Origin of the sequence: Odoribacter sp. Z80, from assembly GCF_009935865.1 — a bacterium.
Lineage (GTDB): Bacteria > Bacteroidota > Bacteroidia > Bacteroidales > Marinifilaceae > Odoribacter.
The window spans coordinates 57,672-115,342 of record NZ_QWEL01000006.1 but is presented as its reverse complement, the minus strand read 5'-3'; the positions used below and the strand labels follow the sequence as shown (position 1 = coordinate 115,342).

At 44.2% G+C, this 57,671-nt stretch carries 43 protein-coding genes (1 of these 43 only partly in view); 15 read left to right on the top strand and 28 right to left on the bottom strand.

What is annotated here, in order from left to right; translation table 11 throughout:
• Window positions 1–35: 35 nt before the first annotated feature.
• Window positions 36–2,321, bottom strand: coding sequence for a bifunctional dihydroorotate dehydrogenase B NAD binding subunit/NADPH-dependent glutamate synthase (locus D1136_RS07315; RefSeq protein WP_161876974.1), 2,286 nt, complete (start codon window positions 2,319–2,321; stop codon window positions 36–38).
• A gap of 174 nt (window positions 2,322–2,495) precedes the next feature.
• Here D1136_RS07315 and D1136_RS07310 point away from each other — a divergent pair, with 174 nt between their 5' ends.
• Window positions 2,496–2,828, top strand: coding sequence for a translation initiation factor (locus D1136_RS07310; protein ID WP_161876973.1), 333 nt, complete (start codon window positions 2,496–2,498; stop codon window positions 2,826–2,828).
• A gap of 79 nt (window positions 2,829–2,907) precedes the next feature.
• Here the strand turns inward: D1136_RS07310 and glgP are convergent, their stop codons facing one another.
• The 5 genes from glgP to D1136_RS07285 form a co-directional block, all read right to left on the bottom strand.
• On the bottom strand, window positions 2,908–7,155 hold the full coding sequence (gene glgP / locus D1136_RS07305; RefSeq protein WP_161876972.1) for an alpha-glucan family phosphorylase: 4,248 nt from the start codon (window positions 7,153–7,155) through the stop codon (window positions 2,908–2,910).
• 152 nt (window positions 7,156–7,307) lie between these two features.
• Complete coding sequence (locus tag D1136_RS07300) at window positions 7,308–8,624, bottom strand: polysaccharide deacetylase family protein (RefSeq protein ID WP_161876971.1); 1,317 nt, start codon at window positions 8,622–8,624, stop codon at window positions 7,308–7,310.
• 31 nt (window positions 8,625–8,655) lie between these two features.
• A complete protein-coding gene (locus tag D1136_RS07295) occupies window positions 8,656–9,945 on the bottom strand; it encodes a glycosyltransferase family 4 protein (protein ID WP_161876970.1) in 1,290 nt (429 codons plus the stop codon).
• A gap of 48 nt (window positions 9,946–9,993) precedes the next feature.
• The gene (locus tag D1136_RS07290; protein ID WP_161876969.1) at window positions 9,994–11,949 is read right to left on the bottom strand and encodes an amylo-alpha-1,6-glucosidase; all 1,956 of its coding nucleotides are present in this window, start codon (window positions 11,947–11,949) and stop codon (window positions 9,994–9,996) included.
• A gap of 28 nt (window positions 11,950–11,977) precedes the next feature.
• Window positions 11,978–13,972: an alpha-amylase family glycosyl hydrolase gene (locus D1136_RS07285; RefSeq protein WP_161876968.1), complete on the bottom strand. Its 1,995-nt coding sequence runs from the start codon at window positions 13,970–13,972 to the stop codon at window positions 11,978–11,980.
• Between the two features lie 624 nt (window positions 13,973–14,596).
• Between D1136_RS07285 and D1136_RS07280 the strand changes: the two genes are divergently transcribed.
• A complete protein-coding gene (locus tag D1136_RS07280; protein ID WP_202623092.1) occupies window positions 14,597–15,244 on the top strand; it encodes a WbqC family protein in 648 nt (215 codons plus the stop codon).
• Here the strand turns inward: D1136_RS07280 and D1136_RS07275 are convergent.
• Together D1136_RS07275 and D1136_RS07270 are read right to left on the bottom strand one after the other, a co-directional pair.
• On the bottom strand, window positions 15,219–16,013 hold the full coding sequence (locus D1136_RS07275; protein WP_161876967.1) for a C40 family peptidase: 795 nt from the start codon (window positions 16,011–16,013) through the stop codon (window positions 15,219–15,221). The two genes, D1136_RS07280 and D1136_RS07275, sit on opposite strands and share 26 nt — an antisense overlap.
• A gap of 13 nt (window positions 16,014–16,026) precedes the next feature.
• Window positions 16,027–17,694: a putative transporter gene (locus D1136_RS07270; RefSeq protein WP_161876966.1), complete on the bottom strand. Its 1,668-nt coding sequence runs from the start codon at window positions 17,692–17,694 to the stop codon at window positions 16,027–16,029.
• Window positions 17,695–17,873: 179 nt separating this feature from the next.
• Here D1136_RS07270 and D1136_RS07265 point away from each other — a divergent pair, with 179 nt between their 5' ends.
• From D1136_RS07265 to D1136_RS07240, 6 genes are all read left to right on the top strand, one after another.
• Window positions 17,874–18,878, top strand: a complete 1,005-nt coding sequence (locus D1136_RS07265; protein WP_161876965.1) for a hypothetical protein — start codon at window positions 17,874–17,876, stop codon at window positions 18,876–18,878.
• Window positions 18,860–20,098 (top strand): hypothetical protein, encoded by a 1,239-nt coding sequence (locus D1136_RS07260; RefSeq protein WP_161876964.1) that lies wholly within the window; start codon window positions 18,860–18,862, stop codon window positions 20,096–20,098. The genes D1136_RS07265 and D1136_RS07260 overlap by 19 nt, the downstream gene beginning before the upstream one ends.
• A gap of 1 nt (window position 20,099) precedes the next feature.
• Window positions 20,100–20,537 carry a hypothetical protein gene (locus tag D1136_RS07255; protein WP_161876963.1) on the top strand — a complete coding sequence of 146 codons (438 nt, stop codon included), beginning with the start codon at window positions 20,100–20,102 and terminating at the stop codon, window positions 20,535–20,537.
• 72 nt (window positions 20,538–20,609) lie between these two features.
• Window positions 20,610–21,635, top strand: a complete 1,026-nt coding sequence (locus D1136_RS07250) for a low specificity L-threonine aldolase (protein ID WP_161876962.1) — start codon at window positions 20,610–20,612, stop codon at window positions 21,633–21,635.
• 1 nt (window position 21,636) lies between these two features.
• The gene (gene mnmD / locus D1136_RS07245; protein ID WP_161876961.1) at window positions 21,637–22,344 is read left to right on the top strand and encodes a tRNA (5-methylaminomethyl-2-thiouridine)(34)-methyltransferase MnmD; all 708 of its coding nucleotides are present in this window, start codon (window positions 21,637–21,639) and stop codon (window positions 22,342–22,344) included.
• Window positions 22,341–23,117 (top strand): TIGR02757 family protein, encoded by a 777-nt coding sequence (locus D1136_RS07240; RefSeq protein ID WP_161876960.1) that lies wholly within the window; start codon window positions 22,341–22,343, stop codon window positions 23,115–23,117. Before mnmD ends, D1136_RS07240 begins: the two co-directional genes overlap by 4 nt.
• 36 nt (window positions 23,118–23,153) lie before the next feature.
• Here D1136_RS07240 and D1136_RS07235 read toward each other — a convergent pair whose 3' ends face one another.
• The 7 genes from D1136_RS07235 to D1136_RS07205 all read right to left on the bottom strand — a co-directional run bounded on the left by D1136_RS07235 (window position 23,154) and on the right by D1136_RS07205 (window position 35,332).
• The gene (locus D1136_RS07235) at window positions 23,154–24,521 is read right to left on the bottom strand and encodes a TlpA disulfide reductase family protein (RefSeq protein WP_237567014.1); all 1,368 of its coding nucleotides are present in this window, start codon (window positions 24,519–24,521) and stop codon (window positions 23,154–23,156) included.
• Window positions 24,490–25,413: a hypothetical protein gene (locus D1136_RS07230; RefSeq protein WP_161876959.1), complete on the bottom strand. Its 924-nt coding sequence runs from the start codon at window positions 25,411–25,413 to the stop codon at window positions 24,490–24,492. Before D1136_RS07230 ends, D1136_RS07235 begins: the two co-directional genes overlap by 32 nt.
• A 21-nt stretch (window positions 25,414–25,434) precedes the next feature.
• Window positions 25,435–26,895, bottom strand: a complete 1,461-nt coding sequence (locus tag D1136_RS07225; protein ID WP_161876958.1) for a RagB/SusD family nutrient uptake outer membrane protein — start codon at window positions 26,893–26,895, stop codon at window positions 25,435–25,437.
• A gap of 14 nt (window positions 26,896–26,909) precedes the next feature.
• Window positions 26,910–30,491: a SusC/RagA family TonB-linked outer membrane protein gene (locus tag D1136_RS07220; protein ID WP_161876957.1), complete on the bottom strand. Its 3,582-nt coding sequence runs from the start codon at window positions 30,489–30,491 to the stop codon at window positions 26,910–26,912.
• An 82-nt stretch (window positions 30,492–30,573) separates the two neighbouring features.
• Window positions 30,574–31,725, bottom strand: coding sequence for a FecR family protein (locus tag D1136_RS07215; RefSeq protein ID WP_161876956.1), 1,152 nt, complete (start codon window positions 31,723–31,725; stop codon window positions 30,574–30,576).
• A gap of 221 nt (window positions 31,726–31,946) precedes the next feature.
• Window positions 31,947–34,547 (bottom strand): hypothetical protein, encoded by a 2,601-nt coding sequence (locus D1136_RS07210; RefSeq protein ID WP_161876955.1) that lies wholly within the window; start codon window positions 34,545–34,547, stop codon window positions 31,947–31,949.
• Window positions 34,544–35,332 carry a 4Fe-4S binding protein gene (locus D1136_RS07205; RefSeq protein WP_161876954.1) on the bottom strand — a complete coding sequence of 263 codons (789 nt, stop codon included), beginning with the start codon at window positions 35,330–35,332 and terminating at the stop codon, window positions 34,544–34,546. The genes D1136_RS07210 and D1136_RS07205 overlap by 4 nt, the downstream gene beginning before the upstream one ends.
• A 173-nt stretch (window positions 35,333–35,505) precedes the next feature.
• Between D1136_RS07205 and D1136_RS07200 the strand changes: the two genes are divergently transcribed.
• Window positions 35,506–36,873, top strand: a complete 1,368-nt coding sequence (locus D1136_RS07200; protein WP_370461322.1) for an MATE family efflux transporter — start codon at window positions 35,506–35,508, stop codon at window positions 36,871–36,873.
• Here the strand turns inward: D1136_RS07200 and D1136_RS07195 are convergent.
• From D1136_RS07195 to D1136_RS07165, 7 genes are read right to left on the bottom strand one after another with little or no spacing between them, the layout of a single operon-like run.
• Window positions 36,842–39,097, bottom strand: a complete 2,256-nt coding sequence (locus D1136_RS07195; protein ID WP_161876953.1) for a cation:proton antiporter — start codon at window positions 39,095–39,097, stop codon at window positions 36,842–36,844. The genes D1136_RS07200 and D1136_RS07195 overlap by 32 nt on opposite strands.
• A 32-nt stretch (window positions 39,098–39,129) precedes the next feature.
• The gene (locus tag D1136_RS07190) at window positions 39,130–39,858 is read right to left on the bottom strand and encodes a LytTR family DNA-binding domain-containing protein (protein WP_161876952.1); all 729 of its coding nucleotides are present in this window, start codon (window positions 39,856–39,858) and stop codon (window positions 39,130–39,132) included.
• Between the two features lie 38 nt (window positions 39,859–39,896).
• Window positions 39,897–40,928, bottom strand: a complete 1,032-nt coding sequence (locus D1136_RS07185; RefSeq protein WP_161876951.1) for a sensor histidine kinase — start codon at window positions 40,926–40,928, stop codon at window positions 39,897–39,899.
• 22 nt (window positions 40,929–40,950) lie between these two features.
• Window positions 40,951–42,171: an ABC transporter permease gene (locus D1136_RS07180; RefSeq protein WP_161876950.1), complete on the bottom strand. Its 1,221-nt coding sequence runs from the start codon at window positions 42,169–42,171 to the stop codon at window positions 40,951–40,953.
• 33 nt (window positions 42,172–42,204) lie between these two features.
• On the bottom strand, window positions 42,205–42,945 hold the full coding sequence (locus D1136_RS07175; protein WP_161876949.1) for an ABC transporter ATP-binding protein: 741 nt from the start codon (window positions 42,943–42,945) through the stop codon (window positions 42,205–42,207).
• Between the two features lie 39 nt (window positions 42,946–42,984).
• On the bottom strand, window positions 42,985–44,187 hold the full coding sequence (locus D1136_RS07170) for an efflux RND transporter periplasmic adaptor subunit (RefSeq protein ID WP_161876948.1): 1,203 nt from the start codon (window positions 44,185–44,187) through the stop codon (window positions 42,985–42,987).
• Between the two features lie 27 nt (window positions 44,188–44,214).
• On the bottom strand, window positions 44,215–45,531 hold the full coding sequence (locus D1136_RS07165) for a TolC family protein (RefSeq protein ID WP_161876947.1): 1,317 nt from the start codon (window positions 45,529–45,531) through the stop codon (window positions 44,215–44,217).
• Window positions 45,532–45,734: 203 nt separating this feature from the next.
• Between D1136_RS07165 and D1136_RS07160 the strand changes: the two genes are divergently transcribed.
• Window positions 45,735–46,715, top strand: a complete 981-nt coding sequence (locus D1136_RS07160; protein ID WP_161876946.1) for a PCMD domain-containing protein — start codon at window positions 45,735–45,737, stop codon at window positions 46,713–46,715.
• Here the strand turns inward: D1136_RS07160 and lpxB are convergent.
• Window positions 46,712–47,845 (bottom strand): lipid-A-disaccharide synthase, encoded by a 1,134-nt coding sequence (lpxB, locus tag D1136_RS07155; protein ID WP_161876945.1) that lies wholly within the window; start codon window positions 47,843–47,845, stop codon window positions 46,712–46,714. The genes D1136_RS07160 and lpxB overlap by 4 nt on opposite strands.
• Window positions 47,846–47,945: 100 nt before the next feature.
• Between lpxB and mtaB the strand changes: the two genes are divergently transcribed.
• Window positions 47,946–49,232 (top strand): tRNA (N(6)-L-threonylcarbamoyladenosine(37)-C(2))-methylthiotransferase MtaB, encoded by a 1,287-nt coding sequence (gene mtaB, locus D1136_RS07150; RefSeq protein WP_161876944.1) that lies wholly within the window; start codon window positions 47,946–47,948, stop codon window positions 49,230–49,232.
• Between the two features lie 347 nt (window positions 49,233–49,579).
• Entirely contained in the window at window positions 49,580–50,878 is a 1,299-nt protein-coding gene (nhaA, locus tag D1136_RS07145; protein ID WP_237567013.1) for a Na+/H+ antiporter NhaA, read from the top strand.
• On the opposite strand, the gene D1136_RS07140 is transcribed toward nhaA, so the two are convergent.
• A complete protein-coding gene (locus tag D1136_RS07140) occupies window positions 50,863–51,342 on the bottom strand; it encodes a methylated-DNA--[protein]-cysteine S-methyltransferase (protein WP_161876943.1) in 480 nt (159 codons plus the stop codon). The two genes, nhaA and D1136_RS07140, sit on opposite strands and share 16 nt — an antisense overlap.
• A 116-nt stretch (window positions 51,343–51,458) precedes the next feature.
• Here D1136_RS07140 and D1136_RS07135 point away from each other — a divergent pair, with 116 nt between their 5' ends.
• Both D1136_RS07135 and D1136_RS07130 read left to right on the top strand, forming a co-directional pair.
• Window positions 51,459–52,589 (top strand): DUF4468 domain-containing protein, encoded by a 1,131-nt coding sequence (locus D1136_RS07135; protein ID WP_161876942.1) that lies wholly within the window; start codon window positions 51,459–51,461, stop codon window positions 52,587–52,589.
• Window positions 52,590–52,593: 4 nt separating this feature from the next.
• Window positions 52,594–53,175: an ACP phosphodiesterase gene (locus D1136_RS07130; RefSeq protein WP_161876941.1), complete on the top strand. Its 582-nt coding sequence runs from the start codon at window positions 52,594–52,596 to the stop codon at window positions 53,173–53,175.
• Between the two features lie 25 nt (window positions 53,176–53,200).
• Here the strand turns inward: D1136_RS07130 and D1136_RS07125 are convergent, their stop codons facing one another.
• Window positions 53,201–53,818, bottom strand: coding sequence for a response regulator transcription factor (locus D1136_RS07125; protein ID WP_161876940.1), 618 nt, complete (start codon window positions 53,816–53,818; stop codon window positions 53,201–53,203).
• Window positions 53,805–54,512, bottom strand: a complete 708-nt coding sequence (locus D1136_RS07120) for a hemerythrin domain-containing protein (RefSeq protein WP_161876939.1) — start codon at window positions 54,510–54,512, stop codon at window positions 53,805–53,807. The genes D1136_RS07125 and D1136_RS07120 overlap by 14 nt, the downstream gene beginning before the upstream one ends.
• Before the next feature lie 182 nt (window positions 54,513–54,694).
• Between D1136_RS07120 and D1136_RS07115 the strand changes: the two genes are divergently transcribed.
• Complete coding sequence (locus tag D1136_RS07115) at window positions 54,695–55,897, top strand: zinc-dependent metalloproteinase lipoprotein (protein ID WP_161876938.1); 1,203 nt, start codon at window positions 54,695–54,697, stop codon at window positions 55,895–55,897.
• Window positions 55,898–55,950: 53 nt separating this feature from the next.
• Here the strand turns inward: D1136_RS07115 and D1136_RS07110 are convergent, their stop codons facing one another.
• Together D1136_RS07110 and D1136_RS07105 are read right to left on the bottom strand one after the other, a co-directional pair.
• Window positions 55,951–56,835: a transporter gene (locus tag D1136_RS07110; RefSeq protein WP_161876937.1), complete on the bottom strand. Its 885-nt coding sequence runs from the start codon at window positions 56,833–56,835 to the stop codon at window positions 55,951–55,953.
• Window positions 56,836–56,847: 12 nt separating this feature from the next.
• Window positions 56,848–57,671: the 3' end of an amidophosphoribosyltransferase gene (locus tag D1136_RS07105; RefSeq protein ID WP_161876936.1), read on the bottom strand. The gene runs 1,054 nt beyond the window's last position; the window shows 824 of its 1,878 coding nt (coding positions 1,055–1,878); its start codon lies off the right edge, out of view; the stop codon is at window positions 56,848–56,850.

The window sequence follows — 57,671 nt, the reverse complement described above, 5'->3', positions numbered from 1 at the left end:
ACCGTACTAAAAAATACGGTTTAGGAAGAAATTCCTTAACTATTTCTGAACCGGGCGTCCATATGCGCTGCAGCCCTGCGGCCATCTCCCATGGCAAGGATCACAGTCGCTCCTCCTCTCACAATATCCCCTCCGGCAAATAATTCAGATAAATTGGATTGCATAGTCACATCATCCACCACAATGGTTCCTTTCCGGGATAACTCCAAACCTTCAACGGAACGCGGAACAATGGGATTAGGAGATACTCCGACAGCCACAACCACTACATCCGCATCTATCTCATACTCACTTCCTTCCACTGGCACAGGGCGCCGGCGACCACTGGCATCCGGTTCCCCCAACTCCATCTTCTGCACCCGAACTTGCTTTACATATCCCTTTTCATCAGTAATATACTCTACCGGATTCGTCAGCGTAATAAATTCACAGCCCTCTTCTTTGGCGTGCTTCACTTCTTCCAGCCGGGCCGGCATTTCTTCTTCGCTACGGCGATATACTATCATAGCCCGTTCCGCTCCCAGACGCCTGGCAGTACGGACTGAATCCATCGCTGTATTTCCTCCCCCAACAACTACCACACGTTTACCCCGATATACAGGCGTATCGGAAAACTCATTGTCGGCCCCCATTAAATTCACCCGGGTAAGGTATTCATTGGAAGAAAGTACTCCATTGGCATTCTCTCCCGGAATATTCATAAAATTAGGCAGACCGGCACCCGAAGCCACATAAAAGCCTTGAAAACCTTCTTTTTTCAGCTCATCAATACTCTCGGTCATCCCCACAATAAAATTAGTCACAAATTTCACGCCCATCTTCCTCAGATTATCTATCTCTACATCCACAATGTGATTGGGAAGACGAAATTCCGGAATACCGTATTTCAATACTCCGCCGATTTCATGCAAAGCCTCAAACACCGTCACATCATACCCCCGTTTAACCATATCTCCGGCAAACGATAACCCTGACGGACCAGAACCGATTACAGCAATCTTAATCCCATTCGGACGGGCAACCTCCGGAACAGCAATTTGTCCGGACTCCCGCTCAAAATCGGCAGCAAAACGCTCCAAATAACCGATGGCAACAGGAGCTTTCTTCATTTTCTGCAAATAGAAACATTTCGATTCACATTGTTTCTCCTGGGGACATACACGTCCGCAAACAGCCGGCAAAGCACTGGTTTTCTTCAAAACTGCTGCCGCTTCCAATATTTCTCCCCGCTCAATATTCTTTATAAATCCCGGTATATCTATCCCCACCGGACAACCTTCCATACAAGTAGGATTCACACAATCCTGGCAGCGCATGGCTTCACGCATGGCCATCTCCTTTGTCAATCCCGTATTCACCTCCAAACGCTGGCTGGTAATCCTTTCGGCAGCCGGCCGCTCCGGCATTTTCACCCGCTCGATTAACGTCCGGTCTTTGGCCTTCACTGTTTCCCGCAAAGCTTTCCGCCAGTCGGAATCACGGTCACTCAACACACACTCTCCCCGGTGGATGAACTCTTCCATCTTTTCCGTCTCTGCATGCTTAAACCCTCCCAAACGGGACAACATCTCATCAAAATCAATCTGGTGAGCATCAAACTCCGGACCGTCCACACAAGTAAATTTAGTCTTTCCTCCGACAGTTACCCGGCAAGCTCCGCACATTCCCGTACCATCCACCATGATGGCATTCAGACTGGCAATAGTCGGTATACCTTGCTTTTTCGTCAGCAAAGAACAGAATTTCATCATGATAGCCGGACCTATCGTCACACACAAATCTATTTTTTCCCGGCCTATCACTTCTTCCATACCGGCAGTAATAACCCCTTTCCGTCCATAACTTCCGTCGTCAGTCATAATAATCACCTCATCCGAAACTTTACGAACTTCCTCTTCCAGTATAATCAACTCTTTTGTCCGGGCTGCCAATATACTGACGACCTTATTTCCGGCAGCTTTAAATGCCCGGATAATGGGCAACAACGGCGCAACACCTACTCCGCCACCACAAGCCAACACAGTACCCACCTTTTCAATATGAGTGGGCTTACCCAACGGCCCCACCAAATCCGTAATAAAATCTCCTTCTTTCAACTCACACAACTTGGTCGAAGAAACACCCATTTTTTGAACGACCAGCGTAATAGTGCCTTTTTCTACATTCGCATCAGAAATGGTTAACGGCATACGCTCCCCTTTCTCTCCGACACGCACAATCACAAAGTTACCGGGTTTTCGGGAACGCGCAATCAACGGAGCTTCCACCACCAATTGCACGACTTTCTCCGAAAAATACGTTTTTTTCAGAATCTTATTCATAGTCAGTTAAAACTTTTACTTCTTTTCAATAATACAAAATTACTCCCAATTCCATCATAAACAAACCTTTAACAAAAAATTAAACAAAAACAGCCAGATTTGTGTTTTCATTAATTTTCTACCGATTAAAAAAGGAATGATATATCTTTGCATTCCGGAACATAACACAAAAACATGAAAAACGATAAGAAAAACCGGATTAACATAGTTTACTCCACCAACCCGGACTTCCATTATGAATATGAGTCACAAAACGAAGCGGAAACCTTAGCTCCCGAAAAACAAAACCTGAAAGTAATCGTAGACAGCAAACAGCGCAAAGGAAAAACTGTCACTTTGGTCCAGGGATTTATAGGTTCAGAAGAAGACCTCAAAGAACTGGCTAAACTCCTCAAAAACAAATGCGGCGTAGGCGGCTCCGTCAAAGACGGAGAAATCATCATACAAGGTGAAGTTAAAGAAAAAGTACTGACCATCCTGCACGACAACCACTATCGCGCCAGGTAAATAAAAACAGAAAAAAGAACCGGCCGAAAAGTAAAATTTTCGGCCGGTTTCTTCTATTTATCTGGATTATTCCCACTTTTTACAACCACTTCACCAAAGCAAAATCCTGACGATGAGGCAGTAATCTGCTCTTCGGATAAATACGGATAGACAACATCAGCAAACCGGGAGCATCCGCCGTCACATCAATCCGATACATGGCAACACTACCCTCCTGTGACACAGGCGTAAAATCATGCTTTTCCCGAATAACCAGTTTACCGTCTTTTTGTTCGGCAGCTACCAACTCAACGCCCACTTCATGCATATCCAATTCACCAAGTTCCAATTTCACTTCACCATAATAAGATTTACCCAAAGCAATAATCTGTTTAGAGCGATTCGGTAAATTTAACCCTACCAACTCAATGTTATCCCACTCGCGGCTCACCTTATTCTTCCATTCGGTAATTTCCGTAGCCATTGCATAATTATCGGCAATCATCTTATGATAACGTCCGGACATCGGAATATAATATTGCTTTTCATAATCTTCCAGCATCCGATTGGTAGTAAAATTAGAAGCTACATAAGCAATCGTATTCTTGATGGTCTTAATCCACCTCGGCGATAATCCCGTAGAATCCTTATCGTAAAAACACGGGGCAATCTCATCATCGATGATATTGTATACCATTTCCGAATCCAGTTCGTCCTGCATCGCCTGATTTTCAAAGGTGCGCTTCATCGGCAACATCCAACCGGCATCCGGACGGTAGCCCTCTACCCACCAACCATCAAGCACACTGAAATGCATAACGCCGTTCATGGCAGCCTTTTCCCCACTTGTACCAGAAGCCTCCTGGGGACGGGTTGGTGTATTCAACCAGATATCCACTCCCTGCACCAGTTTCTTAGCCAGGTCCATATCGTAGTTCGGCAAGAAAATCACTTTACCCAGGAACTGCGGATATTTGGAAACTTCCACAATACGTTTAATCAGGTCCTGACCGGCTTTATCCGCAGGATGGGCCTTTCCGGCAAAGATAAACTGAACCGGGTGGTCCGGATTATTCACAATCTCATCCAGACGTTTCAGATTCCGGAACAACAGGTGGGCACGTTTATAAGTAGCAAAACGACGGGCGAAACCGATAGTCAGAATATCATCCCGCAAGTTCTCCTGAATCTGTAAAACCTGATGAGGAGTGAAATAAGAAGCAGCCACCCCATCGTTTAATAAATGTTTGATATGCTTAATCAACCGTTTTCTTAGTTCAGCCCTCACTTCAGCTATCTGAGCATCAGGCACATCAAAGATTTTCTCAAAACACTTCTTATCATAATGATGTTCTTTAAAATCTTTACCGAACAGGTCTTCCTCTATCTTTTTCCATTCCGGAGCAGCCCAGGTCGGATAATGTACACCGTTCGTCACATAGCTGACGTGCAACTCTTCCGGCATATATCCGGGCCACATCCCTTTGAAGATATCTTTGCTCACCTCCCCGTGCAGCCAACTCACCCCATTCACTTCCTGAGCCATATTGGCAGCCAAGAAACTCATGGAAAACTTCTCATTCGGGTCTGCAACATTAATCTTACCCAATCCCAGCAGTTGCTCCCAGCTGATCTTCAACCGGTCGGCATAATGCGAAATATAGGTACGCAGCATATTCTCCGAAAAAGCATCATGTCCGGCAGGTACCGGAGTATGAGTGGTAAACAAAGAAGACGAACGCACCACTTCCAAAGCCTCAGCAAATGACAAATGCTGCTCAGTGATATACTCCTTCAACCGTTCCAAACCAGTAAAAGCAGCATGCCCCTCATTGCAATGGTAAATGGAAGCGTCTATTCCCAATTTCCGCAAAGCCTGAATACCGCCACAACCCAGCAACAATTCCTGTTTCAGGCGATTTTCCCAGTCTCCGCCATACAAATGATGAGTAATCGTACGGTCTTCCGGCAAGTTATCTTCAAAATCCGTATCCAACAGATACAATTCAATGCGTCCTACATCCACCCGCCAGATACGGGCATATACATTTCTTCCCGGAAATACCAGACTGATCAACTGCCAGTTCCCCTGCTCATCCCTGACCGGAGAAACCGCAATTTTCATAAAATCCTGAGCCTCATATTCTGCCTCCTGCTCTCCCGTAGCAGACAACTTCTGAGTAAAATAACCATAGCGGTAAAGCAAACCGACAGCAGTAATCTTGGTCCCCTTATCACTGGCTTCCTTCAAATAGTCGCCAGCCAAAATTCCCAAACCGCCGGAATAAATTTTCAGAGAAGTATGCAGACCATATTCCATACTGAAATAAGCCACTCCGTCACCCGACATTTTCTCTTTTCCGCTCATATACTCCTGAAAATGCCTGTAAACTTCATCCAGTTTTTTTACAAAAGCAGCATCATTTTCCAATTGCTTGTAACGATTCAGGGAAATAGAATCCAGCAATACAATCGGATTGTGACCACATTCCCTCCACTTATCCACATCAATCATCCGGAAAAGTTCGCGGGCTTCTTCATGCCAACACCACCAGAGATTCTTAGATATTTCTTCCAAGGCCATCAATTTTTCCGGAATAGAACGATGAATCATGACACTGACCCAACTGGGATTATTGACAGTCAACTGCTTCTCAATAAATGAAACATTCTGATTCAAATCGCTCATCGGCAACTCCTTCAAACGATTATTCACCCGTTCCAGAGCTATATTATAAGCCTGTTTATAATAAGTAACCAGATTATCCCACAAGGCAATCCGGGATACATCTTTAGCATTCATCCGGTCTTGTTCCACTTCAGCCCCATCCACAGCCACATAATTCCTAACCCATTTTGCAATAGCGGTAGCCACCCCGTCAGCATCTCCATCTTCCCGGCGAATAATTTCAATACCCGGATGGTTCATATTGTAATGCTCCTTCACCCACAAACCGAAACCGGCAAGAGTAGTGGTCAGGGTCGGAACTTTAAAAGCAAGGCTTTCCAAAGGAGTATATCCCCAAGGTTCATAATAAGAAGGGAAGACAGTTAGATCCATTCCCACCAACAAATCGTAATAAGGCATATTGAATACCCCGTCATTGCCGTTCAGATAACTGGGAACAAAGAAAATCTTCACTTTATCATCATCCGAGTTTCTTAATTTCAAAGCTTTAATCCGATTCATAACCGGGTCATTCGCTTCATCCATCAGATAATGGGACAGATAAAGACTTCCACCGGCAATAGCCTGGTACGGTTGCTCCATATTATGCAGCAACTCCCGGTTCGGACCGGAATGGCCTGCCGGTACCAAAATAAAGGCAAGTACCTCCTTTTTCAGATGATTCTCCTGATTCAGACGTCCCATTGCCTCAATAAACACATCAATGCCCTTATTCTTAAACTCATAGCGGCCGCTGATTCCGAGAATCAGGGCATCCTCAGCTACAGGACGCCCTAACAAAGCCTGCGCTACCTGCAAAAACTTTTCCCGTCCGGCTTGCCTTTTATTTTCCCATTCCTCCTCTTTCGGCGTAAACACATTCTCAAACCCGTTCGGAGTAACAATATCTACTTTTTTCTCCAAGAAATGGGCACATTCGGCAGCTGTAATATCACTGACCGTAGTAAAACAATCGGCATTATGGGCGGCTGCTTTCTCTAAAGATTGTTTAGAAACAACATTAAAACGACGGGCCAGTTCTTCGGGTACGTAATTTTTCATCTCCCCATAAAGCGGCAAATTATTCCCTGCCACACAACGGCCCAACACAGTAGCATGCGTCGTAAACACACACCCCACCTGCGGCAGGGCATCCTTCAGATAAAGCAATCCGGCTCCCGTCATCCACTCATGGAACTGAGCAACAATACGCTGACGCAGAGAAGAATTGAAACGTACAAAACTCTCAATGACCTTTCCCGCAGCATAACCAAACAAAGCCGGTTCAATGTAATCCCATTGACCGCTAATGGAATCCAACTTATATTTTTCCCAAAAAGAAGCAAAAATCTCATCTTTCTGTGTAATAAAGGTACTGAAATCTACCAGAATCACAATGGGTTCTCCGGCCACATTCCATCTTCCCACCTTTATACGCAATCCTTCCTGAACGGCTCTTTGACGCCAGGAACGGAACAAACGCTGGTCATCAATAAATTCCGGATTTTGTTCGGTATATCTCCATACATCCGGTCCGATCAGAATATGGCTGTTGCTATATTCTTTCACCATATTAAGGGCCTTAGTGGAAATCACCGTATGAATTCCCCCTACTTTATTACAAACTTCCCAACTTACTTCAAACAAGTAAGCCGGATTCTTTAATTTATTACTATCCATATTTTATATTAGCATGTTATTAGAGTTGCGAAGATAATATTTTTAGCCTGAATTCAGAGAGGCAAAGCTAAAAAAATTCAGGAGCATCCGACCTTCGCCGAATACTCCCGAATCCATATATTACATACCAGAAATATGTTGATTTTTCCCTGTCATTTCTTGCCTCCGGATTTAGCTGTTGACTTCTTCACAGCAGTTTTTGCCTTCGGTTCTTTTGCCTTCTCTACCGCTTTGTTCTCTCCTGTTTCCGCTTTGTTCTTTTCTGCTTTCTGCTGGGCTTTGGCGTATTCCACATCCACACGCACAATAAAATCACTCAACACATTCATATAATTAATAAATGCTTCATAAGGAGTGTCATAAGGAGTGAAATATTGATGAATAGCCCCGTCGGAAAACAACTTGGTACACATGTAATAAAAATGGTCACTTGCCTGCAACCGGTCGAAATCACGGAGCAAATCCTCATTTTTCAAAGCATAAACTTTCGGCCGGATTTCGTACAGTTCTTCAAAAGCTTCGTTTTGCAATTCATTTCCCAACCACGCCGTCAGGTCACGTTCTTCATCCGCCCAGGAAATCGGGTACGGCACATGCAGGGGAGCTACCGGCTGATGCTTTCCGGCAGCTTCATGAGGAGTCAGGAACTCAAAATTCGTATTCTTCAGAATCTGTTCCGGCAAAGCGGCAAAAAAATCAAAAATTCCGGTATCTGCCCCCTGATGTTCCCCGAAAGTTTCATAATCCATAAACAAATTCACAATCTCCCCATCCGCTGACTCAAGCCACATTGCATATTTATCTGCCGTCAAAGGCCATTGGTCCCAACTCTTATCCGAAAAACGGAAGGCAATATCATCACTCAACCGGAAATTTTTCAACAACAATTTCAACTTCGGATTTATCGAATTCGTGTATACATAATCCGGACTCTTCCAACCCAGGATATGCCGGGCCCCTTCAGTCAGCATAGTCGTATACCCCATACCAGCTACAGCCTCCCCGATCTCATCCGAATAAACCAGCTCCGTATTCCGGAAAGTCACCGGTTTTACCCCAAACAATTCTTTCATCAGGTCGGTATGGCGTTTCACCTGATACTTAAATTCCTTCTCATCTACCAGACAGGCTAACGAGTGGGAATAAGTCTCTGCCAGAAATTCCACACAGCCAGTAGCAGCCAGCTCTTTGAAACTATCAATCACTTCCGGGGCATACATCCGGAATTGCTCAACAGCCAGACCGGTAATGGAAAAACTGACCTTAAAATTTTTCCCGTATCTCCGGATTAAATCCAATATCATCCGGTTGGCCGGAAGATAACAGCGTTCAGCAATTTTACGGGTCAGGCTGCGATTGGCAAAATCGTCATAATAATCGCTGTTTTTGCCAATATCGAAGAAATGATATTTCCTTAAACGTATCGGTTGATGTACTTGAAAATACAAGCATAAAGTTCTTTTATCCATGATATTATATTATTTTTATTTATGATTATTCTTATCCCCTTTTCACATCTTCGTAAATCTGCTTCAGTTTAAACGCCGCATTCTCCCATTTCAAAGTATTCACTTCATTCAATCCGTATTTAGCGGCAAACTCCGATAAAGCAGGATAAGCCAAAAGCGCATATATGGCATCTGCCAATGCATCAACATCCCAGAAATCCACTTTGATGGCATGTTTCAACACTTCAGCCACACCCGATTGCTTGGAAATAATCGTCGGAACCCCCGAACGCATAGCCTCCAGCGGAGATATACCGAAAGGTTCAGACACCGAAGGCATCACATAAACATCACTGTAAGCAAACATCTTCTGCACATCCTGTCCCCGCAAAAAACCCGTAAAATGGAATTTCGTCGCAATCTTCAATTTAGCTACCCGCCGGATAGACCGATTCATCAGGTCGCCGCTACCCGCCATCACAAACCGTACATTCGGAAAGCGTTTCAACACCTTGCTGGCAGCTTCGATAAAATATTCCGGGCCCTTTTGATAAGTGATACGCCCCAGGAAAGTAACCACCTTCTCCTTCACGCCCCGATTAACTTCCATATCCTGATACGACTGGAAATCCACTGCATTATGCACTGTAAATACCTTATCCGGATTGATATGATACCGGTTAATCACAATGTCCCGCGTCAGATTACTCACGGTTATCACCCGGTCCGCTTCCAGCATTCCCTGACGTTCTAAATTATAAACGGTTTGGTTGACATTTTCCCCGCTCCGGTCAAACTCCGTTGCATGTACATGGATGACCAGAGGTTTTCCGGACACCCGTTTGGCAGCAATACCTGCCGCATAAGTCAGCCAATCATGTGCATGGATCACATCAAACTGCTGCTGTGTGGCTATCGTAGCCGCAACCAATGCATACCGGGCAACCTCTTCCATCAGATTAGCCCCGTACTTCCCCGAAAATTCGTATTTATTTTTAAAACCAATACGCCTCTCATCTCCTCCTTCCCGGATACTCTTATTAACCTCCCAGGCAAAACGCTCAGGGTCCATATAAGGCATCAGATTCGACCCCACCTGCATAAAATTAATATTCTTCCAATATTCTTCCACATCACGGTACTCATACAAGGACTCCACATCACTGGCATTGATAATCTTAGCAGAACTCTGGTCTTCATCACCACTGGCTTTGGGCATCACAAACAATACCTCCACTCCCTGTTTGGCGAGACCTCTTGTCAATCCCAAACAAGCCGTTCCCAAACCTCCGGCGATATGAGGCGGGAATTCCCAACCAAACATTAATACTCTCGTTTTCATAATATATATATTTCTATTCTTTCTACAAACCGGCCAAGCAATGCCTCATCATTTCCTGCCTGCTTCATATTTTTTAATCAAAGCCATACACCTCAGAATCTCACCCACACTCCAGGCCTGTGAAATACAACCATTCGGCGCATAAGGAGGATTACCGTCATAAATCTCACCGATAGAACAAACGCCATATACGGTCATATCCTCTTCAAATCCACCCAGCAACTCTTTCGCCGTCTTGACAAACTTTTTCCCGTACAAACGGAAATTGGCTTCAATATACGGACCTATCAGCCAAGGCCATACAGTTCCCTGATGATAGGCATGGTCACGGGTAGCCTGGTCTCCCTCATAAGTTCCCTCATAATGAATATTTTTAGGAGCGAGAGTCCGTAATCCCTTCGGAGTCAGTAATTCACTCTTCACCACATCCAGCACACCCCGTTTCATATCATCGGAAATCGGGCTGTATTCCAACGAGCAGGCAATGACCTGATTGGGACGCACATACACATTCTGACCGCCACCATTGACAAAATCAGCCAAATAGCCTTTTTCATGATTCCAGAATATTTTTACAAAACTCTCTTTCACCAATTCAGGCATCTTCTCCCATTCTTTGACAAACCTGGTATCTCCGGCTTTACGGGCCAATTCCAGTGTATAACAGATAGCATTGTACCACAAAGCATTGATCTCCACCTGATAGCCTCCCCGGGGAGTCACAGGAACACCTCCCACAATAGCATCCATCCATGTCAGGGCCTTTCCAGGTTCATCAGCCCAGATTAAATAATTATCCACCATCTTCACATACTGATTGACTCCTTCCCGGTAAGCCTTCAACACAGCTTTCATTTTAGCCCCGTAACTTTTCCATACGGCAGCATCGTCATGCACGGCACAGGCATACTCCTGCACAGCTTTAAAAAACCACATTGGAGCATCCACCGAATTATAGGAAGCATTCTGGTCTTTGCCTATATTCGGGAATAAACCGTTCTGCAACTCCCGGACCATGGTATCTAAAACCTCCTTACAGGTTTTCGTATCCTTATTGGCAGCCAGAGTCACCCCAGGCAAAGCAATAAAAGTATCCCGCCCCCAACGGCCAAACCAAGGATAACCTGCCACAACCTCCGTGTCTTTTCCCTTCCGGACAATAAACTGAGAAGCGGAATATTTCAAACAATTCTCAAAACTATTCCGGGGAGCCCGGGCTTCCACCAATCTCTGAAATTTTGTCTTCAGGCGGGCAGTGGTTACAGGCTCTACGGAAGCTGAAAAAATAATACTTTCCCCCTTCTTGATGGGAAATTCGAAATATCCTGGTACAAACAAATCTTCACGGAAATCATATCCCCGGTTCCGCTCCTCTGTATATTCAACATTATAATACCAATCCGGAGTAGCTATAAACTCATTCTTTTTACTCACCTGCATATTCAGGGCAGGGAAACCGTTATACAGCTTGGAACGAATACCATTTTCCACTTCCTGATATTTCGTATTGGCCATCATATTAGCCTTTGACAAAGCATGTATATTCCGGTAAGCGAGGAAAGGCTTCAAACGCAAGGTCGTCTCTGAATGCGCATCCACCAATGTATAGCGAATCAACACCTGGTCTTCATTGTGAACCAGTACGATTTCCTTTTTGAGAATGACTCCTCCAACCCGATAAGTCAACGTATAAACCGGCTCATATTCAAAATCGACAATATATTTATGCCCCCGGGGCTCGTAATTCCCGGGATATTTATGGATGCCCAGATTAAAAGCCTGCCCATGCTGTATCACCGTCTCGTCCAGCGCCGACAAAAGCACATGATTTTCCCCTCCGAATTCATCCACCGGAACAATCAGCAAACCATGATACTTGCGGGTATTACAACATATAATCGTCGAAGACATATACCCTCCCGCCCGATTAGTTGCCAGTACTTCCCGCTTCAGTGAATACTCCAGATTCACCAGTTCATCCTTATTAAATTTCAAATAAGCCATAATAAAATCTTTATTTTATATCTTAATATTACTTTCTTTCTTCCTGCAACCTCAACACAAAAGCAGTCCGTGCCGGAATATAAAGGCTCAGCAAATGACGTCCTTCCCGGTAAAGCGTAAAATGCTCCTGTTGCTCATCAATCCGGCCGAAACCGTTAAACCTGACATTATCGGTGTCCAGTACCGCCACATATTTACCCGGAGCAGCATCAAACATATAATCCGAATAAGAATGTACAGGACTGAAATTAAAAACAAACGTATATTCCCCCCGACGAAATACCAGAATCTGCCGTTCATTATCCCTTACAAGCGGTTCCGGCAGAGATTCGAAAAAGTTCACCCGCTTCACGATTCCGAGCATAGCTGCATCAAAAGCATTTAAAAAACGGAACCGCAGATTACTATCATCTGCCAGGCTCCATTGACGGCGGGCATGCTCATAACTCCAGTGGTTACCCTCGCGGGGAAAATCTATCCACTCAGGATGCCCGAATTCATTTCCCATAAAATTAAGGTATCCATCTCCTGCCGTAGCAATAGTCAGCAAACGGATCATTTTATGCAAAGCGATCCCCCTGTCTATTACCACATTACGGTCAAAGACACTCATCCCCGTATAAATTTCCTTGTCCACCAAGCGGAAAAAGATAGTCTTATCCCCCACCATAGCCTGGTCATGACTCTCTGCATAGCTGATGGTATGTTCCTCCACCCGTTTATTGGTCAGTTCATAAAACATATCCCCGACATGCCACTCCTCGTCCTTTTTCTCCTTAATCAACTTAATCCAATAATCCGGTACCCCCATACTCATCCGAAAATCAAATCCGATGCCCCCTTCTTCCGCAGACATAGCCAATCCGGGCATCCCGCTCATATCTTCCGCAATGGTTATTGCAGCAGGATTCACCTCATGAATCACTTTATTGGCCAACGTCAGATAAGTAATGGCATCTTCATCCTGGTCTCCGTCATAATAAAATTTATACTCCGTAAAATCACGGCCCAAACCGTGATCCCAGTACAACATACTGGTAATCCCGTCAAAGCGGAAGCCGTCAAAATGAAATTCGTCAGCCCAATACTTACAATTAGACAACAAGAAACCAAGCACTTCATCCTTGCCATAATCAAAACAACGGGAATTCCACAATTGATGTTCTCCCTTTTCACCTTTATAAAAATACTGGTTATAATCACCGGCCAGACAACTAAGTCCTTCCAGCTCATTTCGCACAGCATGAGAATGTACAAGGTCCATAATCACCCCGATTCCATACGCATGCGCTTCATCCACCAGACACTTTAAATCATCCGGTGTACCGAAACGTGAACTCACAGCATAAAAATTTGACACCTGATAGCCGAAAGACCCGTAATACGGATGTTCCTGAATACCCATCAACTGAATCATATTATATCCCAACCCGGCAATCCTTGGCAAAACGTAAGCCCGAAATTCATTAAAAGTAGAAACCCGGCGATTTTCCATACTCATACCGACATGAGCTTCATAAATCAGAGGATGGGAACAACGCTTCAAAGACTTATGCTTCCAGCAATAAGGCTGTTCCGGTGCCCATACCTGGGTCGTAAAGATTTTGGAAATATCATCCTGCACAACCCGATCGGCATAAGCAGGAATACGCTCGCCACAACCACCTTCCCACTCTATCCATAATTTATAATTCATCCCGTGCCACATTTCGTCTCCAGGTATTTTCACTTCCCACACCCCTTGCCCAATCGGAGATAACCTGAAATTTTCCCTCTTTTGCCACTCATTAGACTCCCCAATCAGATAAATAGCCACCGCATTGGGAGCCCATTCGCGGAATACCCAATTCCCGTCTTCCGTCCGGTGTAAACCAAAATACAAATGATTATTAAAAACATCCGACAACCTTTGCTGACGCCCAGTAAACTCCAGTTCCTTCAACAGACTTTTTTCATGCCGCCGGCGTATAACAGGTAAGAAAGGCTCCAACCAGGAATCATTGACGGTTATATTAAATTTCATCTTACAATCTCTTTAAGCATTAAACAGACGCTTTATCCTGATTTCTTTCCTAGCCGGGCAAATGTATACACCACTCACATTTCTTAAGTAATCCAAGAACCTCTTTTAAATTCCTCGTTATCTCTTCTCAGGATTCACCGAACGTTTTACGTATCTGCAAAAGAGAAAGTTGCAGGAATTCAGGGAAAAAACAAAGCTTTCTCTTCGAAACCTAATCCTCTTCTGAAACGGAATATAAAACCGTTACAGTGTTACTCAGCATTCGAAAGGTAGACAGAATATTAACAATTTACAAACTTTTAACTAAAAATATTTGCATATTAAATAATTGTTATCCGGAAGTAGCAAAACTGTTAAATTATTGCTACACATTCATGATAAAACCAGCTCAATTTTAAAAATCTCAGACATCAAATTCTTTTTTGATGAAAGCTGCCACTGGTTCGTCTGTTCAAATGCATTCCTCTTGTGCCGATGCAATCTTTCAATGTTATACTGCCGAAAACCATCCCGGACACAACAGAAAAATAATCACGCGTTGAGTGTAAAGGATGCATATAAATACCTTCTTTTTTCCTATTTTTGCACCATAGGATGAATTCCTGCCCAAAAGAAACAAAAGCCATGCAAATAGAAAACCTGCTCCTGAATACGGCATATTATGCCCCTATTGCCTATTTTTCTGCCATAGCACACGCCAAAACGATCTTCATTGAGCAATTTGAAAATTTCGGGAAGCAAAGTTATCGCAATCGCTGCGAAATCATGACGGCAAACGGGGTTATCCCTTTGACGGTTCCCGTACACAAAGCAAACAGTAAAACCCTGCTGAAAGACCTGAAGATCGTATACGTTACTCCCTGGCAAAAAATGCACTTACGGGGCATTATCTCCGCCTATAAAAATTCCCCTTACTTTGAATACTATATTGACGACCTGATTCCGTTTTTTGAAAAAAAAGAAACCTGGCTACTGGATTTAAACCAGGCCATTCTGGAAAAACTACTTGGCTTTCTGAAACTGGATAGCACTGTACGCCTGACAGAAGACTATATCCGGGAAGGCAATCCCCTTTACACCGATTTCCGCAACGCCATCCATCCCAAAGCAGCCCGGCGACACACGGAAATAGAATTCGTCTTCTCACCTTATCGCCAGACTTTCAGCGACCGTTTTCCCTTCACCTCGAACCTCAGCATATTAGACCTGCTGTTTTGCTGCGGCCCCGAATCACGAGAAAAACTTCTTACTCCTCAACCAAAATACGTTTGATAACCTTAAGATTATGGGTATAACGCTTTAAATCTTCATTAAAAATACCCTGATGATCAATTTTATCCACCCTGACTTTACCGGAAGCATGGATAATGCGATTCTGCTCCCAAATAATTCCGACATGAGTCACCGCACCGGCATCATCTCCAAAAAAGGCAAGGTCGCCCGGCATAGCCTCTTCCACAAAGGAAAGGTCCTGTCCTATCCCCACCTGCTGCGAGGCATCCCGAGGCAAAGCCACTCCAACCATCCGATAAACCATTTGGGCAAGTCCCGAGCAATCAATCCCGTAAGGAGAACGCCCCCCCCATAAATAAGGGGTATTGTAATACATCAGGGCATATCCGATGAGCAAATCCCTCAGGCTATCGATACTCACGTCTTTCATTTTACTGACTAACGTATACGTATCCTCCCCCAGTCGCATTTTCTTGGTAGACGCATCAAAAAAAGGGAAAGCACTTCCGGACACCAGCAATTTATTCCCATAATCACCGTCTTTCGTAACAATATTAAAGATTTCAGCAGCCAGCACAGGCTCTTCTTCCTGATACTTTACAGCATATTCCTCCGAGACAGGCAAATGCATTTTCCGGTCAATCCAACCCTCATAACCGTCATGTACCAAACGGACAAACATCCATTTTTCCGTTATTTCCAGAACCTCATACAACTCACCGAAAAGAATCTGAGAAACCATCTCACTTCTTTCGGATTGTTCACTCCTCATCGGAATAATACTCAAATCTGCAATACCGAACCCCATAGACCGGACTTTATTATATTAAAAACAACACCAACAATTGTGCCGTCAAAACCCTCAGAAACATGGTTAACGGGTACACGGTCGCATACCCCACTGAAGGCAGGTCATTCCCCGCAACCCCGTTAGAATAGGCCAAGGCAGGAGGATCAGTCGTACTCCCGGCAATCAGACCCATCAAAGTAAAATAATTCAGTTTATAAATTCCCCGGGCAATACATCCTACAATAATCAAGGGCAAAAAAGTAATAATAAACCCATACCCAATCCAGGCGTAACCACCATTAACCACCGTCTCCACAAACCCGCTACCGGCATCCAGCCCAACGCAAGCCAAAAAAAGCGCAATGCCGACTTCCCTCAACATCAGGTTAGCACTCATGGTCGTATAAGTCACCAATTTATAGTGAGGGCCGAAACGGCTGATCAGAATGGCCACAATCAACGGCCCTCCCGCCAATCCTAATTTCACAGGTTGCGGAATTCCCGGAAAAGCAAAAGGAATACTCCCCAGCAAAATCCCCAAAGCTATCCCCAGAAATATCGGTGTCAGATTAGGTTCCCGCAAACGACGCAAGGTATTTCCCAATACTTTTTCAACATTCCCTACACTCTTTTCCGTTCCGACCACCGTCACCCGGTCTCCGAACTGCAATTCCAACCCCGGACTGGCCACCAAATCTACCCCAGAACGGTTTACCCGGGTAACATTCACTCCGAATCCTCCCCTTAAATGCAATTCTCCCAAGGCTTTACCATTGATTTCAGGCCGGGTAATTACAATACGCCGGGGCACCAAATTTGCATCCATCTGCACCCAATCGGCCCGGTGCATGTCTATTTTTTCCCCGATAAAAGCAATAATCGGATTCAGGTCTTGCTGGGCAGCTATCACAAACAAGCGGTCTCCTTCCTCCAAATGCGTACGGGAATGGGCAATCTCCATCTCCTCGTTCTGATGCAAAACCCGCGATATGACAAATTTTTTATCAATCAGGTGGGCTATTTCCTCCACTTCTTTTCCAAACAAAGCCGGATTCTTCACCACTAACGACACGTGAGTAGCACTAGCCACTTTTTCTTCCGTCTGATTCTGCATCAATTCATTTTCTTTCGCACAATTGATACGGAAAATATAACGGATTAAAATGATAGCCAGTATAATCCCCACAACTCCCAACGGATAAGCAACAGCATATCCCATGGCAATAGCAGAGCCCTCATTTCCCGTAACGTCGTAATAAGCCTGCTGGGCCGCACCCAGTCCCGGCGTATTGGTAACAGCTCCGGATAAAATACCTACCATGGTAGTAACGGGTAAACCCGTTACCTTATAAAGGACGCACGTAACAACCACACCCAACAAAACAATCAGCACAGCCAACACATTCAAGGTAACCCCTCCCTTTTTAAAAGAAGAAAAGAATCCCGGTCCCACCTGCAACCCCACTGAATACACAAACAGAATCAACCCGAACTCCTTCAGAAAATGCAAGGCAGTAGCGTCCATCCTCATATTAAAATGACTAAAAAGAATCCCCACAAAAAGAATCCATGTTATGCCCAGGGAAATACCGGCAATTTTAATTTTTCCCAGAAAAATACCGATGAAAATCACTACGGCAACCAACAAGATTGAATGTCCGATTCCGGACCCAAAAAATAATTCAGACAGCCATTCCATAATCTTTGAATAATCCTTACAAATAAAGGTGCAAATTTACAAATTCTGACAGGAGTATAAAATTTTAAACGGATTAAATGTTACCATATTTAATCGACAAAATTTTGTAAAGTTGAAATATATTTGTTAAAATTGGACAAAGAGAGGAACAGTAAATGTTTACCTAAACCTACATCCTGATGATAAAAAAATACCGGCTGCTTTTTCCATTACTATACTGTTTGACGGTAAACGCACAACGTCCTCCTGAAACTTACAACATCGGCTCAAGGTTCAATGCCAGCTGCCAGCAGGAGTTTCAGGAAAAGGTCTATCTGCATACAGACAAATCTCATTACATATCGGGAGAACACATCCGCTTCCGTGCCTTCCGCACAGAAGCCGCTTCACATCTCCCGACCCTGTACAGCCGTTTTATCTACGTTGAACTATACAATCCGAAAGAAGAACTCGTCGGACAGCTCAAAGTAATGGAAAAAGAAGGGGTATTCCACGGAACTCTGCCTCTTGACAAATATCTGCCTTCCGGTACCTATAAACTAAGGGCTTTCACATACTGGATGCAAAATTTCGACGAACAATTCTACTTCCATAAGAATATCGAAATAGAAAACACGCAATGGCCCGACCTGCAAAGACAAACACAATGGGAGGAGACAGAAAGCAGAGATAAAATACTGTATTTCAGATTTATAACTAAACAAAACACATATTTTCCGGGCACATTTCTCGATTGCAGAATGTATAAAGGCCAAAAAGAAATCCAGAAAGACATTGTCAGAACCAATTCAAACGGCTGGGGCAAATTTACCCTAAGAAAAAAAGATAGTATCACTACCTTGAAAATACAGTTTTTAAATAAAAAACCTGTGGAGTATCAGACTTTTTCCCGTGTTCCACAGTTAACTGATACCGTAGATGCCGACGTGCAGTTCTTCCCGGAAGGAGGGTACCTCCTGGCCGGTATCCGCTCGCAAATCAATCTGAAAGCAGTAGGAACAGACGGATTCGGAATAGACATATATGGATGCATTTATGGCAAAACTACGGGTATGGTCACCCCCTTCGCCTCATCACACCGGGGAATGGGAAGGTTTACATTCGAAGTTAAGGAAGGAGAAGAATATTACGCTATGGTAAAAATGCCGGACGGAACCGAAAAAAAGTGGAACTACCGCAAGTAAAAACAACAGGCATCATCCTTCATGCCGAAGTTTCGGATTCTGTCATCAGGTATTCCTGTCCGGCTACTCCGGAATTTCACGCTGAAAAAAAACTATATGTACTCGTTCATTGTCGTGGAAAATTAATTGCAATCAACCGGGCCGGGCCTTTCTGGAACGGCATCTTGCCTGTTAAAGAATTGCCACCAGGTATCGTGCAGGGAGTACTTATTGATGAAGACGGAAAAATCTATAGCTCAAGAATGTCTTTCATTTTTCCTGAAGAAAAACAAAACCTCACCATACAAACCGGCAAACAGAAACACCACAAAAGAGATTGTGTACTCCTATCCGTCTCATTCATAGGAAAAGATACACTAAGTTGCTCGGTGGCAGTAACCGATTCCCTTCTGGCTCCCGAAAAAAGGTGGGATAAAAACATTGTAAACTATTTCCTGTTATCCTCCGATCTGAAAGGGCAGGTGGAAACACCAGGCTGGTATTTCGACAGGACAATTCCATTCCCATACAGAAAAAGAATGATGGACATCATGCTGGCAACCCAGGGATGGCAAAGATTTGATGTAGAAAAAGCAACTCAGGGTATAGGAAAACCCATGCCTTTTTTTCTCGAACTATCCCAGGCTATTTCGGGAGTAATCCGGAATTACTGGGGAAAAAAGGCAAAAAATCCCAAATTATTTGCCATCGCACCACAATTAAACCTGCTGAAACAGGTAGAAGTAGACAGTAACAGCAGATTCCTGCTGAATGTACAATTCCCCGAAAAAACAACATTCATATTCCAGGCATTGACCGCAAAAAACTCGAAATGGGTGGAACTATTCATAGACAATGATTCCCTGAGGCCACCTCAAAATCCCCTGTTTCCAGAAAAAATAATACTGACAGATACCTCACAAGAAAAAAAATCTTTCCCGACCGAACAGGAATTCTCAAAAGTACCAACTACAGGAGTTTATTACAATGAAGGCCGGAAAATATATATGCTCAGAGAAGCAGAAGTGGTCCGACGAAATGACTCGACATATTTGGGAAACTTTGAGCACATTGCCGAACAAATTCTCGAAGCCCGGGATATCCGGGAAGAAAACATCCATTCATTAGAGGAATGGATCAGGAAAATTCCCGGAGCATGGATAAAAAAAGATTCAGCAGCAAGACACCGCATCCTCTACACACGTTTACAAAAAAATACCAGCCTCTGTTTTTGTAAATGATTTGGACATCACAAAAGTATTTGCCGGAGAAGATATCCCCAATTTATTAAATACCATTCCGATAGAAAATATCGAACGGATAGGATACGTAAAAGACAGGTTGCAGGCCACTACGTTAGACATTTACATTTATCTCAAGCCAGGTTGCAGTTTTTACCCCGGTAGCTGCCGGCTGGATTTTATACAATGTACCCCTCTGGGCTATCACACGCCCGTTGAATTTTATCATCCCAGGTATGAAATTGCAGAGAAACGGGACAATCCCGAACGGGATGAACGCTCTACACTCTATTGGAATCCGGCTGTCCGACTTATACCCGGAGACCGGGAAAAAGAATTATATTTCTACACATCCGATACCGGAGGGCCTTACCGCATTGTCATCGAAGGGATGACTAACCGGGGAGAAGTAGTACGAAAAGTGAAAATAATCAGGTGAAAAAATGATACGGCTTGATTTTCACTTTTAATTCATATCTTTGGCTGTCATTTATAGCTTAATCTTTCAATTATGATACGAGGTTTTGGCAGCGATAATTTCTCCGGGGTACTGCCGGAAGTATTCAAGGCTTTGGAAGAAGCCGCCTACGGACATCAACACTCCTATGGAGAAGATATTTATTCTGAAAAGGCAGAATCCCGATTCAGGGAAATTTTTGGAGGAGATATCGAAGTATTCTTTGTTTATAACGGAACAGGAGCCAACATACTGAGTCTCTCTGCCTTTACCCATTCCTATGAAGCCATTATTTGTGCGGAAACAGCTCATATCAATGTCGACGAATGCGGGGCCATTGAAAAACAAAACGGTTGTAAATTATTAACAGTCCCCACATTCAACGGAAAATTAACTACCGGTTTAATCACCAATCACCTGCACGATTTCGGTAATCAGCACCATGTACAACCCAAAATCATATCTTTAACCCAATGTACAGAATTGGGTACTGTGTATACTTGTGAAGAGCTGAAAGAAATCTGCGATTACGCCCATGCTCACGGTTTATATGTCCACATGGACGGAGCCCGCCTCTCCAATGCCATAGCCCATTTGGGTTGCAATCCGCAGGACATCACCCGGAATGCAGGAATTGACGTACTGAGTTTCGGGGGTACCAAAAACGGAATGATGTTCGGAGAAGCCGTTATCTTCTTTAATACCTCGGTAGCCAAAGAAGTAAAATACCTGCGGAAACAATACATGCAACTGCATTCCAAAACCCGTTTTATAGCGGCTCAATTCTTAGCCATTCTGAAAGACGGACTATGGCTTAAATCAGCTGCCCATGCCAATCGCATGGCCCGGATGCTGGCTAACGAAGCAGCCAAAATTCCCGGTATACGTATCACCCAGGAAGTAGAAGGCAACGAAATATTTGCCATCATCCCCCGTGAAAAAATCAAAGCCTTGCAAAAAGAGTGCTTCTTTTATGTATGGGATGAGAACGCATCGGAAGTTCGCTGGGTATGCTCATTCGATACCACCGAAAACGACATCATAGAATTTGTAAACCTGCTCAGAAAGGAAATCTGCTGATATGCATGAAATAATTCCGACGGAAGACGGCAGTTCCACCCTGTATGTTCCTCAATTGGACGAACATTATCATTCCGTTCACGGAGCCATTCAGGAATCCCGGCATATCTTTTTGCATGCGGGAATGGAATATTTTCTGGAAACCTTTCCGGAAAGGGTAACTTCCTCCTCTCCCCTGCACATTCTGGAAGCCGGGTTCGGCACCGGATTAAATGCCTATCTCACTCTCATCCGGGCCGGCGAACTGCAATGCCCCGTATGCTACCACACCATTGAAAAATATCCCTTAACCACAGAAGAAATCAGCCGGCTCAACTATCCGGAAAATATCGGTTTTCCCCATAGCGGGTTATTTTACCAATTGCACGATTGTCCTTGGGAAAAAGAACAGCAAATCACCTCCGATTTCCGCTTTTGCAAACACCGGCAGGATTTCCGGGAGATTCACTTCCCCGAACAGTTCCATCTTGTCTATTTCGATGCTTTCAACCCGGACGTACAACCTCATTTATGGACGACCGAAGTTTTTACCCGATTTTACCGGGCCATGCTTCCGGAAAGCCTGTTAGTGACTTATTGCGTCAAAGGCATAGTAAAACAAGCCTTGCGAACAGTCGGGTTTACACTCAAACGCCTCCCCGGTCCACCGGGTAAACGGGAAATGCTAAGGGCGAAAAAAACTTTACCAATCACACATCCTACGCCATGACATCCGAAGAACTCAAACAACTGTTAGACGAAAAATATACCGAGTACTGCCGTTCGGATTTTTTTATCGGAACAGACCCCATACAAATCCCAAAAATGTTTGAAGACAAGGAAGACATTGAAATATCCGGTTTCCTGGCAGCTTCCCTGGCTTGGGGACAGCGCCCTACAATCATAAAAAAATGCAGGGAACTGATGCAACTGATGGAATACACCCCCTATGACTTTATCCTGCACGCTTCAGACTCCGATTTTCACCGCTTCCACCAATTCAAACACCGTACATTCAACGGTTACGATTGCTGCTATTTCATACAATCCTTAGCAGAAATCTACCGCAGACAAGGGGGCTTGGAAAAGGTTTTCACCACAGCCTGGCAAGAACACCAAGACATGTTTGAAGTACTCCGGTGCTGGTACACCGCTTTCACCATCCTCCCGGCAGAACCGCGAGTGCTGCGTCATATCGCCTGCGTTGAAAAAGGTTCGGCCTGTAAAAGAATAAACATGTTTCTGAGATGGATGGTCCGGAAAGACCAAAGCGGAATAGACTTCGGATTGTGGAAAGGCATACCGGCATCGGCTTTACTCATTCCATTGGATTTGCACACCGGGAACATCAGCCGCCAGCTGGGACTACTCACCCGCAAACAAAATGATGCACGTGCCGTCAAAGAGCTAACCGGCCGTCTCCGCACATTCGACCCGGACGATCCCATCCGATACGACTTTGCCCTCTTCGGATTAGGAGCCTTCAATAACACAAACAAATAAAAAGCCTGCCCCACGCAAGGACAGGCTTTCAGTCAATTACTTACCGGTCAGACTATCCAGTAAAGGAATAATTTCCTCCGAAGAAGGACGGGGGGCATAAGCGTTTATAATCTTCTGCTCCTGGTCAATCAAAATAAAACGGGGGATATAATACAACTGCCATCCCTCCACCAGATTCAGATCCACGGAATTATACTGAGGCAGAACGGCGGGCTTACGAGCCAGATAATTTTTCCAGCTCCCCGGATGTTCATCCCGGGAAATCTGCAGAAACAAGATTTCCGGATATTTCTTGCTCAATGCGGTAAAAGCCGGAGACTCCTGAATACAAGGCCCGCACCAGGTAGCCCACAAATCAAGATAAAGCACCTTCCCTTTAAAGTCACTAAGTTTCTTCTGGTTTCCGGCAATATCCACCATCACAAAATCCGGAGCCGGACGACCGGGCAATAAACGGGCTGCCTGTTCCAATTTATTGTCTATCTCCCGGGCTAACTCCCTTTCTTGCATAGTTGCCGTATAAGCCTGAATTTCTTCTACTAATTCAAGGGTCAAATTATGTCGTAAGGCAGCCACTTTTTCATAACCCACAAACAACTCCCGACCCAACGGACTCAATGTATAATCTTCAAAATAACGACAATACCCCGGCTCTTCACGATAAAACAGAATATTCCTTACCACAGCAACATCCAGGTAACGGTCATCACTCAAATACCCAACCTTCTCCTTCACCTCAGCCAATGCCTCCCCGATGTTAGCCTGTTCTGCAATATCTATCTCATCCCTGCTTTTACCCTCATACTCCGGGGCATAAGAGGCGTAATACAAATAACTGTTAATCACATCAGCGTAAATACGTGCTTTTTCCAAAGCCTTAAATTCTGCCGAAACACCCTGCAACTCCTCCAACTGCCTTTCACGTAAACCGGCCAGACTGTCTATCACCCGGCGGGTCTGCCGGAAATCCGTTTTTACATTAGCCCCTCCCTCCAGAAAAGAACCTCCTTTGGGAAACAAACGTTCTTTCAGGTAAATATTAGCTTCCGCCCCCCGTCCCCGAAACTCTGCTTCCAGATTATTCTGGGTAACCTTCACTTCCAATTCATCCCCCGGTGACAAGTAAAGCGTATTCCGGCAAATGGAATAATAAACCGGTTTCTCCCACGATAAAACAGTATCAAAACGTCCGGCCTGGTCCGTATGCAGAATAATATCCCTGCTGTCTCCCAACAAAGAAGCCGCACCGTCATAACGCATCAGAACATCCTGACGCCCCATATCCTGCAACTGTCCGTATAAATGAACAGTAGACGCTGATTTGGGAGAACAAGCTCCCAAAATCAGCATCAATCCAATATAAATTCCGATATTATTCATCCTGCGATTCATAATATGCATCATTCTTTTTCTGATAAAGATTACCGGCAGCCTGAATGTCCCATCCCTCTTCATTAAAGAATTTTATCAAGGCATTGTATTTATCCTGATAAGTCTTTCCGCCATCCAGATACCAAGCCTTAATATTATCATAGGAAGTAGTCAGCACAGTCGTCAACCATTGGGCAAAGTCTACCTCAAAAGAAACACTGCCCGAAAAACTGATGTGTCCGCCGGCATCACAAATAGCCTGCTTCGTAGCCTGTACCTTTTCCCAATCATCGTCCTTCTCATATTCAGCCCACATCTGATCACGGGCAGCTCCACCGTCATAAGCCTTTCCGGCATTGGCAAAATCAGCCACCGGCTCAGCCATCCGCGAGGTAATCATACTTGCCACCTCACTCCATACCTGCCAGGTCATTCCGTCATCCTCATAATAATAATTAGCCGGATCATTCACCTCTATTCCGTACAGGTAAGGCCAGGTTATCAACAAACGGCTTCGCCCGATAGGAGCCAGTTCCTTGGGCCATCCGGCAACATATTTATTGACAAAGAAAAACTCCAACGGAAAGTATTTCTTGGCAAATCCCGGATCGACATGGCTCATCAAAGTGCTTATATAAGTCAAAGCATTCTGGCGGTCTTCATCTAAAATTTTCACTACAGTACACCAGTTCACTTCAGCCCCCAAAATACCATTGGTCACCTCCACCTGATCGGTAAAATCCATTCTCACCCACACCCCATATTTCTGGTACAATTCTTTCACAATCGGATCGGCATTCTCATCCGGACCGAAAATAGTAGTAAATCCTAAATTTTCGGAAGCTACCGGATCGTTTTCATTATCACATCCGCACACCAACAAAGCCAGTACGGACAATATCAGATAAATATTTATAAATTTCATATTAGCTGTTTTTTTGAATTATTATCTGGGATTTACAGGCATATTCGGACTGTTTTTCTGTTCCGATTCCGGAATTTGAAGAACATACTTCAAATCATTCCGCTTCAATGTATATTCCGTTCCGTTTTGATACACATGACTGATTTCGGGTTTTCCCTGACGCCGCAGGTCAAACCAGCGCATTCCGCCTTCAAAAGCCAGTTCAATACGGCGTTCCGTCCAAATCCGGTTCAGAATGGAAGTGGCCCCGTCAAAATCAGATACAACAAAATCCGTATAATCGGCAATCCGTTTTCCCAACAAAGTATTCAGGTCCTTCAAACCATTCTCCAGGTCATCAGCTCCCTGATTACGACGCACATATGCCTCAGCCCGGATCAGGTAGGCCTCACTCAGTTTCAAGCCGATGTAATAGAATTTTCCCCCCTGATAACCGTACATGTGATATGTTGTCGGACCAGCTTCTTTGCCCGCATTGGTAGAAAGGTCACTGAAAGACTCATAAATATACCTCCGGTAATCATGCCGCCCGTCCTGTCCGCATAACGTCAGCAGTTCCTCCACCGGCTTAAACACCTGTGTACTGTAGTAAAATATATTACCGTTACCTATTCCTCCGGTAAAAAACAATACTTCCTTATCATAGCCCGCATCCAGCAAACCATAAGTCAAACCGAATAACCGCGATTTTCCTTCCTCGTCAATCCGGGCCTGCAAACCGTTCATATCGAACAAAGACTTTATACCGATTACCTTCGAAGCCGCTGCAATGGCCGCATCCCAATTTTCCATGAACAGATATACTCTTGCCTTCAGCAACTCCAGAGAAGTATTATCAAAACGAAACTTGCTCTTAGGGGTTTTACCGGCCAGATACTTTGTCGCTTCATTCAAATCCTTTACGATTTGTTCCCACACTTTCCCAATCGGTTCACGAACATTGTCATGCGTATTTTTATGCACATCCTCTGCTGTTAAAGGCATAGGCACCCCCGGTTTATCCAGGTTATCCTTACCATAAACATCAGCATACAAATTCACCAAATAGAAATAACTGTATGCCCGCAAAGCATAAGCCTCACCTTTTACTGTTTCAAACAGCTCTTTCTCCGATTCCGAAGGAACACGCTGCTCAAATTCATCCAATATCGTATTGGCATAATAAACAGAACTGTACAACTGTCCCCAATAAGCATCGTTTTCCTCATCCGGAAGTTGATGGGTTGAAGCCCATACATACCAAGGTTCCTGATTTTTGGGAGCATCATAAGTACAATACAGGTTTGCATACACATTATCCGTCATCAACTCCGTTTTCATAAAAAACTCCGTTTTCGGATATCCGCCAACCAACACCGCCTCATAATCCTCCACAGACACCGGAATCATACTATTCACCGGCTTAATATCCAACAGATGATTACAGCCGCTAAACGATAAAGTACCCAAACAGAGTAAACTAACATATAATATTCTTTTCATAAAGCTTCAAATCATTAAAATTGTACAGACAAAGAGAACGAATAAGAACGGGCCAGAGGTAAATAAGTGTTACCAAAAGACACATTTGCCGTTCTTGTATTGGAATACTTCATCACCGAACCGGTAGCTTCCGGGTCTTGACCTTTCAGTTTCCGGTTATGCCATACATGCAGATTATTCCCTTGCACCATAAAACGGATATTCTGTATACCCAGAGAACGCATTTTCGGAGTATATAAATCATAACTCAAAGAAAGATTCTGCAAACGGACAAAATTACCGTTCACCGTCCTCAAATCACTGTTATCATACATTTTACCGTTAGCCGGAGACTTTCTCGTCAATACATCATCATATTTGGATTCCAGACGGGGAATATTGGTCTTATATTCATCCCCCTCTTCCCTCCAGCGGTAAACCCATTCTTTAGACAGATTCTGTAAAGGGTCAGGATAAGAACAGATAGCCCCCTGGGTCAGGTTCCTCAAACGGATAACATTCCCGAAACTACCCACCAATAAAACAGACAAAGTAAATTTCTTGTAATTAAAAGTATTGGTCAATCCGCCTTGAACCGGAGGCATGGTAGTGCCCGAATAAACCAAACCGTCTACATTGTCCATACCGCAAAGCACCTTTTCATCTTTCTCATTATAAAAGGTAGCGCGTCCTTCCTCATTCAGACCAGCAAAACGATAGGACCACAATCCATTAATCGGTTTTCCGACAACGGCCGAAGTCGCATAGTTGCTCCGCTGGGCATTCGTCAGATCAGACACTCCCGGATTCGTATATACATCCAATACCTTATTTTTATTATACCCGATATTAAAATTCGTACTCCATCGGAAAGCTTCCGTATCAATATTGATAGAATTCAAAGACAACTCCCAGCCCGTATTCCGCATAGAAGCCCAGTTCACCTGTACAGAAGTGAAACCGGAAACCTGGGAAACCTGACGGTTACCCAACAAGTCCACAGCTTTCTTATTATAGTACTCCACAGCTCCGTACAAACGGCGTTTCCACAATCCGAATTCCAAAGCCAGGTTAGTCGTATAATTCTTCTCCCATTTCAGATTCGGATTTTTAGGAGCGGAAATAACCAGGTAATTGTCCTTATTCACACCATCCAACGTACCGATGGTGGCAATCAAATCAGAATAAGCCTGAGAAGCCACATTACCCTGACTACCGTAGGAACCTCTCAAAGTCAGATAACTCAACCATTCCTTATCCATTAAAAAATTCTCTTCTTTCATCTGATAATTGAATCCCACCGACCACAACGGCTGAAACAAATCATTGGTTTTGATTCCGAAACGATTGGAACCATCCGCCCGGGCATTGAAACTAACAGTATAACGATTCCGGAAAGTATAACCGGCCACACCATACCAAGATACAGCGGCGGAATTATTCAGACTCTCATTCCAATAAGGAGAACCGTAACTTTCAATCAAACTCCACTGAGGCACCAACTGATGTCCCCGGTCGTGAGCATACCCGTAAAGTTCCGTCATTTCTTCTTCATATTTAGAAGTCCGGACTTCCTGGCCGACCATAACATCAAAACGATGATCGTCATTTATCACCGGCATGTAAGCCAACTGATTGCGGAAAGTAATTGAACTGTTGTTGCTGGATTTCGATTTCCGGTAACCACCGTCATACCACAACTGTACGGAAGTAGTTCCCTGCAATTCCGTTACATCTTCTTTTCTCTTTTTTACAAAATAACTCTTATCGGTAGCCACATCCTGATCCACGGTATTCTGTTTGCTGAAAGAAAACAAGCTGGTAAAAATCAAATCAGGCAACAAGCGCCATTCCACATCCAATGTCCCGCGGATACTGAAACCTTTGGCATTCCGCCAGCCCTCATTGCGGTTTTCCATGAAATTATACTGCATTCCATTATAATACATGTAATTATAATTTCCATCTTTATCATAGGCACGATGGGCACGGGTAGTATAAATCGCCCATTCGTAAGGATTTTCCCTGGAGTCTGTTGCAAAAAAACTTTTGTTCTCCCGGGCATTGACATCCATCATCCCCCCCACACGCAAGTTCTTCCGGATATGGGTATACACTTTCACCGTCCCGGTATACGTTTGCTGTCCGACACCTTTTGCCGTTGCCTGGTCGTCCATGTAACTGCCTGAGAAATAAAACGTGGTCTTTTCATCTCCTCCCGAAATACTTAAACTATGTTTGTGGGTTATGGAATTCCGGAACAAATGCTTAAACCAATCCGTATTCACCTCTTCCAATTCTTTTACTTTATCTTCATACTGATCCCAGGTCAGCTTATGATCATGCACATCAATAAAATAACGTTCAAAATCCGAAGCAGTGCCGTATTTTCCCGTTCCGTTCGAAGTAGCCGTAAAAGATCCGTTGCGAATCATTTCCATATTAACGTCAATGCGTTCCTTGGAATTCATCGTATAAGCATCTTCCATGCGCGGACGCATACCCACAGAAATATGACTGGTATAATTAATCCTGGTCTTACCGGCACTTCCTTTCTTAGAAGTAATCACAATCACTCCGTTCGCCGCTTTCGTTCCGTAAATAGCTGTAGCCGCCGCATCTTTCAGCACGTTAATAGTCTCTATATCCTCTACATTTATTCCCCCGATACCGGAAGCAATCAAATTCCGGTTATTCAGAATATCATCCACGGTCGCATCCACAGGGTCGTCCAGGATAACACCGTCCACAACCCACAATGGCTGAGTATTTCCGCTAATAGTAGAAGTACCGCGAATACGTATCTGGGGCACAGCTCCCGGCGCACCGGATGTGCTCATAATGGTCATGCCCGGAACCTGGCCCTGCAATAACTTATCAATATTCGGCTGGGTAATGGTTTTCAAATCTTCCATCTTAACCGTAGTGATAGAAGAGGTTAACTTCCGGCGTTCTACCTTTTGATAACCCGTAACAATAACTTCGTTCATCTCATTGACCTCTTCCTCCAGCACCACATCCACATTTTTCCGTCCGTTGAGGGCAACCGATTTAGATTTCATTCCGATAAAAGAATAAGTCAGTTCGATGCCCTCCATAACCGGCACTTCAATGGTATAATACCCATCCATATTAGTAGCCACACCCATCGAAGTTCCTTTGATAAAAACAGATACTCCCGGCAAAACATTCCCCTGCTTATCTTTCACATACCCCTCAACCTTCACAGTCTTTTGCTGAGGCAACCCATAATTTTTATCCTTTAAAAGGATAATAAACTCCGCATCCTTTTCAAAAGTCAGTCCTTTTCCCAAAAGCACCAAAGACAAAACTTCCTCCAAATCCACATTCTGAAAGTCCCCTTGTACTTTTCCGTTTTTATCCAGCATATCATCACTGTACATCACAATACAGCCCGTTTGCTTACGAATCTCCTCAAAAAGATTTTTGTACGTGGTCTCCCCAAGCTTAACATTAAGCTTATATTGAGCCAAGCCATTGGCATAACTGCCCAATACAAAGCAACACATTAGCAACACCGTTAATCGCATAACTAAAAAAAATTTCCCAAGTCCGTTTTTCTCAAAAACGAATCCCAATAATCGTTTTTTCTTCATAAATTTGTAAACTATGTTATTATTAAACATACACCTTGCGGACCGGTCGGTGGTCGCAACACCGGCCGGTCCTCTTTATCTGTTAATCATAGACCCTGATTGTTTTTCCTTTCACCTCAAAATGTACTCCCGCCGTTTTTTCCACAAAATCCAGCATAAACTGTAAACTGTTATTCTTTTTTACAGCCCCGGTAAACCGTTTATCTCCCAATCCGGGATTCTCAAAAAAGAAATCCACATCATACCAACGCCCCAATTTTTCACACAACTCACTTAATTTCATGCAATCGAAATCAAACAATCCTTCTTTCCAGGAAATAAAATAAGCCACATTGACATCGTGCTTCTCCATCTGCAAAGAAATATTATCGACGGAAACCTGTTGGCCGGGTTCAATCCTGCAATCTTTTCCTCCGGCGCTTACAGCAACACATCCCTGTACCAAAGTAATCTCCGTCTGCTGCTTTCCTTCATAGGCCATAACATTGAAAGCTGTCCCCAACACGGTAGTCCGGGTCTGCTGTGTCCGTACCACAAAGGGCCGCTCTCTCTCCTTTTTCACGACAAAAAAAGCTTCACCGACGACAGACACTTCCCGTTTATCACCAGAAAAAGCTACCGGATAGGTCATTTCCGTTTCTGAATTCAACCAAACCCGTGTTCCGTCCGATAAAGTCAAAATATACTCACCTCCCCGCGGTACACTCAACGTATTATACTCCGATTCCTCTTTCAACGAATCTCTCACAGAATGATACACCAATCCAGACAGGGAATCCCCCTCAGCCGTCACATGACCGAGGTCCATCACTACCTTTTTCGAATCCAGCTCCACTTTCCGTCCGTCAGCCAGTGTCAGCACCGCCTTCCTCTCCCCGATTTTTACAGTCTCCGCAATCTCCATCCCTATCTCCACCTGTTCCGGACTTCTCAAACGGGAAAGCAACCCCACACTGAGCAAACACATCGCAGCAATACCGGAAAACCAATAACCCAACTTCCTGAAACGCATCCGACTCCTCCTGATCCGGCATACTTTTACCCCTTCCCTCCAATCAATTTTATCCCAATGCCGGAGATATCCCACACGAAAATACAGGCTACACCACTCGCGGAACAATTGCCGGTTCTCATCACTTTCCTCCAGCCATACTTTCAGTGCCTCTTCCTGTTCCAAAGTAGCTTCACCCTTTAACCAAAGCGGTAGGAATGTTATAATCTTCCCTATATCCATTCAAATATTTGTTTAATCTTCTTTCGATAGTTAAACAATTTTTTAATATATAAGGGTGAATGAAAAATCGTTTTTTTTCTGATTTTTTTACAATCTTCAGCAATTAATCACATATTCTCTCTTACTCTCCCGTTTCCGGGAATAGCCCCCCCTGGTCATTCCCTGGCGAAATGACGATAACGCAAACAGAAAGTTCTCTGGTTTGAAAACACGGTGGAAGTTTATCTGACTCCCGAATAAATCTTTTTTTCCTGACGGCACACAGTACCGTTTTGGAGAATACCTTCAACAACAATTGTATAAGGCCCGTCGCTGTCAGCAGTAGTAAAAAAACAAACCGCTTGCCCCTCGGCATTTGTTTCTACTTTAGGATTCCAATATACGGTAATACGTTGGTCCACACTATCCACCAAAGCCATACGCACAGAATCTACCTCATAATGAGGCATATAAAAAACTTCCGGTTTCTGATACCCCAAAATGGAAAAAATGGCAATGTCCGGACGCGGCAAATCTTTCCGGATATAATTCGGCTTGGTATTCAACAAAATAATACCGTTCTCCGCTTTACGTCCAAATAAAGTCGCAGACCGGGGAGGTAAAATTAAATTTACACTCACCAAATCATCGGGTCTCAGCAAAGTCATAAAACTACGGTCCGCCTCTTCTATCTCATTTACAAAAACAGGTATGGATTTTCCGTATCGCTCAACAGAATCCCCTATGACATGAATGCCGGGTAACAGCCTCAGCAGTTCAGCAATGCTCATCCGGGACATTCCCGCCAACACCAACGAATCCAAAGTATGGTCCGCCAAGTGGTCATAAAACGAATAAGCCTTCGTTTTCTTACTGCGGACTATTTCCGCTTCATCCAACACATATACTCTTATTCCGTTATCATAATAATAGTCCTGGGTAAATTTTCTGTAAAACTGATTCTCTTTCTGTTCAAGCCCTTTGCCATAGGGGAGCCGGACTGCAGGAGGTAAAAATTTATCCTGGTCAACCTGAACTTCCACGGTCTTGCGCCCCTTTTCCGTCGTAGCACTCAACACAAACTGGGTACTATCCGGAAAACTGATTTTCTCTATCATAAAATGCCCCTCCGCATCGGCATTTACAAACTGGACCAATCCGTTCGTTCCCAGCAACGTCAATTTAGCATTGGCAGCCTCTTTTCCCCAGAAATTCTTTACCTGACCGGAAATAGCCTGCCCTCTCTCCATATAATACTGCAGCGAATCATACTTCTGCTCATAGACCTGCCGGAGTTCAAAACGGGTCCATCCCTGAGTCAGCATCAACACATCCATACAAGTGCGGGTAAAACTCCGGTTATCCCGGAAATAAAAAGCAGGATCTTCAATATACCCACGCAAATCCGAAGTCAGCAATAAAGACGATATGATATTGCCCTGCAAGGAATCCCGGTCACATTTACTGTCATCAGTAACCGCAACAGAAAAAGAACCTCTGCAATCAGCCATACTATCCGCCAATATCTGCATCTTTAACTGTACACCTTCCCGGATTTTATACCTGGGACGCTCTGTTTTTAAAACTATTTCCGGACGATTCTCCGAATAAGAAAAATACAAACGCTGGCTTAGAATACGGCATTTTCCGTCCAACAATACAAAATGCAATATACCTTCCGGAAATTTCGCCAGTTCAATCACTCCCCGGGAAGCTTCCGTGACCTCTTCACAAGCCAACGGCAAGCCCCGGCTATGTATTAAAAGATATAATCTTTCCGGAAGCCGGACACTATCGGCCGCCAAAATCGCATATCCCACTTTCCCCCTTCCCGGAAATAATTTTAATGCCACGGCATAGCGATCCGGAACCGGCAGCTCAAACCGTTTTTGTACCTGTTCCGAAGAAGTGCAGACCACATAATACCGTTCGTCAGGCTCAACCTGTAATTGAAATGAACCCATCCCGTGCGAAATACTTTGCACCCACCCCACTTGCTCATCCTTGCTGTTATAAACCACACCCGATACCTCCCTGGAAAGACCGTCGGAGCCCAGAGCTTTAAAAGCGACAGTCTGTTGGCAACCGGACACCAATCCTCCTCCTTCCGGAAAAAAACTGACATAAAAATCCTTCTGAGGGTCGGGCAAATATAACGTACGCTCAAAAAAGAAAGGGTCACTGTACCGGAAATTCACTGTCATTGTTTTTTCATAAACAGTCGTATCTATTCCTACTTGTATGCACCCTTCATCATCCGTTCGTTTAACTACAGATTTCCCGTTCAGTTCATATCCTACTGCCACGTCAGTATAGGACTCATTCCGGGAATTAAAAAAACGTATTTCAGCAACAGTTCCGTTCTCCTTAAAACGGATGTCTGTCTGTACTTTGGAAGCTTCCGGATTGATTACCCTGATTTTTTTTCGGCCGATATAATCGTCACCTGCATTCTGCATCCAATAAGAATACGCCCGTAAAAAATAATCTCCCTGAGGCAATTTTTTTGATAAAGGTACATATCCGGCAAAAACCGAATCCCGGCAAGACAATTTTACCCTGGCATAAATACTATCCTGACGGTCCAGTAACTCTACATACACATAACGGCTGTATTTCGATTCCTGGTGGGTAATTGCATTAGCCAGATATGCCCTAAGCCACACTTTATCACCCACCTGATAATGGTCGCGGTCCGTATGCAAATACACTTTTTCCTGGGGGAGCTTACCCACAAAATCCAGCATATTTTTAACTAACCGCACCCGGAAATCTTCCACTTCCGGGGATGCGAACGCCCACATACCCACTACAACCGCTAACAAAACAATAATCTTTTTCATCTCTGTGGAAAAAATAACTCCGGAGCACGACGGGCACTGAATTTCTGAAAAAGCATTTCCGTATAAGGAGTATTAAAAATCCGCGCGTGAACAGGACATTGTTTGACACAAGCACAACATTTTATACAAGCTTCGGCACTGCTCACAATTCTCTCTTCCTGGACCGAAATAGCCTGAACAGGACATATTTCACTGCAAAATCCGCATAAAGTACAGACAGCCTGGTCTGTTTGAGGCGTTTGCGGAGTTTTCGGCCCGTTTACTTTATAAGGATAATTCCCCTTAACGACAAGTTCTCCCCAGCCTTCTGCACCCGTTTCCACCAAATGACGTATTTTTCTTCCGAAATCCACTGCCTCGGTCAAATCCTGCCCGTCCGGACGATGGGCAGCTATCGGGAAATGCTCCCGGCTGTAGGAATGCTCTCCGATAAAAGCACCGGCAGCTATCGGACAAAATCCATGGGCCACACTCCAATCCTTTAATTCCAACAATGCATCATCATAATCGCGGTTGCCATACACTACGACCAGAACTGCCGGAGTTTGCTCCCCCCGGACAAGCTCCATCCGTTCGAGTGCTGTTGCAGCTACACGTCCGCCGTAAACCGGAACAGCTATTACAACGATTTCATTTCTTATTCGCAACGGTTTCCTCAATCCTTCATAAGTCAGATCAGTCTTACCAGTACGTTCCGAACCTATGCCATACATAATTTTCTCCCCTATCAAATGAGAAGAACGGGTCGGCGAAAAACAAATCAAATGAGAACAGGTATATTCCATAAATAACTCCTCCTTGGTATTTTTACAAAATTAGTCTTTCCCTCCTTATTTCCAAATTTTAACTCTTTCTTGTTAATCTGCTTAAAACAGGACACAAGTCAGTTCTTATAAAAGAAATATGGCCTCTCATGAATTTTTACTAATTTTGTCAATTCATCAGCTAAATCAACAACGTGGAAAACATTTTTCCCAACCATACCACCGACGTCCGGGATATACGCAAGCTTTTCAGGAATTATGCCTATCCCGCCATGCTGAATATGATAGTCTTATCGCTCTATAATATTGTAGACCGGATATTCATCGGACAAGGTGCGGGAGCTTTGGCCATCTGCGGATTAGCCCTTACTCTGCCATGCATTTCCCTGTTAGGAACGATAGGAACGCTCACAGGGGTCGGTGGTGCTGCCCGCATTTCTGCTGCCATCTCACTCCGCAACCCGCGTTTAGCCTGTAAAATCCTCGGAAATGCCATATTCCTGAATTTCATTTTATCCCTTCTGCTTATCCTTTTTTCATTGTATTACTTAGATGAAATTTTATATGCTTTCGGAGGAAGTGAACACACCATCCCCTATGCCCGTAAGTACCTCACCATCCTTATTCCGGGGAGTTTGCTCACCAACCTGAATTTTACTTTTTGCAACAGCATCCGGGCCGCAGGTTCTTCCAGACAATCGATGGTAATCATCCTCACCGGCGTCATAGCCAATATCCTTCTCGATCCCATTTTCATCTTCGGCTTCCGGCTGGGTATTGAAGGAGCCGCCATAGCCACCGTACTATCCATGTGCATCAGTTCCCTACTTTTGCTCCTGCATTTCCACAGTCCCCGCTCCTCCTTGCGACTGCAATTCAACTGCCTGATACCCGAACCTCTGATCCTCCTCAATATCATCGGAATTGGTATGGCAGCCTTCATCATGAACATCACCACAGGAATGGTCAACATCATCATGAACCGCTATCTGGAAAATTACGGAGGCGATTATGCCATTGGTGCGTACGGAATCATCAGCAGTTACTCCATACAAATTTCGATGTTACTCATGGGAATATGCCAGGGCATGCAACCAATCCTAAGTTACAATTATGCCACCGGAAAACAGAAACTGGTAGCCCATACATTACGAACAGCCATCTACACCGGCAGTCTGATTGCCTGCATCGGCTTTATCCTGGGGGAAGGATTGGCCCCGTGGCTGGTGAAAGCCTTTACCACTGACCCCACCCTACTGAAAATCAGCGAAAACGGATTAAGGCTTACTTTTTTGGCTATGCCCCTGATTGGATTTCAAATCATAGTGACCAGCTATTTCCAATCCGTCCGCCAGGCTCCTAAAGCCATCATCATGAACATTTCCCGTCAATTTGTATTCCTGATTCCTGCTTTGGGACTTTTTTCCAACCACTGGGGACTCAACGGAATCTGGTTAGCTATTCCTTTCGCCGACCTGATGGCTACTATTATTGCCATATTTTTCTATTGGAAACAAAAATCCGTCTCCATCATTTCCAATTCAGTAAATCGTATACATTAAGCTCTTCGCCTACCACCCAAACCAAATCGCCTGCCTCAAAAACCGTATCTGCATCAGGATTCCTCAGAGAGGCAGTTCCCCGCTCCATCCCCACAACCACACATCTGTACTTTTCCCGTATGCCCGACTCCCGTATACTCTTTCCCTTCAACGAAGATTCTTCGTCCACGACAAATTGTTTCAAACAAACTTCACTCTGGGTGAGGTCAGAATCCGCAGGAGGTAAAGTCATCGTCTGTAATTTCTCCCCAAAGCGTTCCAATTGCTCATCGCTACCAATCACTTGTATACGGTCCTGAGGGAAAAGTCTTTCCATCCCTCCGGGGATATTGATGCAATTCTGTCCCCTGAAAATAGCTACGACCATCACATCAAACCGGTTTCCCAAAGCCAATTCCGATAAAGTATACCCCACCCACAAAGAATCCGACGGAATAACAAAATCCGCCAGATGCAAATCCCTGGATAATAAATGCCCTGCAAACCGGGGAGGCACCTTACCTCCGGAATGACGGGCATACACTTCCCTCACCCGGAAATTGTGCAAAAAATGACGCTCTATCTGAATGGATTGCTTTTTCAGATAACGGGAATAAAAAATAACAGCCATCAACACACAGGCAATGCCCAGCAACAAACCGACGGAAGCCTGGAAAAGGGACATGATAACCACCATCACATACACAATGGCCAGAACAAAACGGAAAATGACCAATGAAACCAGATAAGCCCGGCTAAAATAACCGTCCTCCCATAAAAGACGGAACTCCACGGAATGATTTTTTTTAGCGACAATGGCTCTCAGAAAAGGAGATATCAGAAGCAGAATCAGCCCTGCACAAAGCAAAGACCCCCAAAACCCGGGAATATGCATCCGAACCAACGGAACTAAAAAATTAAAGGATATAATCAGTATGGCTATAACAATCACTGAATAAATCACAACAATATGAATCAAGGAAGTCAGAAGTTTCTTCCAATTGCTTTCATGATTCACCACCCGGGTACCTGAAGTATAATGCTCAATAAAACGCCTCCATTTACGGGGCAGATTCTTCTCCACATAAGGATAAACAGGACCAGCCGCCCGAATCATATAAGGAGTCAGAAAAGTAGTAATCACCGCCACTGCCACAACAATGGGATACAAAAAATGACTCGTTACGTGCATCGTCATTCCTAAACCCGCAATAATAAAAGCAAACTCCCCGATCTGAGTCAGACAAAAACCGGACTGAAGAGCGGTTTTCAAAGGCTGACCGGCCAATACCACCCCCAGCGTGCCAAAAGTGGCCTGCCCCACCAAAACAGCCAACGTAATCAGGATGACAGGCCAGAAATACTCCATAATCATCCCCGGATCCACCATCATTCCGACCGAAACGAAAAATATGGCAGCAAACAGATCTTTTACGGGCTTAACCAAACGCTCAATTGTTTCAGCCTCAATTGTTTCGGCCAGAATAGACCCCATAACAAAAGCTCCTAAGGCAGAAGAAAAACCGACATAGGTAGCAAATACCACCATAGACAAACACAACCCCAAAGAAACGATCAGCAACGTTTCATCACCCATCAATAAACGGGTGCGACGAAAAAAAGTAGGTATGATATAAATCCCGGTCAAAAACCATAATAATAAAAAAAACAAAAGCTTCCCGATACTATACACCATTTCCATCCCCTCAAAATTCTTACTTACCACCATAGTTGACAACATCACCATCAACACGATAGCCACCAAATCCTCTATCACCAGAATGCCGAACACCAAGCCGGTAAACCGCTGGGTCCGCAAACCAAGGTCGTCAAATGCTTTATATATAATGGAAGTAGAAGACATGGCCAGCATCCCTCCCAAAAAAATACTGTCCATCTGTTTCCAACCCAACACCACGCCCACCAAATATCCCAGCACAATCATCCCCAGAATAACAGTCATAGCAGCAATGACAGCCGGTCCCCCTACCCTCATCAGTTTCTTAAAGCTAAACTCCAGCCCCAAGGCAAACAGAAGAAAAACAACTCCGATATCCGCCCAGGTCTGCACATTTCCGGCATCCATCACCGTCGGAGTTATCGTTACATGAGAACCTGCAAGAATACCCGCAACAATATACCCCAACACCAAAGGTTGCTTCAGCCGTTTAAAAATAAGGGTCATCAAACCTGCAGCACCTAAGATAATGGCCAGGTCTGTAATCAATGTTGGCAAATGAGACATATATACCTTCTAAATTCACGACAAAGATAAAATTACTTTATCATCTTGCGGTGAATGAATTCCAAAAACTTCTCTTTATAAGAATCCGAAACAGGCAAATAAGTCTTACCGAAAACAATACGGTTACGCTCCACCACACTCACCCGGTTTAAATTGACAATATAAGAACGGTGAATCCGGATAAAAGAAGCCGCAGGTAACATTTCCTCCAAAGCTTTCATACTGATTAGAGAAACAACAGGATGAGTACTGTCTTCTACAAAAATCTTCACATAATCTTTCAATCCCTCAATATAACAAATACGGGATAATTCTATCTTCAACAATTTATAATCCGATTTAACATAAATACACTCCTCCTCCGGTTTTGTCCGTTCGGTCAAAGCAAATTTTTCCCGGCTCATTTCAAACCACTCCAGAGCCTTATGGGCCGCTTTCAGAAATTCCGGATAACTGATTGGTTTCAGTAAATAATCCAAAGCATTCACCCGGAATCCTTCCAGAGCATATTGTTCAAAGGCCGTAGTAAAAATAATCTTTGCCTTTTCCCCGACAATACGTGACAATTCCAACCCGGTCAGTTCCGGCATCTGGATATCCAGAAAAATCAGGTCTATCGAATGCTCATCCAGCAATTGCAAAACCTCCAGAGCACTTCCGCATCGGGCACAAAGCCTTAAAAAAGGAGTCCTTTGGACATAAGCTTCCAGCAAATCCAGAGCCAACGGCTCATCATCCACAATGAGACAATTCAATTCCATTTCCGATACTTTACTATACCCCAGTTTCCCATAGGCATTCACTGCAAATCAATCTGCAGACAGGCTACAAATTTATCACCCTTCACTCCGGTCTCCAAGCTGTACTGTCCCGGATACAACAAGTCCAGACGCTTATGGAGGTTAGCCAAACCTATCCCCGAACCGCTCCGGTCATTATCTTTTTTGGGAAAATTACTGTTTTCTATCCGGCAATAAATTTTCCGGTCTTCCAATTTCAGGCAAATATAAATGAAAGAAGGCTCCGAAGGACTGATTCCATGCTTGAAGGCATTCTCAATCAAGCTAATAAAAAGCAAGGGAGCAATAATCTTCCCATGGCCGTCTTCGGGTATGCTGACTTGTAAATCGGTTTTTTCCGACAATCTCAGGCTCATCAATTCGATGTAACTTTTTATAAACAACAATTCCTGCTCCAAAACGACAAATTGCTCTTTATCTTCATACAAGACATGCCGTAACATACGGCTCAGCGCATGCACGGCATATTGAGCCCGGTCCGGAGATACTGCAATCAGAGAATAAATATTATTCAGGGTGTTAAACAAAAAATGAGGATTCAACTGGCTTTTCAGATTTTGCAACTCAGCTTCCGTACGCACCTTTTCCAATTCGCGCTTTTCCCCCTCAATCACGTACCAGTTTTCCGTCATCCGGATGGCTACACTTAAGGCCGCCGTCAACCCCATCATCAGCAGGTCACGGAACATAAACATGATCTTCGGAGGCCCTGCATGAGGGAGTTCCCGGGAAACATAATGCAAAAAATAATAACTACGCCACCACTCCAGTCCCAGATTCAAAACAATAAACAAAATCACATTGGACAGCAAAAACTGCAACAAATTCTTCCGGAAAAGAATGCGGTCTATCAATAGAGAGTAATTGGCATAAAAAACAATCATAAATGCCACCGGCACAAAAACATAACCTAAATAGCGGGTCCACGTCATAACCTCCGGTCCTTTCCAGGTCAGAAAAAGAGGGAAACCAAAAACGATTCCCCATCCGATCAGTTGGATAATATAGGGTAAAGCCTTATTTTTTCTCATCTCCGGACAAAGATATGAAAAATTACTCATAACGAATAGCCTCGATCGGGTCCAGGTTAGAAGCTTTCCGGGCCGGATACCATCCGAAAAAAATACCGGTTACCGTGCAGACCACAAAAGAAAGTACGACAGAATACCATTCCACGTAAACCGGCCATCCTGCAACCACCCTGACCAACCAGGAAGCCCCTATCCCTAAAATCACCCCGATTAATCCTCCTGTAACACTGATCAGTATAGCTTCGATCAGAAATTGAGCCAAAATATCCCTACCCTTCGCTCCAATAGACATCCGCAGTCCAATCTCCCGGGTCCGCTCAGTCACCGACACATACATGATATTCATGATGCCAATTCCTCCGACCAATAAAGAAATTCCGGCAATACAAGCCAACAATACCGTCATCATATCCGATGTAGAATTCATCATCGTACTCAACTCCTGCTGTGACCGGATATTAAAATCATCGTCATCCGTTTCCTTTAATTTATGATTTCGCCGCAGGAGGCTCGAAATCTCTTCTTCCGCCAATTCTGTCTGAGCCTCACTCAAAGCCGAACAAAATATACTCTGTAAATGGGTAATGGCCAGAACACGTTTTTGAACGGTTGTATAAGGTGCTAAGATGAGATCGTCCTGGTCCATTCCCATTGTATTATATCCTTTAGAAGTCAATACCCCAATGATGCGGAAAGGAATTTTACCAAACCGGATAATTTTACCCAGCGGATTCTCCCCATTCGTAAACAAATTGTCAACAACAGTTTTTCCCACCACACATACTTTAGACGAACTGACAATATCCTGCTCGCTGAACATCTCTCCCTCAGTCAGAGTATATTTGCGGATTTCCAGATAATCGGGATGAATGCCATACATACTCGTCGGATAATTATTGGCACCGTAAATAGCCTGCCCGTTGCTGCTTACAGAAGGAGAACAGGCAGAAACATAACGGGTCTCGCGGAGTATAGATTCGTAATCGTCCAGCTTCAGGCTTTGCATAGCTGCCGGGTCCTGCCTTACTCCTCCCCGCATATCGGCCCCCGGATGAATCATAATCATATTGGAACCCATTTCCGATATCTGGGCACGGATGCTTCGCTTTGAGCCCTGACCAATGGCCAGCATCGTAATGACGGAAGCTACACCGATGATAATTCCCAACATCGTAAGGAATCCCCGCATCTTATTGTTCCCTAAAGCCCGTAAAGCGATTCTGAATAAATTCGTAAAATTCATATCTGTTGTATATCGTATGACAAAGTAGAAAATCTAATCTTCGGTTTCGGGTAAAGTCGCCAATGTCTCTTTAGCCGAAGCAATATCTGCATTGCAGGTATCCTGAACCACCCTTCCGTCTTTCAGTACAATCGTACGGCTGCTGTAAGCTGCCAGCTCCGGATTATGAGTTACAAAAACTATGGTACGGCCCCTGGCATGCAGCTCCTGAAACAAAGTCAGAATCTCAAAAGACGTGCGGGTATCCAGATTTCCGGTTGCTTCATCAGCCAGAATCAGCACCGGATCATTTACCAATGCCCGCGCAATAGCTACCCGCTGTTGCTGCCCTCCCGACATCTGATTGGACTTATGATACAAACGGTCCTGCAACCCCACTGCCTTCAACGCCTCCACCGCTTTCCGTTCCCGTTCTTTCGCCGAAACAGAAGAATTATACATCAAAGGCAATTCCACATTCTCTATGGATGTCGTCTTCGGTAACAAATTATAGGATTGAAAAACAAAACCTATTTTATGATTTCGCAACTCCGCACGTTCGTTTTTTCCCATCTGCCGGACGGAATAACCATCTAACCAATACTCTCCGGAAGTAGGAGTATCGAGACATCCCAAAATATTCAGCAAGGTAGATTTTCCCGATCCGCTTGTTCCCATTATCGTCACAAATTCTCCCGCCTCAATAGCAAAGGAAACTCCCCGTAAAGCATGGACGGTTTCATTCCCTATCCTGAAATCCCGCTTGATCTCTTTTAATTCAATTATTGCATTCATTCCAATTATCCTAAATAACAGAATCCCCGATTTTGATAATTACTTATTTTTCTTTCCGCTTCCCGGAGGTTTAGGCATAAAGGGACTGGCTCCAGTTTCAGCTTGCTGCGGTCCCCGTCCCTTCTTCAAACCGGAATCCATCCCCACCACAATCTCCTGTCCTTCAGACAACCCGCAGCACACTTCCATCAAAGTACTTGTGGCAGTTCCGGTTTTTATTTCTTTTTGCTCCAGCACCTCTCCGTTTTTCAGCCAAACCGTTTTTTGCAAGGCCGGATTTTCAACCGGTATGGCTCTAACCTCAACTCCCATGGCTTCCATCATAGTTTCGTCAGGTATAAAACGCAAAGCCTTCGGTGGTATGGCCAGCACATTGTCCTTTTCCAGAGTATAGATAGAAACCGTAGCCGTCAACCCCGGTTTTAATTTTAAATCCGGATTGGGAGCACTGATGACCACTTCATAGGTAACCACATTCGACTCCACCATAGCTTCCAAACGGACCTGAGTCACCTTGCCTTCAAAAACATCATTCGGATAGGCATCTACGGAAAAACTGACCCGTTGTCCCTCCTCCACTTGCCCTATATCTGCCTCATCCACATCAGCAATCACCTGCATCTCCGTCAAATCCTTGGCAATGGTAAACAATGTCGGAGTTTCAAATCCCGCAGCCACCGTCTGCCCTTCTTCCACCTCACGGCTAACCACAACTCCGTCTATGGGACTGGTAATAACGGCGTACCCCAGATTCCTCCGCACTTTTATAATATCGGCACAAGACTTTTCATAACTGCTTTTCGCCTTCTCATAATTATAAACTGCCGCCTCATAATCCACATCGCTAATCAACTTCTTTTCATACAAAACCTTACTTCTGGCATAATTCTTTTGCTGATAATCATACTCCGCTTTAGCATTTGCCAATTGTGCTTCCTGGGAAGACAAATCAGCCTGCAAAGTCACTTTATCCATTTCTGCGATTAACTGCCCTTTTTTCACAACACTATTGTAATCCACATAAATCCGGTCTATGATTCCGGACACCTGAGTGCCGACTTCCACCTTGGTCACCGGTTCCACCGTACCTGTAGCCGACACCATATTAGACATAGAATGACGAGCTACTTTTACAGTCTGCCATTTCATTTTTTCCCCGGAAGAACAACCGTTCAAACACCAGATTACCGCTCCCGTGCATAGTAAAGTCACACCTATGCGTATGAATTTTCCATTTTCCATTATATATTTTTTTAGGGTTATCCGTCTTTACAAATCCATTTCTTTTCCCTGATAAAAGTTCAGTAACTGAATATTCAGGATGGCCATGTATTTGGCCTGGACCAATTCTTGCTGAGCCGACAAAAAATGATTCTTTTCGGTCAACATCTCTACGGTATTTTTCATTCCTAACGAAAACTGTTGTTGTGTCAGTTCAAAAGATAAACCGGTGGCCTTTAAATTCTCCTGCGCGGAACGAAACCGCTCCTGTGCAGAAATGGCATCCTGATACACGGTCTCTATGGATTTCAACAAGCCTTTCCGCACATTTTCATAATCCAGTTCTGCATTTTCGATATTTAATCTGGCCAGATTCACTGCCGTACGATTGGTACGATTGCTGTAAATCGGAACACTCAAGGTCAACCCAACACTCTCATTCCAATTGTTTCTGACCTGCGTGCCAAAACCTCTTCCCATACCGGATGAATGAGCAGTACCCACCCCTGCCGAAAGATTCAGGCTGGGTAAATAACCCGACCATGCCCTGGATTTTTCTATTCCGGCAATCTCAACATTTAAACGATTATATTTTACTTCCGGCATAACCCCCAAAGAGGTCAGGTAAATACTCTCTTTTACAGGCAACACAGTTAAAACGCGTTCTTCCGTTATCTCCGGCATAGACAACTCCATCCGGTCGTTTATCCCCAACTCCAGCAACTGCTTTAATTCCAATTGGGCCGTACTCAAAGAAGTACGGGCAACCACCAATTGATACTGGTCCGAAGTATACTGGGCCTCCAACTGGGCCAAATCAGCCTGTGATAAAGAACCGGCCGCCAGCAATTCTTTTCCTCTCTCCCACTGCGCTTTGGATACTTCCACCGTATTAGCATTGATCTGTACCGTTTCATGGATATACAATATTTGTACAAAAGCTTGCATAACAGCCACTTCAATCTCATTTTCCGCCTCTTCGACAGCTAATTCCCGAACCTGAGACTGCAATTCCGTCTGCTGGATGTTCTTTTTCAACTTTCCTCCGTTATAAAGAGAAACAGACGACCTCAATGCATACGAACCGGAATAAGAGTTCCTGGCTCCGCCTTCCGGACGGGGATGATTGGTATAATCGTGAGAAGTAGAAAAAGAAAGCGATGGCAAACGCTCAGCTTTAGCTTGCAAGACATTTTCACTCCCTTCCTCCGAAGCTACGCGGCTCTTCCGAATCTGAATATTTTGACTACGGGCATACGACAAACAGGATTTAAAATCCCAGACTGCCACTTTTTCCTGCGCACCGACAGAAATAGTGACAGACAACAACAATCCGGCCACAAGACCTTTCCAAGAATAATTCATATCTGACAGTTTCATTTTTATATGACAAAAATAAAGGCATTCCCCGCATTCCCTCAATTTTATTAGACCTCCGGCCCTGTTTTACCGACGAAAAAGGAGATTTTCCCGACTAACATATTCTTTTTATATTCTAAAACGACCCGGTTGGCATTTTTTTTGCTAAGCAAAAAACAGACTTCTATATATACCTCAAAAAATAATACATGACAAAAATTTCCTCTTCCATAAAAAACGTTCTCTGTTTTTTTATTCTCTCCTGCTTTTTACCAGTCTCTCTGACCGCACAAAACCGGAAAGAAATCATAGTACCCATTGCTTTCGGAGATATGGACCGTTGGATGGTAAGAGTGGTCGATGAATCTCTGATTATAGGAGGAAACACTAAATACCTCTACGAAATAGCTTCCGGCGATACCCTGAAAAATAACACACCCTACCAAAGAGAAGAATCGCCGTGGGCCACTTCAACCGTCATGGCAAAGGTCAGCGGGATATACAAAGCCAGTGTAACGGTTTTTCCGGAAAAAAGAGAACAGGGGCATTGCGCCCGCCTCGAAACCCGTATGGAAAAAGTGAAGGTGCTCGGATTAATCAATATCTCCGTTTTAGCAACCGGCACCATCTTTCTCGGAGAAATCATAGAACCGGTCCGAGATACCAAGAATCCCCAAAGCAAACTCAACAACAACATCCCTTTCACCAAACGTCCGAAAGCCCTTCAGTTTGATTATAAAGTCACTCCGGGAGGAGAACAAATCAAAGCCACAGGATTCAGTAAAATCGTAAATATTCCGGAACAGAACAACGCAGAAGCCTGTCTCTTGCTACAATACCGCTGGGAAGATGAGGAAGGAAACATCTTCGCCAAACGGGTGGGAACAGCCTATGAACGATATGATAAAGAAACCGCCGGATGGCAAAACGGCCATCGTATTCCCGTCCATTACGGAAACATCACCGACAAAGATTTTTTTAAACCATACATGAAATTAACCCAAAAAGAAAATATACCCCATTGCCTGAACAGCAAGGGTAAAATGGTTCCCATCCAGGAAATCGGATGGGCAGACCCTGATACTCAACCTACCCACATTATCCTACGCTTTTCTTCCGGACACGGCGGAGCATACATCGGTACCCCGGATGCAAAATTCTGGATTGACAATGTAGGATTGGTATATTAAAGAATATCTCTCAAATCCCGGACCATCATCCGGGCAAAACGTCCCGACGCTCCGGGAGCACCCAACCGCTCAATAACCTGATCGTACCCCTGAACGATTCTTTCCCGGTCTTGTTCCTGATGTAAAATGCGGGACAACTCCCGAAGCACATTCTGTTCCGTAAGGTGATGCATCATCAGTTCACGGACCAGTTCCCCGCCGAAAATCAGGTTTACCAGAGAAATATATTTTACCTTCACAAACCACTTGAACAAATAATAAGACAACCACCCTCCCTCACCGTTGTAACAAACCACCTGAGGCGTTCTCAACAGAGCAGTTTCCAATGTAGCCGTTCCGGACGTAACCAAAGCGGCTTTAGCCTGTTTCACCAAACGGTAAGTCTCTCCGTACACAATCCGCACCGGAATCTCTTTCACATACGGCATGTAATCCTTTTGCTGCATGGAAGGCGCTCCAGCTATAATAAATTGATAATCGGGGAAATGACTGACCATGGATAACATCGTGGGAAGCACATATTTCAGTTCTTGAGTCCGGCTGCCCGCCAATAAAGCAACAATCGGCTTATCAGGAAGATCATTGGCGCGGATAAATTCTTCGAAAGTCTCTTCCCGGCAAGGACGTTCGGCAATGGCATCCACCAAAGGATTCCCGCCATACTGCACCGGATAACCGTATCGTTTATAAAACTCCGTTTCAAAGGGGAAAATAGTGTACATCCGGTCAACATACCTTTTAATCTTTTTTACCCTTCCGGTGTTCCAGGCCCATAATTTAGGAGAAATATAATAAAACACCTTTAATCCGATTGTTTTCGCAAAACGGGCAATACGCAAATTAAAACCCGCATAATCCACTAAAATCACCACATCTGGCTGCCATTCCCGGATGTCTTCACAACACAAACGGATGTTTTCCCTGATTTTTCCCAGGTTTCTCACCACAGTAACAAAGCCCATGATAGCCGTATCCTTGTAATACCGCACAATCTCACAGCCAGCCCGCTCCATCAATTCTCCCCCCCATCCCCGGATTGCCGCTTCTGGATCCTCTTGCCGCAATCCCCGGATCAGATTAGAAGCATGCAAATCTCCGGAAGCCTCTCCGGCAATAATATAATAACGCATAAATAACCTTTTTATTTCCGACAAAACTGTATGCGGCAAAGATAGTAAATTACAGGCCAAATCACTATTTTTGCATCCGATTAATCATAAACGTTATCACATGGATATTGCAGGGAAGAAAGTGGCTTATATCACTTTGGGATGTAAATTGAATTTCTCAGAAACTTCAACCATCAAACACAGCCTGGAAACGGAAGGGACACAAACGGTGGGCGAAAAAGAAGATGCCGACATTTTTGTCATCAACACCTGCAGTGTCACCGACATGGCAGAAAAGAAAGGCCGGCAACTGATTCGCAAAATCATCCATCACCATCCGGAAGCATACATTGTTGTGGTAGGATGTTATGCACAATTACGGGCAAAAGAACTCCTGGCCATAGACGGGGTTAACCTGGTATTGGGCGCTAACGACAAATTCAACGTACCACACTACCTCAAACACCTGCAAGAAAACCAGAAACACGAACCCCATTCCTGTGATATTTTCAAACTCTCCGATTTTGACCTGGCCTATTCTTTCGGGGACAGGACGCGCTGCTTCCTGAAAATTCAGGACGGATGCGATTACTTTTGTACGTATTGTACCATTCCTTTTGCCCGCGGACGCAGCCGCAGTGCAACCATACCGCAAATCTTGCAAGCCGTAGGAGAAGTAGCAGCAAAAGGCATTCGCGAAATCATCCTGACCGGAGTGAACACTGGGGACTTCGGCCGGGGAACCCCCTGGGATTTTCTTGCCCTTCTCCGGCAACTCGACCAAAGGGAAGACATAGAAAGATTCCGGATTTCATCCATAGAACCCAATCTCCTGACTGACGAAATCATCGAATTCGTAGCCACCTCCCGGCATTTCATGCCCCACTTCCACCTTCCGCTGCAATCCGGAAATAACGAAGTGTTGAAATTAATGCACAGACGCTATAACCGGGAATTGTTTGCCTCAAAAATACAGAAAATCAAATCCGCCATTCCGCATGCTTTCATCGGAGTAGATACCATTGCCGGTATGCGCGGAGAAACCAGAGCCTATTTCGAAGACGCCCGGGATTTCATTCAAAGCCTGCCCATTTCCCGGCTCCATGTTTTCCCATATTCCGAACGACAAGGAACCAAAGCCCTCGAAATCCCCCTGACAGTCCCTCCGCAGGAAAAACATCTCCGGGTAGAAGAACTCCTGCAGATTTCTTCGGAGAAACACCGGAATTTTTGCCAGCAATTCATAGGACAGCAACGTCCGGTGCTTTTTGAAGACCATAAACCCGGCGACTTCATTTATGGATTTACCGACAACTACATCCGAATCAGACAAACCTGCCAGCCTGGATGGTCCAACCAGGTAATTCCGACAAAAATTACAGAAGAATCTTTATATATGGAAGAATAACTAATACTTATTAATTGATTCTAATTAACAATATTTAATTAGAATAACATACGATATTCATTTATCTTTGTCTTAGAATCAATTTCATAGTTTGTTTCTGTTTAGGGTTAGTAACTTAAGTCGCTGTAAAATACAGCGACTTATTTTTTTTATCTCAGACAATTTTCTAATTTTGTGCTCCTTGAAAACAGCCCTTTTTCAAAACTGTATGATAAACTAAAAAATAAAAACTACAATCCACATTTCCCACCGGAAAAGAAAATCAAACCATTTATCATCTGACTTAAAATTTTAGCTTTATAAATATGTTGTCTGGAAAAATTTTTAAATCGCCTATCCGGCATTTCATGAAAACCAAAATCAATGGAGGTGCCATCCTGTTGTTCGTAGCCCTGGCCGCTATGATTATAGCAAATACTCCGTGGAGCGAAGCATATAACAGTTTTTTTGCTCAGGAAGTTGTTCTTCAATTCGGAAGCATCAACCTTTTCAGTGTTCACGGCAACAATATGACCCTGATGGCCATCATCAATGATGCCCTGATGGCCATTTTCTTCTTTTCCGTAGGACTTGAAATCAAAAGGGAAGTTTTGGTCGGAGAACTTTCCTCTCTCCGTAAGGCCCTGCTACCCGTAGTAGCGGCCTGCGGCGGTATGATTATTCCGATACTCATCTTTTTTTCGATTTGTCCGGCAGGACCGGCAGCCCGGGGTGCCGCCATTCCAATGGCCACCGATATCGCTTTTTCCCTCGGAGTACTCTCGCTGTTAGGGAAAAAAATTCCCCTAAGCCTGAAAATATTCCTCACCACCTTTGCCGTAGTAGATGACATCGGCGGCATTATCGTGATTGCAACCTTTTATAGCAGTCACCTGATTCTTGAATATCTGTTATGGGCTTTGCTCGTAGTGCTGATTTTATGGCTGGGAGGACGGTTGGGAATCAACAGCAAACTGTACTATATCACTCTGGGAATTGTAGTCTGGTACCTTTTCCTGAATTCCGGAATACATCCCACCATCGCTGGTGTGATAGTCGCCTTTACCGTCCCCGCCCGCCCAAAATTAAATATTTACAGATATGTAGAAGCCATACGCAATTCACTGCAAAAATTACCTGAAACAAAGGATGTCAACCACAAAAATTACATCCTCAGCAACTCAGAAGTATCTATTCTAAGACACGTAGAATCCCTCTCCGATAAAGTCATCAGTCCCCTGCAATCCATGGACGATAACCTTCATCCTCTGGTCAACTATATTGTGATGCCTTTATTCGCTTTTGCCAATGCAAGTATATCTTTTGAACACCTCACTCTGGCCGATCTGGGAGGAGTTACCTTTACGGTATTCATAGCACTGGTATTGGGAAAATTCATTGGTATATTCTCGTTTACCTGGATAGCCGTGAAGACCAAATGGCTAAGCATGCCCGAACACATGAATTCCAAAAACCTGCTTGGCGTATCCCTGTTGGGGGGTATCGGATTTACCGTTTCCTTATTTATCGCTAATCTTTCTTATGCCGGTTTATCAGAAAACGGCCTTACCTTGCTCAACCAGGCAAAATTAGGAATCATTAGCGGCTCTTTATTTGCCGGCAGCATGGGATATTTTTTACTGAATTATTTTTATAAATCCAAGTAAACCTTTTCAAGCTGCAAAAGTTTAATTTTAATATCCAGGCCACCGGTATACCCCACCAATTTTCCGTGGGCTCCCACAACCCGGTGGCAGGGAATAAAAACCGGCAAAGGATTACGGCCATTAGCCATTCCCACAGCCCGGGAAGCTTTGCTATTGCCTATCCTACAAGCCAGTTCGCCATAAGTAATGGTTTCTCCGTAAGGAATTTTTTGTAATTCATTCCATACACGAACCTGAAATTCCGTTCCCCGGGGAAATAAAGGCAAAGAAAAAAAACACAACTTCCCCGAAAAATAAGCTTCCAACTGGTTATGTGCTTCCCGAATCAAAGGAGTTTCTTTAATTTCAGCTCCCGCCGGAACCAGGGAAACACGGTCGCCTACCCATAACCGCGTTAATGCTTCCCCGGTCTCCTCCAAGGCATATCTTCCCAGCAGACTATCATAGAAATAAATATATCGCATTTGTTCCGGTTTCATGGATATAAAAATACAATTTCTTTCTATTTTTTAGTTTTATTCCATAGAAAATTCGATTCCTGCCATTATCTTTGTTCTACTCATACAAATATATATCTACTATGAAACAATTATTTCTTGTCCTTCTTTTATTCCCTTACCTTTTATTTGCGCAGGAAAACCCGAAATACCTGGCCGGAGCCGTTCCCGTTACAGACGGAAAGGTAGTTTTCACCCGGACCTTCTCTTTACCGGGAGAATCTCAACAACACCTCTTTCAACTGGCCTTAAAATGGGCACAGGAACAATTCACCCCACAGGAAAATTTTCAAAGCCGGATTTTAATGTCCGACGAACCCAGCGGGCAAATTGTTTGCCTCGGACAACAATACCTTGTATTCTCAGATAAAACCCTATCGCTGGACCGGGCTACCATTCATTATCAAATGTATCTGACATGCAACCGCGACAAATGTGAAGCCAAAATCACCGGCATCCGTTATACCTATATGATGGGAGACAGAGAACAAGTCATCCCGGCCGAAGACCTGATTACAGATAAACAAGCCATCAACACTAAAAAAGGAAGATTATACAAATCCACCGGAAAATTCAGAATACACACCATCGACCTGGTCGAACAACTTTTTACCAGCCTGGAAAAAGCCCTGGGGAGTTATCCTACCGCAATGGGAAAGAATCCGGCTAACCTGACCGCCGGTATTCCGGCTACGGGAAACACCTCCCTGCCAGGATACAAACAAATATCTCCGGATAAAATACCGGGAAACATTTACAAAATGCTATCGGAAAATTGGATGCTCGTGACCGCAGGAAAAGATAACCAATATAACACCATGACAGCCAGTTGGGGCGGCTTAGGCCATCTGTACAACAAACCGGTCACTTTCTGTTTTATCAATCCCACCCGCCACACCTATCAATTCATGGAAAATGACGATACCTATACGCTGAGTTTCTATACCGAAACTTACCGTGATGCTTTACAATATTGTGGCACCCATAGCGGAAAAAATGAAGATAAAATCAAAGCCACCGGACTGACTCCGATCACCACACCTTCAGGAAGCAAAGCCTTTTCCGAAGCATGGATGATCATTGAATGCCGCAAACTGGTCAGTCAGCCCTTTACGCCCGAAGCCATTCACGACCCCACATCAAAAAAACAATGGGGAAACAAAGACCTGCATAAAATGTATATCGGAGAAATATTGAATGTATGGGTCAAATAGAAGCATGAACTATCTGGCACACATCTATCTTTCCGGAAAAAACCGGCAGATTCAGATCGGCAACTTTGTAGGGGATGCGGTAAAAGGCAAAGCCTACAACTCATATCCCGATTTTTTCCGGAAAGGCATATTGCTGCACCGTCTTATAGATTCTTTTGCAGATACCCATCCGGCAGTCAAAGAAGCGGTCAGCCTGGGGAAACCATTATTCGGCCGTTACTCAGCCGCGGTAACCGACATCTTTTTCGATCACTTTCTGGCCCTCGGTTTTCCCCAATACACCGGACAAAAACTTACTCCCTATGCCCGCAGATTTTATATAGCCCTGATCGTAAACTACCGTTACCTTCCTCCCCGCTTCCAACATTTCATCTGGCATTTCATCCTGACCAACCGGCTTGGCCGCTACGCCTCCCGACAAGGGATAAAACAATCCCTGGATATCATGACCCAATACAGAAAAATCACAATAAATCCCCCGGAAGCAATCGTATTTTTGGACAAACACTTTCACAAATTACAGTCTTTATTCGAAACATTTTTTCCCGAAGTGCAGGACATGTGCCGCAGACAACTAAATCTATGATCCTTAGATTCCTCTGTCACTTCCGTCACAGATATCCTTTTATATCTTGCAACTCAACCAATTTATTGACAATAGCATAGATAGTCAAACCCGCCGGGCTATGAATTTGCAATTTACGGGCAATATTCCGGCGGTGCGTTATTACCGTATGGGCGGACAAAAACAAAGCTTCAGCAATCTCCTTATTGGTCATCCCTCTCGCCACACAAGCGACAATCTCTTTTTCCCTCCCGCTAAGTATTTCCAGACCAACCGATTCCCCTCCCGTATCCTCTTCGGTATTCAGCAAACGATTTAGTTTATCCGACAAAACGTCAGGAGCATCATAAAGGGAAACCGACTCATCGTAATCCTGCAAAATATTCTGGTCCGTCACCGAACAAACCAAAGCGACACATTTCATGTCCGGAATCTGCATGTCTCGCTTTAATCCACGCACATCAAAATGACCAGGAAAAGCAGGATTCATCACCAAAACATCCGGCTTATGAAAACGCAGACATTCTATCAGATTATCCGGAGAAACAATTTCAATTGGCATCAATTTTAAACCCTGAATCTTTTTCAGTACCAAGGCTGTTCCTGTTCGGATAATAACCGAAGTCTCAGCTATCGCCACCTTTATTATTTCATTCTCCCGCATGCTTTTGTAGTTTCTTTTCCAATTCCGTAATCAAAGGCACAAACATATAATCCTCCACCCGGCAATGTGTACACAAATCCTTCTCACAGGAATATATATCAAATAAAACACTGTTCAATAGATTATTATTGGTCTTCGCCGGATAATACTTCACAATAATATTTTTTAATTCCGTCAGTTTGGTTTCAATCTGATTATGACGGGCTGCAAATACCCCGATACTATAATCACCGGCTTCGCGTCCCTCCAATAAAGCATACACATACTTAAAAACCACCTCATTCTCATATTCCATGTGAGCCCGCACCTCATTGACATAAGCATCAAAAAACTTCAGAATCAAAAAAGCAACATCATCCCGGGAACAATCAATAGCATCTATCAATTTACGCCGGATAACAGGCAAATTAAAATCCAAAAAATAAGAATGTCCCCGCCGCAAATAATCCACAAAAGCCTCTACCGAAATATCTTCCCGGTAACTCTCAGGAACACAACACTCATCCTCCATAAAATTTACCACCGCTAAAAAAGTCCCCGTATGCACTCCCTGCTGTTCACACACCTGCTTTACCGTCTGGTCGCCGAATCCCAAAGAAAGTCCGAAACGACTCATCACCAATAAAAGTTTGTAATTTTCACAGATAAGCTCACTCATCTTATCCGTTTCAGCATATCTTAAATGTTTATTCATTCTAAATAAATTTAATGTGACGAAGTAAATAATAAAATCCGACACCCGCAATCCCCACATGTAGGTATATCCCCCGAAAAAGTGAAAAAATATAAATCATAATTCATAAATTATAATGCGCTTAATTATATTCCCGAGTTTTTATACATTTGTAATCTTTATCAACATGCACTTGAATTTACATGAAAAAGATTCTCTTCCTGTTATCCGTCGGACTTCTTCTTCTCTCCTGTATAAAAGACCATCCCAGTCCTCAGGTATTGAAAACTTCGGAAAAAAAATTGCATTTTTCCGGAAACGGAGGAGTATGGCAGTTAACCGTTAACAGCAACGCCGGATGGCAGGTCTCCGGCACAACAGACTGGTGCCAAACCAGCAAGACCGATGGTTATAATACAGACTACATTGCAGTAACCGTAACGCCAAACGATACGCAAGAAAAACGTTCCACCACTCTGACCCTCCAAAGCGAGCGGGTTCAAACACAAGTACTGATAGAACAGGATACCCTGTCCGGTGAATACCACTACCGGTTGCCCGTCATTTTTCATATTTTCTATACAGAAGCAACCGACACCCTCCAGAACATCAAAACAAACGTGATTGAAAAACTCATCACCGAATGTAATGAAGCCTACCGGGAACATCCCGGCAGTGTAGGCATGAATCTGGAACTCGTTGCCGCAACAGAAGATCCCGACGGAAATCCTTTAGACGTTCCGGGAATCAACCGTATTCTCAAAAGCACTGCAGCCTATCAAAGTTGCCAAACTTTCATGCAAAATGAAAACAAAACAAATGCAGCTTTAATCTGGAACCCCAACCAATACATCAACGTTTTCATCTACCAGTTTACCGAAAACAATACGCTGGGAATTTCACACCTGCCTTATACCCCCCGCGAAAATAGCCTGGCTGGGCTGCAAGCCAGCAACATATATTACACTCGTCTCCCTGCTTATCCACACTCAATCTCTTTGAACAGCACCTACCTATACGAAGAAACGGCCTATAAAACTTTAGTCCACGAATTGGGCCACTACCTCGGACTACACCACGTATTTTCCGAAAAAGACTGTGAAGAAACGGATTATTGCGACGACACCCCCAGTTACAACCGGGAAGAATACCTCTCCTGGCTGCAAGAAAATCAGGAAATCAGTTTTCTTCAAAAATGCCAAAGAAACAGTTGCGAATCAGGCACCTTTATCTCGCGGAATTACATGGACTACGACTATTCCTACCTGGAACTTTTCACTCCGGACCAATTCCTCAGGGTAAGACATGTACTGGAAAACAGTCCCCTTCTGCCCGGACCTAAAAACATTCTCGTAACAAAAGTGGCCTGTGAAGAAACCGTACCTCCCATCCGGACAATGGAATAACTCCGGCATCAGTTCGGATCGCTTCTGCGCAACAACCGAACCATACTTTCCGGTCAATTCCTGGTCTTCCAGAGCTGATAACTGTTAATGATGTTCTGCCACAAAACATAAGAAGCAGGAGCTATGGAAGAGAGAGGATTAAGGTAAACCTGAGCCATCCAGATTGCCAGAATCGTATTTTTCTGACCCAATCCCTGACCTCCCGACACCGCATCGCCATAACGGCGACCGATACGACGGCCCAATCCAAACTGGAATATACAAATGACCAAAGCCAAAGCAGCCATCCACCACTCTTCAACAACATTGGCATTCTCTTGATGTACAATAAAATATACCGTTTTACCGGTGACAATAGTCAACCCCAATGCCCAAAGGTAAAAAGAAAGTATCTGTAATTTCTTCAGCCGACGATGGACCGCCGGAAAAACTCTCTCCAACAATAAGGCCAAAGCAAAAGGCAATACCAAAACAGGCATAACCTGACGGCAAATATAAAGTATTGAAGTCCAGAAAGACATATCGGGATGTTCTCCCAATAAAGTAAAAATCAAAGGAGACACAACCGCTACCACCAAACTGCTCATCAATGTATAAGCAGCCAGACAAGCAACACTACCCCCTAGCATTCCCGTAACCACAGCAGCAGCCGTTGCCGTAGGCGCTAAAACACAAATCAGACCTCCCTCGGCCACCACCGGGTCAAACCATACCAATCCGCCATATACAACCAGACACCCTATAAGCTGAACCATCAGCAACCATATATGCAATCCGCTGAACTTCAAGTCCCGAAAAGACAATTTACAATAGGTGATGAACAGCATGCTGAATATCAATCCCGGCGTCAGAAAAGATAACTGCTGAAAAAACTCATAGAAAAATGCCCCCGACAACATAGCCAGCGGAAGCATCCACGTCTTTATTGTTTGTAACACGACTACTTCATTTTAATGACTTCCTGTCAACTCATACCAATCCACATAAGCTTTGTTCACCAACCGGTTTCCTCCGGGAGTCGGATAATTACCTGAGAAATACCAGTCACCCCGATGCTTCGGACATGCTTTGTGCAAATTTTCTATGGATTGATAGATGACCCGAATCTCCGAAGGACAATCTTCCGGAGTAATCATTTGCGCAATTTTGAGGGAGATCTCCTCATCGGTAAAAGGAGCATAAATCTCTTTCACATAATTCACCACCTTTTCTTTCGGCATGCCCACCTGTGCTTTGCTCTTATCGTACACCTCCTTGATCATTTTCTCCATTCCCCTCTCTTTCAGCAAAGCCACCGCAGCATGGAAAGCAATAAATTCTCCCATTCTCGACATATCAATCCCATAACAATCCGGATAACGTATCTGAGGAGAAGAGGAAACAATCACAATACGCCTGGGACGGTGACGACAAAGAATCTTGATAATGCTCTGACGTAAAGTCGTCCCCCGCACAATACTATCGTCAATAACCACAATAGAATCCTGACCTTCCCGCACTGTACCGTACGTTGTATCATACACATGCGCAGCCAAATCATTCCGGCTGTTTCCTTCAGCAATAAACGTACGCAGCTTAATATCTTTTATAGCTAATTTTTCTGTCCGCACCTGCTTGGCCAATATTTCACGAATCTGTCCGCAAGTGAGCAAATCTTTCTGTTCACAAATCATTTCACACTTCTGCCGGTCCAGCCATGCTTCCAACCCCTGCATCATCCCATAATAAGCAATCTCCGCCGTATTGGGAATAAAAGAAAAAACAGTATGGTCCA

What these genes read in the sequence shown, in the direction of transcription:
- D1136_RS07310 (WP_161876973.1), top strand. Translation starts at nt 2,496, where the DNA reads ATGAAAAACGATAAGAAAAACCGGATTAACATAGTTTACTCCACCAAC.
- D1136_RS07295 (WP_161876970.1), bottom strand. Translation starts at nt 9,945, where the DNA reads ATGAAAACGAGAGTATTAATGTTTGGTTGGGAATTCCCGCCTCATATC.
- D1136_RS07115 (WP_161876938.1), top strand. Translation starts at nt 54,695, where the DNA reads ATGAAAAAGATTCTCTTCCTGTTATCCGTCGGACTTCTTCTTCTCTCC.
- D1136_RS07280 (WP_202623092.1), top strand. Translation starts at nt 14,597, where the DNA reads ATGCAAATAGAAAACCTGCTCCTGAATACGGCATATTATGCCCCTATT.
- D1136_RS07225 (WP_161876958.1), bottom strand. Translation starts at nt 26,895, where the DNA reads ATGAAAAGAATATTATATGTTAGTTTACTCTGTTTGGGTACTTTATCG.
- D1136_RS07130 (WP_161876941.1), top strand. Translation starts at nt 52,594, where the DNA reads ATGAACTATCTGGCACACATCTATCTTTCCGGAAAAAACCGGCAGATT.
- D1136_RS07125 (WP_161876940.1), bottom strand. Translation starts at nt 53,818, where the DNA reads ATGCGGGAGAATGAAATAATAAAGGTGGCGATAGCTGAGACTTCGGTT.
- nhaA (WP_237567013.1), top strand. Translation starts at nt 49,580, where the DNA reads ATGAAAACCAAAATCAATGGAGGTGCCATCCTGTTGTTCGTAGCCCTG.
- mnmD (WP_161876961.1), top strand. Translation starts at nt 21,637, where the DNA reads ATGCATGAAATAATTCCGACGGAAGACGGCAGTTCCACCCTGTATGTT.
- D1136_RS07170 (WP_161876948.1), bottom strand. Translation starts at nt 44,187, where the DNA reads ATGGAAAATGGAAAATTCATACGCATAGGTGTGACTTTACTATGCACG.
- D1136_RS07235 (WP_237567014.1), bottom strand. Translation starts at nt 24,521, where the DNA reads ATGATGCATATTATGAATCGCAGGATGAATAATATCGGAATTTATATT.
- D1136_RS07120 (WP_161876939.1), bottom strand. Translation starts at nt 54,512, where the DNA reads ATGAATAAACATTTAAGATATGCTGAAACGGATAAGATGAGTGAGCTT.
- D1136_RS07240 (WP_161876960.1), top strand. Translation starts at nt 22,341, where the DNA reads ATGACATCCGAAGAACTCAAACAACTGTTAGACGAAAAATATACCGAG.
- D1136_RS07275 (WP_161876967.1), bottom strand. Translation starts at nt 16,013, where the DNA reads ATGGGGTTCGGTATTGCAGATTTGAGTATTATTCCGATGAGGAGTGAA.
- D1136_RS07140 (WP_161876943.1), bottom strand. Translation starts at nt 51,342, where the DNA reads ATGCGATATATTTATTTCTATGATAGTCTGCTGGGAAGATATGCCTTG.
- D1136_RS07285 (WP_161876968.1), bottom strand. Translation starts at nt 13,972, where the DNA reads ATGAAATTTAATATAACCGTCAATGATTCCTGGTTGGAGCCTTTCTTA.
- D1136_RS07195 (WP_161876953.1), bottom strand. Translation starts at nt 39,097, where the DNA reads ATGTCTCATTTGCCAACATTGATTACAGACCTGGCCATTATCTTAGGT.
- D1136_RS07210 (WP_161876955.1), bottom strand. Translation starts at nt 34,547, where the DNA reads ATGAAAAAGATTATTGTTTTGTTAGCGGTTGTAGTGGGTATGTGGGCG.
- D1136_RS07160 (WP_161876946.1), top strand. Translation starts at nt 45,735, where the DNA reads ATGACAAAAATTTCCTCTTCCATAAAAAACGTTCTCTGTTTTTTTATT.
- D1136_RS07215 (WP_161876956.1), bottom strand. Translation starts at nt 31,725, where the DNA reads ATGGATATAGGGAAGATTATAACATTCCTACCGCTTTGGTTAAAGGGT.
- mtaB (WP_161876944.1), top strand. Translation starts at nt 47,946, where the DNA reads ATGGATATTGCAGGGAAGAAAGTGGCTTATATCACTTTGGGATGTAAA.
- D1136_RS07135 (WP_161876942.1), top strand. Translation starts at nt 51,459, where the DNA reads ATGAAACAATTATTTCTTGTCCTTCTTTTATTCCCTTACCTTTTATTT.
- D1136_RS07250 (WP_161876962.1), top strand. Translation starts at nt 20,610, where the DNA reads ATGATACGAGGTTTTGGCAGCGATAATTTCTCCGGGGTACTGCCGGAA.
- D1136_RS07165 (WP_161876947.1), bottom strand. Translation starts at nt 45,531, where the DNA reads ATGAATTATTCTTGGAAAGGTCTTGTGGCCGGATTGTTGTTGTCTGTC.
- D1136_RS07300 (WP_161876971.1), bottom strand. Translation starts at nt 8,624, where the DNA reads ATGGATAAAAGAACTTTATGCTTGTATTTTCAAGTACATCAACCGATA.
- lpxB (WP_161876945.1), bottom strand. Translation starts at nt 47,845, where the DNA reads ATGCGTTATTATATTATTGCCGGAGAGGCTTCCGGAGATTTGCATGCT.
- D1136_RS07180 (WP_161876950.1), bottom strand. Translation starts at nt 42,171, where the DNA reads ATGAATTTTACGAATTTATTCAGAATCGCTTTACGGGCTTTAGGGAAC.
- D1136_RS07190 (WP_161876952.1), bottom strand. Translation starts at nt 39,858, where the DNA reads ATGGAATTGAATTGTCTCATTGTGGATGATGAGCCGTTGGCTCTGGAT.
- D1136_RS07220 (WP_161876957.1), bottom strand. Translation starts at nt 30,491, where the DNA reads ATGAAGAAAAAACGATTATTGGGATTCGTTTTTGAGAAAAACGGACTT.
- glgP (WP_161876972.1), bottom strand. Translation starts at nt 7,155, where the DNA reads ATGGATAGTAATAAATTAAAGAATCCGGCTTACTTGTTTGAAGTAAGT.
- D1136_RS07175 (WP_161876949.1), bottom strand. Translation starts at nt 42,945, where the DNA reads ATGAATGCAATAATTGAATTAAAAGAGATCAAGCGGGATTTCAGGATA.
- D1136_RS07315 (WP_161876974.1), bottom strand. Translation starts at nt 2,321, where the DNA reads ATGAATAAGATTCTGAAAAAAACGTATTTTTCGGAGAAAGTCGTGCAA.
- D1136_RS07185 (WP_161876951.1), bottom strand. Translation starts at nt 40,928, where the DNA reads ATGAGAAAAAATAAGGCTTTACCCTATATTATCCAACTGATCGGATGG.
- D1136_RS07270 (WP_161876966.1), bottom strand. Translation starts at nt 17,694, where the DNA reads ATGGAATGGCTGTCTGAATTATTTTTTGGGTCCGGAATCGGACATTCA.
- D1136_RS07265 (WP_161876965.1), top strand. Translation starts at nt 17,874, where the DNA reads ATGATAAAAAAATACCGGCTGCTTTTTCCATTACTATACTGTTTGACG.
- D1136_RS07290 (WP_161876969.1), bottom strand. Translation starts at nt 11,949, where the DNA reads ATGGCTTATTTGAAATTTAATAAGGATGAACTGGTGAATCTGGAGTAT.
- D1136_RS07205 (WP_161876954.1), bottom strand. Translation starts at nt 35,332, where the DNA reads ATGGAATATACCTGTTCTCATTTGATTTGTTTTTCGCCGACCCGTTCT.
- D1136_RS07230 (WP_161876959.1), bottom strand. Translation starts at nt 25,413, where the DNA reads ATGAAATTTATAAATATTTATCTGATATTGTCCGTACTGGCTTTGTTG.